This is a genomic window from Streptomyces sp. NPDC046557 (assembly GCF_040645975.1).
Taxonomy (GTDB): domain Bacteria; phylum Actinomycetota; class Actinomycetes; order Streptomycetales; family Streptomycetaceae; genus Streptomyces.
In genome coordinates this window covers 114,200-170,199 of sequence record NZ_JBEYZH010000008.1, presented here as the reverse complement: position 1 = coordinate 170,199, position 56,000 = coordinate 114,200, and the positions used below count along the sequence as shown (strand labels likewise).

51 protein-coding genes, 1 tRNA gene and 2 pseudogenes (2 of these 54 running past the window's edge) are annotated in these 56,000 nt (G+C 71.4%); 28 read left to right on the top strand and 26 right to left on the bottom strand.

Annotated elements, in window-relative coordinates; translation table 11 throughout:
* On the bottom strand, window positions 1–63 hold the 5' portion of the coding sequence (locus ABZ934_RS17795) for a hypothetical protein (protein WP_361313714.1). Its footprint begins 408 nt before the window's first position; only the first 63 of its 471 coding nucleotides appear in the window; the start codon lies at window positions 61–63; its stop codon lies beyond the left edge, outside the window.
* A 393-nt stretch (window positions 64–456) separates the two neighbouring features.
* Between ABZ934_RS17795 and ABZ934_RS17790 the strand changes: the two genes are divergently transcribed.
* On the top strand, window positions 457–1,764 hold the full coding sequence (locus tag ABZ934_RS17790; protein ID WP_361313711.1) for a glycoside hydrolase domain-containing protein: 1,308 nt from the start codon (window positions 457–459) through the stop codon (window positions 1,762–1,764).
* A gap of 6 nt (window positions 1,765–1,770) precedes the next feature.
* Here the strand turns inward: ABZ934_RS17790 and ABZ934_RS17785 are convergent, their stop codons facing one another.
* Both ABZ934_RS17785 and ABZ934_RS17780 read right to left on the bottom strand, forming a co-directional pair.
* On the bottom strand, window positions 1,771–2,271 hold the full coding sequence (locus tag ABZ934_RS17785; RefSeq protein WP_361313709.1) for a pyridoxamine 5'-phosphate oxidase family protein: 501 nt from the start codon (window positions 2,269–2,271) through the stop codon (window positions 1,771–1,773).
* Between the two features lie 54 nt (window positions 2,272–2,325).
* Window positions 2,326–2,484: a hypothetical protein gene (locus ABZ934_RS17780; protein WP_361313706.1), complete on the bottom strand. Its 159-nt coding sequence runs from the start codon at window positions 2,482–2,484 to the stop codon at window positions 2,326–2,328.
* Between the two features lie 48 nt (window positions 2,485–2,532).
* Here ABZ934_RS17780 and ABZ934_RS17775 point away from each other — a divergent pair, with 48 nt between their 5' ends.
* Window positions 2,533–2,655, top strand: a complete 123-nt coding sequence (locus tag ABZ934_RS17775) for a hypothetical protein (RefSeq protein WP_361313703.1) — start codon at window positions 2,533–2,535, stop codon at window positions 2,653–2,655.
* Here the strand turns inward: ABZ934_RS17775 and ABZ934_RS17770 are convergent.
* Both ABZ934_RS17770 and ABZ934_RS17765 read right to left on the bottom strand, forming a co-directional pair.
* Complete coding sequence (locus ABZ934_RS17770) at window positions 2,636–3,640, bottom strand: acyl-CoA dehydrogenase family protein (RefSeq protein ID WP_361313700.1); 1,005 nt, start codon at window positions 3,638–3,640, stop codon at window positions 2,636–2,638. The two genes, ABZ934_RS17775 and ABZ934_RS17770, sit on opposite strands and share 20 nt — an antisense overlap.
* Window positions 3,640–4,785 carry an acyl-CoA dehydrogenase family protein gene (locus tag ABZ934_RS17765; RefSeq protein ID WP_361313697.1) on the bottom strand — a complete coding sequence of 382 codons (1,146 nt, stop codon included), beginning with the start codon at window positions 4,783–4,785 and terminating at the stop codon, window positions 3,640–3,642. The genes ABZ934_RS17770 and ABZ934_RS17765 overlap by 1 nt, the downstream gene beginning before the upstream one ends.
* A 55-nt stretch (window positions 4,786–4,840) precedes the next feature.
* Between ABZ934_RS17765 and ABZ934_RS17760 the strand changes: the two genes are divergently transcribed.
* The 5 genes from ABZ934_RS17760 to ABZ934_RS17740 all read left to right on the top strand — a co-directional run bounded on the left by ABZ934_RS17760 (window position 4,841) and on the right by ABZ934_RS17740 (window position 9,678).
* Window positions 4,841–5,644 (top strand): SDR family oxidoreductase, encoded by an 804-nt coding sequence (locus tag ABZ934_RS17760; protein ID WP_361313695.1) that lies wholly within the window; start codon window positions 4,841–4,843, stop codon window positions 5,642–5,644.
* A 59-nt stretch (window positions 5,645–5,703) separates the two neighbouring features.
* A complete protein-coding gene (locus ABZ934_RS17755; RefSeq protein ID WP_361313692.1) occupies window positions 5,704–6,318 on the top strand; it encodes a TetR/AcrR family transcriptional regulator in 615 nt (204 codons plus the stop codon).
* 20 nt (window positions 6,319–6,338) lie between these two features.
* Entirely contained in the window at window positions 6,339–7,496 is a 1,158-nt protein-coding gene (locus ABZ934_RS17750) for an acetyl-CoA C-acetyltransferase (RefSeq protein ID WP_361313689.1), read from the top strand.
* Window positions 7,497–7,717: 221 nt separating this feature from the next.
* Window positions 7,718–7,921: a cold-shock protein gene (locus ABZ934_RS17745; RefSeq protein WP_008743912.1), complete on the top strand. Its 204-nt coding sequence runs from the start codon at window positions 7,718–7,720 to the stop codon at window positions 7,919–7,921.
* Between the two features lie 101 nt (window positions 7,922–8,022).
* Window positions 8,023–9,678, top strand: coding sequence for a DEAD/DEAH box helicase (locus tag ABZ934_RS17740; RefSeq protein ID WP_361313687.1), 1,656 nt, complete (start codon window positions 8,023–8,025; stop codon window positions 9,676–9,678).
* Window positions 9,679–9,995: 317 nt separating this feature from the next.
* Here ABZ934_RS17740 and ABZ934_RS17735 read toward each other — a convergent pair whose 3' ends face one another.
* From ABZ934_RS17735 to ABZ934_RS17720, 4 genes are read right to left on the bottom strand one after another with little or no spacing between them, the layout of a single operon-like run.
* Window positions 9,996–11,063, bottom strand: coding sequence for a nitronate monooxygenase (locus ABZ934_RS17735; RefSeq protein ID WP_361313684.1), 1,068 nt, complete (start codon window positions 11,061–11,063; stop codon window positions 9,996–9,998).
* Between the two features lie 4 nt (window positions 11,064–11,067).
* Window positions 11,068–11,799 (bottom strand): CoA-transferase, encoded by a 732-nt coding sequence (locus ABZ934_RS17730; protein ID WP_361313682.1) that lies wholly within the window; start codon window positions 11,797–11,799, stop codon window positions 11,068–11,070.
* The gene (locus tag ABZ934_RS17725) at window positions 11,796–12,650 is read right to left on the bottom strand and encodes a CoA-transferase (protein ID WP_361313680.1); all 855 of its coding nucleotides are present in this window, start codon (window positions 12,648–12,650) and stop codon (window positions 11,796–11,798) included. The genes ABZ934_RS17730 and ABZ934_RS17725 overlap by 4 nt, the downstream gene beginning before the upstream one ends.
* The gene (locus ABZ934_RS17720) at window positions 12,647–13,396 is read right to left on the bottom strand and encodes an enoyl-CoA hydratase family protein (protein ID WP_361313678.1); all 750 of its coding nucleotides are present in this window, start codon (window positions 13,394–13,396) and stop codon (window positions 12,647–12,649) included. The genes ABZ934_RS17725 and ABZ934_RS17720 overlap by 4 nt, the downstream gene beginning before the upstream one ends.
* A gap of 56 nt (window positions 13,397–13,452) precedes the next feature.
* Between ABZ934_RS17720 and ABZ934_RS17715 the strand changes: the two genes are divergently transcribed.
* Together ABZ934_RS17715 and ABZ934_RS17710 are read left to right on the top strand one after the other, a co-directional pair.
* Entirely contained in the window at window positions 13,453–14,253 is an 801-nt protein-coding gene (locus ABZ934_RS17715; protein ID WP_361313675.1) for an SDR family oxidoreductase, read from the top strand.
* Between the two features lies 1 nt (window position 14,254).
* Window positions 14,255–15,166 (top strand): SDR family oxidoreductase, encoded by a 912-nt coding sequence (locus tag ABZ934_RS17710; protein ID WP_361313673.1) that lies wholly within the window; start codon window positions 14,255–14,257, stop codon window positions 15,164–15,166.
* A gap of 293 nt (window positions 15,167–15,459) precedes the next feature.
* Here the strand turns inward: ABZ934_RS17710 and ABZ934_RS17705 are convergent, their stop codons facing one another.
* Complete coding sequence (locus ABZ934_RS17705) at window positions 15,460–16,356, bottom strand: hypothetical protein (protein WP_361313670.1); 897 nt, start codon at window positions 16,354–16,356, stop codon at window positions 15,460–15,462.
* 156 nt (window positions 16,357–16,512) lie between these two features.
* Between ABZ934_RS17705 and ABZ934_RS17700 the strand changes: the two genes are divergently transcribed.
* The gene (locus ABZ934_RS17700; protein ID WP_361313668.1) at window positions 16,513–17,289 is read left to right on the top strand and encodes a serine protease; all 777 of its coding nucleotides are present in this window, start codon (window positions 16,513–16,515) and stop codon (window positions 17,287–17,289) included.
* Between the two features lie 218 nt (window positions 17,290–17,507).
* Window positions 17,508–17,840 (top strand): chorismate mutase, encoded by a 333-nt coding sequence (locus tag ABZ934_RS17695; protein WP_361313666.1) that lies wholly within the window; start codon window positions 17,508–17,510, stop codon window positions 17,838–17,840.
* 34 nt (window positions 17,841–17,874) lie between these two features.
* Here the strand turns inward: ABZ934_RS17695 and ABZ934_RS17690 are convergent.
* Window positions 17,875–18,566: pseudogene (locus tag ABZ934_RS17690) on the bottom strand (transposase).
* A 23-nt stretch (window positions 18,567–18,589) separates the two neighbouring features.
* Here ABZ934_RS17690 and tnpA point away from each other — a divergent pair.
* From tnpA to ABZ934_RS17670, 4 genes and pseudogenes are all read left to right on the top strand, one after another.
* Window positions 18,590–19,009, top strand: a pseudogene (tnpA, locus tag ABZ934_RS17685) (IS200/IS605 family transposase).
* 138 nt (window positions 19,010–19,147) lie between these two features.
* On the top strand, window positions 19,148–21,676 hold the full coding sequence (pepN, locus tag ABZ934_RS17680) for an aminopeptidase N (protein WP_361313665.1): 2,529 nt from the start codon (window positions 19,148–19,150) through the stop codon (window positions 21,674–21,676).
* Window positions 21,677–21,850: 174 nt separating this feature from the next.
* On the top strand, window positions 21,851–23,245 hold the full coding sequence (locus ABZ934_RS17675) for an aminotransferase class V-fold PLP-dependent enzyme (RefSeq protein ID WP_361313662.1): 1,395 nt from the start codon (window positions 21,851–21,853) through the stop codon (window positions 23,243–23,245).
* Window positions 23,246–23,291: 46 nt separating this feature from the next.
* The gene (locus ABZ934_RS17670; RefSeq protein ID WP_361313659.1) at window positions 23,292–24,701 is read left to right on the top strand and encodes a SidA/IucD/PvdA family monooxygenase; all 1,410 of its coding nucleotides are present in this window, start codon (window positions 23,292–23,294) and stop codon (window positions 24,699–24,701) included.
* A 20-nt stretch (window positions 24,702–24,721) separates the two neighbouring features.
* On the opposite strand, the gene ABZ934_RS17665 is transcribed toward ABZ934_RS17670, so the two are convergent.
* On the bottom strand, window positions 24,722–26,536 hold the full coding sequence (locus tag ABZ934_RS17665) for a 5'-nucleotidase C-terminal domain-containing protein (protein ID WP_361313657.1): 1,815 nt from the start codon (window positions 26,534–26,536) through the stop codon (window positions 24,722–24,724).
* 128 nt (window positions 26,537–26,664) lie between these two features.
* Between ABZ934_RS17665 and ABZ934_RS17660 the strand changes: the two genes are divergently transcribed.
* Window positions 26,665–27,387, top strand: coding sequence for an SIMPL domain-containing protein (locus ABZ934_RS17660; protein ID WP_361313654.1), 723 nt, complete (start codon window positions 26,665–26,667; stop codon window positions 27,385–27,387).
* Between the two features lie 155 nt (window positions 27,388–27,542).
* On the top strand, window positions 27,543–28,970 hold the full coding sequence (gene pyk, locus ABZ934_RS17655) for a pyruvate kinase (protein ID WP_361313651.1): 1,428 nt from the start codon (window positions 27,543–27,545) through the stop codon (window positions 28,968–28,970).
* A gap of 86 nt (window positions 28,971–29,056) precedes the next feature.
* Here pyk and ABZ934_RS17650 read toward each other — a convergent pair whose 3' ends face one another.
* Window positions 29,057–29,566: a GNAT family N-acetyltransferase gene (locus ABZ934_RS17650; protein ID WP_361313648.1), complete on the bottom strand. Its 510-nt coding sequence runs from the start codon at window positions 29,564–29,566 to the stop codon at window positions 29,057–29,059.
* 65 nt (window positions 29,567–29,631) lie between these two features.
* On the opposite strand from ABZ934_RS17650, the gene ABZ934_RS17645 reads away from it, so the two are divergent.
* Together ABZ934_RS17645 and ABZ934_RS17640 are read left to right on the top strand one after the other, a co-directional pair.
* Window positions 29,632–30,093, top strand: a complete 462-nt coding sequence (locus tag ABZ934_RS17645) for a MarR family transcriptional regulator (RefSeq protein WP_361313646.1) — start codon at window positions 29,632–29,634, stop codon at window positions 30,091–30,093.
* Between the two features lie 36 nt (window positions 30,094–30,129).
* Complete coding sequence (locus ABZ934_RS17640; RefSeq protein WP_361313643.1) at window positions 30,130–30,810, top strand: hypothetical protein; 681 nt, start codon at window positions 30,130–30,132, stop codon at window positions 30,808–30,810.
* Here the strand turns inward: ABZ934_RS17640 and ABZ934_RS17635 are convergent.
* On the bottom strand, window positions 30,743–31,519 hold the full coding sequence (locus tag ABZ934_RS17635; RefSeq protein ID WP_361313641.1) for a helix-turn-helix domain-containing protein: 777 nt from the start codon (window positions 31,517–31,519) through the stop codon (window positions 30,743–30,745). The two genes, ABZ934_RS17640 and ABZ934_RS17635, sit on opposite strands and share 68 nt — an antisense overlap.
* An 85-nt stretch (window positions 31,520–31,604) precedes the next feature.
* Window positions 31,605–31,687 (bottom strand) — tRNA-Leu (locus ABZ934_RS17630).
* 92 nt (window positions 31,688–31,779) lie between these two features.
* Between ABZ934_RS17630 and ABZ934_RS17625 the strand changes: the two genes are divergently transcribed.
* On the top strand, window positions 31,780–32,433 hold the full coding sequence (locus tag ABZ934_RS17625) for a response regulator (protein ID WP_361313638.1): 654 nt from the start codon (window positions 31,780–31,782) through the stop codon (window positions 32,431–32,433).
* A gap of 70 nt (window positions 32,434–32,503) precedes the next feature.
* Here the strand turns inward: ABZ934_RS17625 and ABZ934_RS17620 are convergent, their stop codons facing one another.
* The 8 genes from ABZ934_RS17620 to ABZ934_RS17585 all read right to left on the bottom strand — a co-directional run bounded on the left by ABZ934_RS17620 (window position 32,504) and on the right by ABZ934_RS17585 (window position 42,176).
* Window positions 32,504–33,220, bottom strand: a complete 717-nt coding sequence (locus ABZ934_RS17620; protein ID WP_361313636.1) for an ABC transporter ATP-binding protein — start codon at window positions 33,218–33,220, stop codon at window positions 32,504–32,506.
* Window positions 33,217–34,227: an ABC transporter ATP-binding protein gene (locus ABZ934_RS17615; RefSeq protein ID WP_361313633.1), complete on the bottom strand. Its 1,011-nt coding sequence runs from the start codon at window positions 34,225–34,227 to the stop codon at window positions 33,217–33,219. The genes ABZ934_RS17620 and ABZ934_RS17615 overlap by 4 nt, the downstream gene beginning before the upstream one ends.
* Window positions 34,228–34,231: 4 nt before the next feature.
* Window positions 34,232–35,962 (bottom strand): branched-chain amino acid ABC transporter permease, encoded by a 1,731-nt coding sequence (locus ABZ934_RS17610; RefSeq protein WP_361313630.1) that lies wholly within the window; start codon window positions 35,960–35,962, stop codon window positions 34,232–34,234.
* Window positions 35,963–35,967: 5 nt separating this feature from the next.
* Entirely contained in the window at window positions 35,968–36,900 is a 933-nt protein-coding gene (locus ABZ934_RS17605) for a branched-chain amino acid ABC transporter permease (RefSeq protein WP_361313627.1), read from the bottom strand.
* 112 nt (window positions 36,901–37,012) lie between these two features.
* On the bottom strand, window positions 37,013–38,248 hold the full coding sequence (locus tag ABZ934_RS17600; protein WP_361313624.1) for a branched-chain amino acid ABC transporter substrate-binding protein: 1,236 nt from the start codon (window positions 38,246–38,248) through the stop codon (window positions 37,013–37,015).
* Window positions 38,249–38,779: 531 nt separating this feature from the next.
* Window positions 38,780–39,196 carry a hypothetical protein gene (locus tag ABZ934_RS17595; protein WP_361313622.1) on the bottom strand — a complete coding sequence of 139 codons (417 nt, stop codon included), beginning with the start codon at window positions 39,194–39,196 and terminating at the stop codon, window positions 38,780–38,782.
* A gap of 156 nt (window positions 39,197–39,352) precedes the next feature.
* Window positions 39,353–39,847: a hotdog fold thioesterase gene (locus ABZ934_RS17590; protein WP_361313619.1), complete on the bottom strand. Its 495-nt coding sequence runs from the start codon at window positions 39,845–39,847 to the stop codon at window positions 39,353–39,355.
* A gap of 58 nt (window positions 39,848–39,905) precedes the next feature.
* Window positions 39,906–42,176, bottom strand: a complete 2,271-nt coding sequence (locus ABZ934_RS17585; protein WP_361313617.1) for an FdhF/YdeP family oxidoreductase — start codon at window positions 42,174–42,176, stop codon at window positions 39,906–39,908.
* Between the two features lie 145 nt (window positions 42,177–42,321).
* Between ABZ934_RS17585 and polA the strand changes: the two genes are divergently transcribed.
* Entirely contained in the window at window positions 42,322–45,042 is a 2,721-nt protein-coding gene (polA, locus tag ABZ934_RS17580; RefSeq protein WP_361313614.1) for a DNA polymerase I, read from the top strand.
* A gap of 57 nt (window positions 45,043–45,099) precedes the next feature.
* On the opposite strand, the gene ABZ934_RS17575 is transcribed toward polA, so the two are convergent.
* Entirely contained in the window at window positions 45,100–45,984 is an 885-nt protein-coding gene (locus ABZ934_RS17575) for a DUF4184 family protein (protein WP_361313611.1), read from the bottom strand.
* Between the two features lie 148 nt (window positions 45,985–46,132).
* Between ABZ934_RS17575 and ABZ934_RS17570 the strand changes: the two genes are divergently transcribed.
* The 3 genes from ABZ934_RS17570 (at window position 46,133) to ABZ934_RS17560 (ending at window position 48,583) form a co-directional block, all read left to right on the top strand.
* Window positions 46,133–47,380: a lytic murein transglycosylase gene (locus ABZ934_RS17570; protein ID WP_361313608.1), complete on the top strand. Its 1,248-nt coding sequence runs from the start codon at window positions 46,133–46,135 to the stop codon at window positions 47,378–47,380.
* A gap of 76 nt (window positions 47,381–47,456) precedes the next feature.
* Window positions 47,457–47,597 (top strand): SPW_0924 family protein, encoded by a 141-nt coding sequence (locus ABZ934_RS17565; RefSeq protein ID WP_361313605.1) that lies wholly within the window; start codon window positions 47,457–47,459, stop codon window positions 47,595–47,597.
* A gap of 14 nt (window positions 47,598–47,611) precedes the next feature.
* The gene (locus ABZ934_RS17560; protein ID WP_361313603.1) at window positions 47,612–48,583 is read left to right on the top strand and encodes a DUF3068 domain-containing protein; all 972 of its coding nucleotides are present in this window, start codon (window positions 47,612–47,614) and stop codon (window positions 48,581–48,583) included.
* On the opposite strand, the gene hrpB is transcribed toward ABZ934_RS17560, so the two are convergent.
* Both hrpB and ABZ934_RS17550 read right to left on the bottom strand, forming a co-directional pair.
* A complete protein-coding gene (gene hrpB, locus ABZ934_RS17555; RefSeq protein ID WP_361313600.1) occupies window positions 48,573–51,152 on the bottom strand; it encodes an ATP-dependent helicase HrpB in 2,580 nt (859 codons plus the stop codon). The genes ABZ934_RS17560 and hrpB overlap by 11 nt on opposite strands.
* Window positions 51,153–51,156: 4 nt before the next feature.
* The gene (locus ABZ934_RS17550; RefSeq protein WP_361313597.1) at window positions 51,157–52,038 is read right to left on the bottom strand and encodes a class I SAM-dependent methyltransferase; all 882 of its coding nucleotides are present in this window, start codon (window positions 52,036–52,038) and stop codon (window positions 51,157–51,159) included.
* A 342-nt stretch (window positions 52,039–52,380) separates the two neighbouring features.
* Here ABZ934_RS17550 and rpsA point away from each other — a divergent pair, with 342 nt between their 5' ends.
* The 4 genes from rpsA to ABZ934_RS17530 form a co-directional block, all read left to right on the top strand.
* Window positions 52,381–53,898, top strand: coding sequence for a 30S ribosomal protein S1 (gene rpsA, locus ABZ934_RS17545; protein WP_361313594.1), 1,518 nt, complete (start codon window positions 52,381–52,383; stop codon window positions 53,896–53,898).
* A gap of 197 nt (window positions 53,899–54,095) precedes the next feature.
* Window positions 54,096–55,034: a PAC2 family protein gene (locus tag ABZ934_RS17540; RefSeq protein ID WP_361313592.1), complete on the top strand. Its 939-nt coding sequence runs from the start codon at window positions 54,096–54,098 to the stop codon at window positions 55,032–55,034.
* Window positions 55,035–55,077: 43 nt separating this feature from the next.
* Window positions 55,078–55,686, top strand: coding sequence for a dephospho-CoA kinase (gene coaE / locus ABZ934_RS17535; protein WP_361313590.1), 609 nt, complete (start codon window positions 55,078–55,080; stop codon window positions 55,684–55,686).
* A 194-nt stretch (window positions 55,687–55,880) separates the two neighbouring features.
* Window positions 55,881–56,000, top strand: the 5' end (the start) of a protein-coding gene (locus ABZ934_RS17530) for a tetratricopeptide repeat protein (protein ID WP_361313853.1). It continues 213 nt past the right edge of the window; 120 of the gene's 333 nt are visible here — the first part of the coding sequence; it begins with the start codon at window positions 55,881–55,883; its stop codon lies off the right edge, out of view.

Genomic DNA, 56,000 nt, shown 5'->3' with positions numbered 1-56,000 from the left:
GCCCACCTGCCCGTCCGGGGCGCCGGCGCCCGAACCCAGGTCCTGCTCGAAATCGCCTGCCATGTTTGAGCCTCCCCGTCGGCAATGGCCCGATCATATGCACGGCTGCTGTGAGCGGGCCAAGCCGCCCCGCGCCTCTTCGCTTTGGGCTCGCGTGGCGCCAACTCCCGCTCGCGCAGCGCCGACTGGAGCTCACGCGGAGGAACGGGGATGCGGCTGCGGGGCCGTCGGGTGACGGGGCCGAGGAGGGTCGCTCGTGCGGGTGACCGCCGCCCGGGGCCCGCGCGGGCGGCGCCGCGCGACGCCGTCGACCGGCCGGGCCGTATGGGGGGAGCGCGAAGGGGCTTCGCCCCGCGGCCGGCGGCTCGCGCGACCCGCCCGGCGCGTAGGCCGGACGGCCCAGCACGCTTGCGCGACGGCGAAGTTCGGCCACACCCGTCTGGTAACTGTGGGCCCATGCCGTCCCGAATGATGTTGGCCTCCCTGCTCGGTGCCGCTCTGCTCGCGCCCGCCCCGCCCGCCTCCGCCGACGGGCGGACCGTCGAGTACCACGGGCTGCGCCTCACCGTCCCCGCGGACTGGCGCGTGGTCGACCTCGACCGGAACCCCGACGCCTGCCTGCGCCTCGACCTGCCCTCCCTGTACCTCGGGCACGCCGGCGGCCAGGGCGAGTGCAGCGGTCGCGCCGTGCGCGACCGCGCCGACACCCTGCACCTCGAACCCCTGGACGGCGCCCCGGAACGCGCCGACATCCCGACCGTCCGCGCCGACGGGGTGCGGGTACCGCCGGCGCCCTCCGGCGACAGCCGCGAGGTCCGCTACGCGCTCGGCGCCTCCGGCGTGATGGCCACCGTGTCCTACGGGGACAACCCCGACGCGGTACGGGAACTCCTCGCCCGAGCCCGTACGGTCACCCCCGCCCCCGCCCCCGCCCCCGCCCCCGCCCCCGCCCCCGCCGCCACGCCGGCCGCCCCCGCCACGCCCGCCCTCGCCCGCCGCCCCCTCACCGGCCAACCCGCCTTCACCGGCACCGGCTTCGACGCCTGCACCGCCCCCACCCAGAGCGCCATGGACACCTGGCGGGCCGACTCCCCGTTCGGCGCGGTCGGCTTCTACATCGGCGGTCGCGCCCGGGCCTGTGCCCAGCCGCGCCTGACCGCCGGCTGGGTGCGCCGCCAGTCCGCGGCGGGCTGGCACCTGATGCCGATCTGGGTGGGCCCGCAGCCCTGGGACAGCTCCAGTACCGGCCTGTCCACCGACCCCTCCGAGGCTACCGACGAGGGTGTCGAAGCTGCCGAGGGCGCGGTCGAGGCGGCCCGCTCGCTGGGCCTGGGCGCGGGCACGGTGCTCTACAACGACCTGGAGCACTACACGGACCGCGACACCTGGGACGCCCCCGTCGTCGCCTACCTCACCGCCTGGACGGCCCGGCTGCACGCGCTCGGCTACCGCTCGGCGGCCTACGTGCACGCCGCGTCCGGCGTCCCGGCGCTGAGCGCCCACTACCACCAGGCGCCGCAGGACATGCCGGACGTGCTGTGGGTGGCCCGCTGGAACCTCTCCGCCTCGGTCACGGACGCCGACATGGGACTGCCCGCGGGAGGCGCCCAGTGGCCCGGCCGTCGCCGCGCCCACCAGTTCCGCGGTGGCCACGACGCCACGTACGGGGACGTCACGATCAACATCGACCGAAGCCGGCTCGACATCGCCCCGTCCGCCTTCCCCCCGCTGCGCCGCGGCCGGGACCTGATCCCGTTCACCTGAGGGGCGTCACCCCGCGCGCGGCGGCTCGTCGTCGTTGCCGCGGCGCAGGGTGCGCACCGGGTGGCCCGGGATCCAGGTGCGGATCACGAGGTCGTCGCCCTCGGCCGTGACCCGGACGACCTCCGTCAGGTCGGCGTGGAACAGGTCGAAGGGGTGTGGGGTCTCCGTCTCCTCCGCGTACCGGTGCAGCTCCGGCGGGTCCAGAAGTTCCAGCGCGCGCCCCGAGACCCGCACGTCCCCGCCGGGCATGGACTCTTCCTCGTCCGGGCCGGAGTGCAGGGCGAAACGCGGATCGTGGCGGAGGTCCTCGGCCTTCATCGATCCGGGCATCATGCCGAGCCACAGCTCCCCGCCGCGGATGTCGACACGCAGTCCGCTCAGGCGCGGGGAGCCGTCCCGACGGAGGGTGCCCAGGACATGGTGGGGCCGCTGTGCGAAGCGGGCCCGGACGGCCCGCGCGAAGTCGGGCTCCGCCGCCTCGAACGCTGCCCAGTTGTTCGTCGTCATACGTCCATCCAAGCGCGGCCCCCGGTGGGCGTCGCTCAGGCGCACCGCCGTGCCTCAGGTACCGTCCCCCGTGCCGCGCTCCGCGACCAGCGCCTCGATGTCGTCCAGCATCGCGGCGGCGAGGTCGCGTTCGCAGGCGTAGTACCGCTCTGCCCACTTGAGGGTGAGCGTGGGGTACGCCCATGCCTCCTCGCCGCGCTGGTCGCGCCGCATCCCCCTGGACTCCCACCTCGCCAACCAGGCCACCCACTCGCGTTCCTGATGCTCGGCGAGACCGGCACCCGGGCATTCATGGACGCCGAACGGGCCCGTCTGGAAGCCGTGTTCCCCGACGGCGTCGTCGACGAGCGGTACGTGGTCGGGCTCAGCGTGGCCGTCCTCTGAGCGGCCGCCGCTCCTCCAGCACCACCGCACGGCACCGCGACGGCGTGCCCCACGCGTCCCGCAACGGGCGCGCCTTCCGCAGCCACACCGAGAGGTCCGGCTCCTGTGTGTAGCCGATCGCGCCGTGGAGTCGCAGCGCGGTCATCGCCGCCGCGTACGCCGCCTCGCCCGCCGTGAGCTTCGCCGCCGCGACCTCGCCCCGGTCCAGGGACAACGCCCCCGCCCACAGCAGCGGCCGGGCGAACTCCAGGGCCAGCAGCGTGTCGGCCAGCCGGTGCTTGACCGCCTGGAAGGCGCCGATCGGCGTCCCGAACTGCGTGCGCTGCTTCGCGTACTCCACCGTGCGCGACAGCAGTGCCTCGCCCACGCCCAGGCACTGGGCCGCCGTCAGCAGGCGTGCCCAGTCCGACGCGGCCCGCGCCGCATCCACCACCCGGGGCCCTGCGGCCAACGGCTCGCCCCCGGAAAGGACGGGCCGGAACAGCCGGCGCGCCGGGTCGGTGGACGGCAGCGCTTCCGTCGGCGCCGGTGTCAGCGACAGCTCACCCGCTTCGGACACATGGAACCGGTACGCCGCCGCGTCCGCGTCCACGGCGTACGGACCCCCGCCCGGCAGGGTCAGCGTGGCGAGCGCCTCACCCGCCGACAGGCCCGGCAGGAAACGTTTCGCCAGGGCCTCGTCGCCCAGCCGGGACAGCAGCACCGCCACCGCCGCCGTCTCCACCGCCGGCCCCGGCATCCCCGACCGGCCCCACTCCACGAAGCCGAGCGCCGACTCCACCGCCCGCGGCCCCAGCCCGTCGTACGCCTCGTCGGCGGCGAGCGCGAACAACCCCGTGGCGGCGACCCGGGCCCACACCGCCCGCCCGGGCCCTTGCTCGCCCGCGCCCCAGGCCCGGGCGGCGGCCGGCACCGGCGCCGCGCCGAACAGGGCGCGCAGCGAACGCGCGAAGTCGCGTTGCTCGTCGGTCGGCAGGAAACGCATCAGCGGCGGCCCTTCGGGAGGCCGAGCAGCCGCTCGGCGATGATGTCGCGCTGGATCTCGTTCGTACCCGCGTAGATCGGCCCGGCGAGGGAGAAGACCCACGGCTCGGCCCACGGGCCGTCCGCCCGCTCCGCGTCCGCGCCCAGCAGGTCCAGCGCCGTCTCGTGCAAGGCGATGTCGTACTCGGACCAGAACACCTTGTTCAGGCTGGACCCGGCGCCGAAGGTCTCGCCCGCCGCGAACCGGGCGGCGCCCGTCCAGGTGAACAGCTCGTACGCGCGCGCCCCGACCACCGCGTCCGCCACCCGGTCCCGCATCCCGGTGTCCGCGGGATCGCCGGCCGTCTCCCACAGCGACACCAGCCGGTCCGCCGCCGCCAGGAAGCGGCCGGGCGAGCGCAGGGTCAGCCCGCGTTCGTCGCCGGTCGTCGACATCGCGATCCGCCAGCCTTGTCCCGGCTCGCCGATCACGTCCTCGTCCGGGACGAAGACCCGGTCCAGGAAGAGCTCGGCGAAGGCCGGCTTGCCGTCGAGCCGGCCGATGGGCCGCACCGTCACCCCGGGCGCCCCCAGGTCGAACATCAGATAGATCAGGCCCTGGTGCGGTTTGGCCGCGCCCGGGTCCGAGCGGAAGATCCCGAACGCCCGGTCCGCGAACGCCGCCCGCGAGGACCACGTCTTCTGCCCGGACAGCAGCCAGCCGCCCTCCGTGCGCAGCGCCCGCGAGGTGAGCGAGGCCAGGTCCGAGCCCGCCTCCGGCTCCGACCACGCCTGCGCCCAGATCACCTCGCCGCTCGCCATCGGCGGCAGCACCCGGGCCCGCTGCTCCGCCGTGCCGTGGGCGAGGAGGGTGGGGGCGAGCAGGCTGATGCCGTTCTGCGAGACGCGCCCCGGGGCGCCCGCGGCCCAGTACTCCTCTTCGAACACCAGCCAGTGCTCCAGGTCCACCCCGCGCCCGCCGTACTCCTCAGGCCAGGACACCACCGACCAGCCGCCCGCGTGCAGCAGCGCCTCCCACGCGCGGTGCGCGGCGAAGCCCTCCTCCGTCTCGAGGGACGGCAGCGGTGAGGCGGGTACATGGGCGGCGAGCCAGTCCCGGGCCTCGGCCCGGAAGGCCCGTACCCCGGGCGTGTGCGTCAGCTCCATCAGGCGTCCCCCTCCTCGCTTCCCTAACAAGTGTTAGGTAGGTTAACGTACGGTCATGAGCAGCGTCGAGGAGTTCGCCCACCCGCCCCGGTGCACCGCCGGGCACGGACTGCTGGAAGGCCGCACCGCCGTCATCACCGCCGCCGCGGGCACCGGCATCGGCGGGGCCACCGCCCGCCGCTTCCTGGAGGAAGGCGCCCGCGTCGTGATCGGCGACGCCCACGCCCGCCGGCTGGGGGAGACCGAGACCGCGCTCGCCGCCGAATTCGGGCCGGACCGGGTGACCTCCCTGCCCTGCGACGTCACCGACGAAGACCAGGTGCGCGCCCTGTTCGCACACGCCGAACACGCCCACGGCGGCCTCGATATCGTCGTCAACAACGCGGGACTCGGCGGCACCGCCGACCTCGTCGACATGACCGACGAGCAGTGGGGACGCGTCCTCGACGTCACCCTGAACGGCACCTTCCGCTGCACCCGCGCCGCCCTGCGCTCCCTCAAGGCGGCCCGCACCGGCGGCGTCGTCGTCAACAACGCCTCCGTCATCGGCTGGCGCGCCCAGCGCGGCCAGGCGCACTACGCCGCCGCCAAGGCCGGGGTCATGGCCCTCACCCGCTGCGCGGCCCTGGAGGCAGCGGAGTTCGGGGTGCGCGTCAACGCGGTCGCCCCCAGCCTGGCCATGCACCCGCACCTGGCGAAGGTCACCAGTGAGGAACTCCTCGCCGAACTCACCGCCCGCGAGGCGCTGGGCCGCCACGCCGAACCCTGGGAGGTCGCCAACGTCATCGTGTTCCTGGCCAGCGGCTACTCCTCCTACATGACGGGCGAGACCGTCTCCGTCAGCAGTCAGCACCCCTAGGAGGTGTCCGACAGGTCATGGCCGGCCCCGACCGGCAACCGACGACCGACAATGGGCGCGTGCCAACGAACAAGAAGAAAACCCAGGTGACCGCCTCACCCGAGCGGCGCCGCGAGCTCCTCGACACCGCCGCGGAGGTCTTCGCCGCACAGGGCTACAACGCCACCACCGTCCGCAAGATCGCCGACGCCGCCGGCATGCTCGCCGGCAGCCTCTACTACCACTTCGATTCCAAGGAATCGATGCTCGACGAGATCCTCTCGGCCTTCCTGAACGAACTGTGGGACGGGTACGACACCGTCCTCGCCGCCGGTCTCGACCCTCGCGAGACCATCGAGGCCCTTGTCACCGAGTCCTTCCGCGAGATCGACCGGCACCGCGCCGCCGTCGCGATCTACCAGAAGGAGTCCCGGCACCTGTCGGCGCAGCCCCGCTTCCACTACCTGTCCGACTCCCAGCGCAAGTTCGAGGAGGCGTGGCTGGGGACGCTGGAGCGCGGGGTGGCCGACGGGATCTTCCGGGCGGACCTGGACATCCGCCTGACCTACCGCTTCGTCCGCGACACGGTGTGGGTGGCGGCCTCCTGGTACCGGCCCGGCGGACAGCACAGCCCCGAGGAGATCGCCCGCCAGTACCTGTCGATGGTGCTGGACGGGATCGCCCTGCGAACCTGACCCGACCCGGAGGAGTCCCGATGCCCGAGGCCTACATAGTCGACGCGGTACGCACCCCAGTGGGGCGGCGCGGAGGAGGGCTTTCCACCGTCCACCCCGCCGACCTCGGCGCGCACGTGCTGCGGGCCTTGCTGGAACGGTCCGGCGTGGACCCGGCGGCGGTGGAGGACGTCGTCTTCGGCTGCCTCGACACGGTCGGCCCCCAGGCCGGCGACATCGCCCGGACGGCGTGGCTCGCGGCCGGCCTGCCCGAGGAGGTGCCCGGGGTCACTGTCGACCGGCAGTGCGGCTCCTCGCAGCAGGCGGTGCACTTCGCGGCGCAAGCCGTGCTGTCCGGCACCCAGGACCTGGTCGTCGCCGGCGGCACGCAGAACATGTCGATGATCCCCATCGCCTTCGCCTCCCGGCAGGCGGCGGAGCCGCTCGGCCTCACCGAAGGCCCCTTCGCCGGATCGACGGGCTGGCGGGCCCGGTACGGGGAAGCCCCGGTCAACCAGTTCCACGGCGCCGAGCTGATCGCCGCCAAGTGGCGCATCTCGCGCCGCGACATGGAGGAGTTCGCCCTGCGCTCCCACCGGCGGGCCGTGCGGGCCGCCGACGAGGGCCGCTTCGACCGGGAGACCGTCGCGTACGGGGACGTGAGCGCCGACGAGGGCCCGCGCCGGGACACCACCCCGGAGAAGATGGCGGCCCTGAAACCCGTCGTCGAAGGCGGCACCATCACCGCGGCCGTCTCCTCCCAGGTCTCCGACGGCGCCGCCGCGCTGCTCCTCGCCTCCGAGCGGACGGTCCGCGAACACGGCCTGCGCCCGCGGGCCCGTATCCACCACCTGTCGGCACGCGGCGAAGACCCCATCCGCATGCTGTCGGCGCCCATCCCGGCGACCGCGTACGCGCTCGAGAAGACCGGACTCTCACTGGACGACATCGACCTGGTGGAGATCAACGAGGCGTTCGCCCCCGTCGTCCTGGCCTGGCTCAAGGAGACGGGCGCCGACCCCGACCGGGTGAACGTCAACGGAGGCGCCATCGCGCTGGGCCACCCCCTGGGCGCCACCGGCGCCAAGCTCATGACCACCCTCCTGCACGAGCTGGAGCGCACGGGCGGCCGCTACGGCCTCCAGACCATGTGCGAGGGCGGCGGCCAGGCCAACGTGACGATCATCGAGCGGCTGTGACGATCTTCGAATGCCCGTAGCGGTGCAGGTCCGGGCGCCGGGGACGCAGGTCACACGAACGGTGTTGACCATCCCCGGCAGCCGTGTGCTAGCTTTGGACGCGTTGCAGTTGTGGTACCCATGAAACTTATGTGCGCCTGACGGGAATGCTCCGACAGGCGCTTTTGTTTTTTACCGGGATCTCCGGATGGGGCCCTTGCCGCCTATTCAGGAGATTCAAAATGGCACTTGGCACCGTGAAGTGGTTCAACTCGGAAAAGGGCTTCGGCTTCATCGAGCAGGACGGTGGCGGCCCGGACGTCTTCGCCCACTACTCGAACATCGCCACCCAGGGCTTCCGTGAGCTCACCGAGGGCCAGCGCGTGTCCTTCGACGTCACCCAGGGCCAGAAGGGCCCGCAGGCCGAGAACATCCTGCCTGCCTGACGCACTCAGCATGCCGGGGTCCGCACCGCGAGGTGCGGACCCCGGCTTGTCTGCTGTTCCGACCTTTGTTTTACCTGCCGGTTTCAGGAGGGCTTTCTCGCATGACCAGCTCCAGCTCCGCACGACCCAGCCGCCGTCCCGCCCGGGGCCGAGGAGCGGCCCAGGGACGTCCGAAGGCTGGCGCGGGACGGCAGAAGTCCGCCCCCGCCGCCAGGCCCCAAGAATTCACCATGCCCGAACCACTGACGCCGGCCCTCCCGCCCGTCGCCGCGTTCGAGGACATGGACATGCCCGAGGCGCTGCTGAAGACCCTCGCCGCCCAGGGCGTCACCGAGCCTTTCCCGATCCAGGCCGCGACCCTGCCGAACTCCCTCGCCGGACGTGACCTCCTCGGCCGCGGCCGCACGGGCTCCGGCAAGACGCTCGCCTTCGGCCTGGCGCTGCTCGCCCGCACCGCCGGCCGCCGCGCGCAGCCGAAGTCGCCGCTCGCGCTGGTCCTCGTACCGACCCGCGAACTGGCGCAGCAGGTCACCGACGCGCTGGCGCCGTACGCCACCGCCGTCAACCTGCGCATCGCCACCGTCGTCGGCGGCATGTCGATCAACCGGCAGTCCGGCGCCCTGCGGCGCGGCTCCGAGGTGCTCGTCGCCACGCCGGGCCGGCTCAAGGACCTGATCGACCGCGGCGACGCGATCCTCGACGACGTCGCGATCACCGTCCTCGACGAGGCCGACCAGATGACCGACATGGGCTTCATGCCGCAGGTCACCGCGCTGCTCAAGCAGGTCCGGCCCGACGGCCAGACGATGCTGTTCTCCGCGACGCTGGACAAGAACATCGACAAACTCGTCAAGATGTTCCTGACCGACCCGGTCGGCCACTCCGTCGACCCCTCGGCCGGCGCCGTCACCACGATGGAACACCACGTCCTGTACGTCATGGACGAGACCGACAAGAAGGCCGTGGCCACGCGTATAGCCGCTCGCGACGGCCGGGTGATCATGTTCGTCGACACCAAGCGCGGCGTCGACCGCATGGTCAAGAAGCTCCTTGCGGACGGCGTCCGCGCCTCCGGTCTGCACGGCGGCCGCTCGCAGCCGCAGCGCAACCGCACCCTGGACTGGTTCAAGACGGGCGAGGTCACCGCGCTCGTCGCCACCAACGTGGCCGCGCGCGGCATCCACATCGACGACCTGGACCTCGTCGTCAACGTGGACCCGCCCACCGACCACAAGGACTACCTGCACCGTGGCGGCAGGACCGCCCGCGCCGGTGAGTCCGGCAGCGTCGTCACCCTGGTCCTGCCCGACCAGAAGCGCGACATGACCCGGCTGATGTCTGACGCCGGTATCTCCCCGCGCACCGCGCAGATCAAGTCCTCCGACGAGGAACTGTCCCGTCTGACCGGCGCCAAGACGCCGTCCGGCATCCCGGTGGTAATGGAGGTGCCGCAGCCCCCGCAGCCCAAGGCGCGTTCCGGCTCGGGCCGCCGTTCGGGCGGACCGCGTACGGGCTCCGCCGCGGGCGCCGCGCCGGCCGCCGGCGGAGGCCGCGGCCGCCGTACCGGTGGCGGCAGCGCCGGACAGGCCCCCGCGGCCGGGTCGGGCCAGGCCCGCCGCGGCCAGGCGACCGGTCAGGGCGCCGGCTCGGGCGAGCGCGGCCGGCGTACCGGTGGCTCCTCCTCCGGCGGCGCGGCGGCGGCTTCGGCCCGCAGCCGCGTCGGCGGACCGGGCCAGGCCCGCCGCCGCTCGGCCTGATCCCCGCAGACGTACCCCGCCGAGCCGGGCCCCGCGCACAGCGCGCGGGGCCCGGCTCGGCCGTTTCCACAGCCGTGTAGGTGCGGTAGCCGCCCACGTCGCGGAAGTTGACCGCGCCCTGGAGGGGGATCTGACGGATCGTCTCCGCGGCGCCGGCGGAGGTCTGCCGGCGCGCGGGGCGGACGGGCGCCGACGCCGCGGAGGCGGTCGCGGTGGCGGACACGGCGGTGACGGCGACGGTGGAAGCGAGGACCACCGTCGCCAGGCGGATGCGGGCACGGCTCATCCGGGCGGCTCCCGAGAGGAGGGGAAGGGGGTCACCCCCATGCGGGCGGGGCGTCGGACGCGTGCAGTCGTACGAGTGCGCTCTGTGCCTCGGCCATGACCCGGCCGACGAGCTCCGCACAGGACGGGAGGTCCTCGATCACCCCCGCGACCTGCCCGGATGCCATGACGCCGAGGTCCGTGCGGCCCTGGACCATGGACGCCTTGAGGAGCATCGGGGTGTTCGCGGCGAGCAGGACCTGGCTCCAGGACAGGTCCTTGCCGTGTTTCATCGCCAGCCCGTCCCGCACCATCCGCGACCAGGACAGACCCGACAGCTTCCGGAAACCGGCCGCGTGCCGCACCGCCCGGACCAGCGCCCGCGCGCGGCCCGCCCGCTCCAGCGAGGCGACCAGCTCACTGCGCAGCATCCGGTGCGGCAGCCCGTCCACGGCCGTGGTGACGGTGACGTCCTTGACGCCCGCCTTGAGGTACTCGGCCTTGACGGCGTCCGGGACGGTCGAATCGGAGGTCAACAGGAAGCGGGTGCCCATCGCGATGCCCGCCGCCCCGTACGCGAGCGCCGCCACCAACCCCCGCCCGTCGTGGAAGCCGCCCGCCGCGACCACCGGGATGTCCACGGCGTCGACCACCTGCGGCAGCAGGACGGTCGTGGCCACCTCGCCCGTGTGCCCGCCGCCCTCACCACCCTGCACGATCACCGCGTCCGCGCCCCACGCCGCGACCTTCTCCGCGTGCCGGCGGGCCCCGACCGACGGGACGACCACCACCCCCGCGTCCTTGAGCCGCGCGATCAGCTCCCGGGACGGCGCGAGCGCGAACGACGCGACCCGCACCCCCTCGTCGATGATCAGCCGGGCCCGCTCGGCGGCGTCGCCCGCGTCGGCGCGCAGATTCACCCCGAACGGCGCCTCCGTACGGGACTTCACCTCATGCACGGCCGCCCGCAGCTGGTCCACCGTCATCGTCGCCGAGGCCAGGATGCCCAGGGCGCCCGCGTTCGCCGCCGCCGACACCAGCCGCGGACCGGCCACCCAGCCCATGCCCGTCTGCACGATCGGGTACCGGACCCCGACCAGCCTGGTCAATGCCGTCTCCATCGCGTCAGACCCGCACTTCCCGCTCGCGCGACCCCTCGGGGTCGATCACCTCGCGGATCAGGCGCAGCTCCTCGGCGCTCGGCTCCCGCGTGTGCGGGACGTCCTCGCCCACCGCGAGAACGAAACCGGTGGCGGCCCGCACCTGTTCGACGGTGACCCCCGGGTGCAGGGAGGCCAGGCGCATCGAGCGGTCGGGCGTCTCGAAGTCGAAGACGCCGAGATCGCTGACCACCCGACGCAGCCGGTGGAAGCGGGTCACCCCGGCGGCCCGCGCCCGGTCGTGCCCCACGCCGCTGACCATGTCGACGCGCTCCACGAAGACCCGCGGCGAATGCCGGGGGATCCAGTAACTCACCGGATTGTTCAAGGTGTTGACCGGGGCACCGCGCACCCCCAGGAGCTGACGGGTGGGCCGCTCCCAATCCCCGACGCAGGAGATGTTCTGGTTGCCGTACCGGTCGATCTGGCTCGCACCCATCATCACGTGCCGCCGGCCACCGGTGACCATGGCGAGGTGACGGCGGTACGGGAGCCAGCCCTCCACCGCGCCGTCGAGCCCGACGAGCATCGCCTCACCGTCGGTCAGGAGCAGGTCCGGGCTGAAGGTCCGCTTCGCGAGCCGCGCGCCGACGGAAGGCACCAGGCCCATGGGGCCGGCGAGGACCTCACCGTCGCCGCGCCATGCCTCGGCGCAGGCGATCACACAGTATTCGGCGCGCGTCGGCTCACTGGTCACCGCTGCTGCTCCTCGTGCCAGGCCGCGACGGCCGACTGGTAGGCGTGCTCGCCCGGTCCGGACAGGAAGCGGGCGGCGAACTCGGGCCAGGGGGTGGACGCGTACAGCCTCTGGAAGGGCTCGTCGCGCCCGTAGTCGGGGACACAGGACGTGAAGTGCGCCCCGTGGGGGGTCTCCACGACGCCGGTGACGCTGTGGCGGCTGACGAGGAGGGACTGCGGGGGCCCGGACTTGGCGAGGTCGGCACTCTCCACGAGTTGCTCGCAGGAGACGTAGGCGGCGTCGGCGGCCTCGCAGAACAGGTCGTCGAAGTACGGGTCGGGGCCCAGGTACTGGGCGTTGCCGAGGCGGTCGGCACGGTTGAGGTGGACCAGGGCCGCGTCCATGCGCAGGGCCGGGGCGGCGACGAACTCCTCGCCGTCGGCGTAAGGGGAGGTGACGGTCCGCAGCTCGGGGTTGACGCGCATCACGTCGGAGCCGAGGCCGGCTCGGACGGGCAGGAACGGCAGCCGGTTCGCGGCGGCGTGCAGACCCCACATGAACATGGCCTCGTCCAACTCGGTCAGGGCGAACGCGCCCCGCTCCCGGGCGGCCCGGAAATGCGGCTCCAGCGGGATCGAGTCGAGGGTGGCGAACGGCGCGACGAGCCGGCGGATCCGCCCGGCGGCGGCCAGCAGCCCGACGTCCGGGCCGCCGTACGAGACGACGGTGAGATCGGTGATCTCGGAGCGGAGCAGTGCCCGCACCAGCGCCATGGGCTTACGCCGCGATCCCCAGCCGCCGATGCCGAGCGTCATCCCGCTGCGCAGCCGCCCCACCACCTCCTCGGGGGTCATCGACTTGTCGGTCATGCGCCTCGCTCCTTCCCGAAGGAGTCGCGGACGCGGTCGGCGACCCCGCTGAGATTGGCCTCGAAGGTGAACCCCTGCTCGAAGCGGTAGCTGCGCCGCACGTCGACGGGATCGATGCCGTTGATGGCCGCCTTCGCCAACCGGATCAGAGAACCGTCCTTGCGCGCGATCTCCGCCGCCAGCTCCAGGGCGGCGCCGCGGACCTCCGCGCGCGGGACCACCTTCCACACCGAGCCGTGCGCGTGCAGTTCGGCCGCCGTCGCGGTACGGGAGGTGTAGTACAGGGCCCGCATCAGGTGCTGGGGGACCAGCCGGGCCAGGTGCGTGGCGGCGCCGAGGGCGCCCCGGTCCAGCTCGGGAAGACCGAAGGCGGCGTCGTCGGAGGCCACGATCGCGTCGGCGTTCCCGGCCAGACCGATCCCGCCGCCGAGGCAGAAGCCGTGGACGGCGGCCACCACCGGCACCTCGCACTCGTACACGGCGGCGAACGCCTCGTAGCAGCCGCGGTTGGCACCCAGCAGGGCGCCGTGACCGCTGTCGCGCTGCAGCTCTTTGAGGTCGACGCCGGCGTTGAAGCCCCGGCCCTCGGCGGCGAGGACGACGCAGCGCACGGCGGGGTCGCGGCCCGCGGCGCGCAGGGCGTCGGCGAGGGCGTACCAGCCGCTCACCGGGAGGGCGTTGACGGGCGGGTAGTCGACGGTGACCAGGGCGACGCCCTGGTCCGGGACGGTGGTGGAGACACCCATGAGCGGATCAGCTACCTTTCCACCAAACATTTGTTAGGTGAGGAAGGTAGCAGCCGATGGAGCTCAAGGGGAGGGTGGTCGTCGTCACGGGCGGAACCCGGGGCGTCGGTGCGGGCATCGCGCGCTCGTTCCTCGCGGCGGGCGCGCGGGTCGTCGTCTGCGCGCGCAGGCCACCGGACCGACCCGTCGAGGAGGACGGCCGCCGGGCCTCCTTCATCCCGCTGGACCTGCGTGAACCCGGCGCCGTGCACGCGGTGTTCGAGGTGGTCGCGCAGCGGTACGGGCGGCTGGACTGCCTGGTCAACAACGCGGGCGGCACCCCGTACCGGCGGCTGGGGGCGGGGGAGGGGGAGGGGCAGCGGGAGGGGCGGCGGGAGGCGGAGGCGGCGCGGCACGCCCGGGTCGTCGAGCTGAACCTCCTCGCGCCGATGACGGCCTCGCTGGCCGCCTATCCGTGGCTGCGGGCCTCCCGAGGCTCGGTCGTGATGATCGGCAGCGTGAGCGGCACCCGGCCTTCGCCGGGCACGGCCGCCTACGGCGCCGCGAAGGCGGGACTGGAGAGCCTGGCCCGCTCCATGGCCGTCGAATGGGCGCCCGAGGTGCGGGTGAACACGCTGGTCCCGGGCATGGTGCGGACCGAACTCGCGCATCTGCACTACGGGGACGCGGCGGGCGTCGAGGCGGTCGCCGCGACCGTCCCGCTGGGGCGCCTGGCGGAACCGTCCGACATCGGCGCGGCGGCGGTGTTCCTGGCCTCCGACCGGGCGGCGTACGTGAGCGGGGCGAGCCTGCTCGTGCACGGCGGCGGGGAGCGGCCCGCCTTCCTGGACGTGGCGACCACCAACAAGGAGATGTGACATGGGACTTGCCGAGGGACGCGTGGTCATCGTGACGGGCGCCGGGCGGGGACTCGGCCGGGCCCACGCGCTGGCCTTCGCGGAGCAGGGGGCGCGGGTCGTGGTCAACGACCTCGGCGTCGGACCGGACGGGCTGCCCGGCCCCGACGGCCCGGCCGCCCGCGTCGTGGCGGAGATCAAGGCCGGGGGAGGGCAGGCCGTCGCGCACGGCGGGGACATCGCCACCGGCGAGGGCGCCGCCTCCCTGGTGGAGTGCGCCCTCGGCGCCTTCGGGCGACTCGACACACTGGTCAACAACGCCGGGTTCCTCCGGGACCGGATGCTGGTGAACCTGGACGAGGACGACTGGGACGCGGTGGTCCGCGTCCACCTGAAGGGACACTTCCTGCCGCTCAAGCACGCGGCGGCCTACTGGCGGGCCGAGGCGAAAGCGGGGCGGCCGGTCGCGGCACGAGTGGTCAACACCTCGTCCGGAGCCGGGCTGTTGGGCTCCGTCGGGCAGGGGAACTACAGCGCCGCGAAGGCGGGCGTCCTGGCGCTGACCCTGGTCGCGGCGGCGGAGACGGGCCGGTACGGCGTCCAGGTCAACGCCATCGCGCCGGCCGCGCGGACCCGGATGACGGAGCGGACCTTCGCGGAGGCGATGGCGGCGCCGGCGGAGGGCGGCTTCGACGCGATGGCCCCGGAGAACGTGTCGCCGCTGGTGGTGTGGCTGGGCTCGGATGCCTCGGCCGGGGTGACGGGGCGGGTCTTCGAGGCGGAGGGGGGCCGGATCACGGTGATGGAGGGCTGGCGGCCCGGCCCGACGGCCGAGCGCGCGGGGCGCTGGACCCCGGCGGAGGCGGGCGAGGCGGCGGCGAAGCTGCTGGCCCGGGCGCAGGCGCCGGGAGCGGTGTACGGCGCGGGGGAGTAGGGCGCGGCGGGCGGGGTATTCGGGCACCGGGAGCGGCCCGAACACACCCCGGGCCCGGCCCCCTGGCGAGGGGTCGGGTCCGGAAGCTTCCTGCGTGCGTTGGGATATGACTACCCGCTACGCATCCCCGCTGAACCATCCTGACGCCGACATCCCCTCGGCGATTGCGGACGCAGGCCGATTCACTCGTACGAGAACACCTCCCCGCACTTCGACCGGCGGGCCCCGCGACCGGCCGGCCCCCCGCCACCCCCGGCCGGCTGCCGCCTGCTGCCGGGGTCGGGTCTCACGTCTCAGGTGTCGACGTCCAGTTCGGTGTGGCAGAGCCCGCACCGTGCGGTGAGAGGGCCGCGTCCGGCCGGGAGCCGGAGCCGCTGGGCGCAGACCGGGCAGGGGAATTCCACCCGCGGGCCCCTGCCCGGGCCCGCGGTCTCGAAGCGGTACGGGGCCCCCGGCGCGGCCGACCCCGTCCGGCGCGCGCGGGCATAGCGGCGCCGTTCGGGCCAGGGCGCGGCCGCCAGTGGGGGCAGGCGGTGGTCCCGGTCGGCGACCGCGCGACCGCGCACGTAGGCGTCGTAGGCGTGGGGGCCGGTGAACCAGGTGGACGGGTCCTCGCCGAGCAGGCGACCTCGCTTGGCGAGGACGTAGCCGAACTCCTCGGGGGTGAGATAGCCGAGTTTCTGGTGGGTGAGGGCGTCCTCGCGGTAGGCGTCGAGCAGCAGCCACCCCACCCCGAGGTAGGCGGCCGTGGTGTCGGTGAGGATCTCGTTCTCGGCGGTGGTGGGGAAGCGCAGGTCCAGGCGGTGCAGCAGGACGTGGGCGGCCTCGTGGGCCAAGGCGGCCGCCAGGTCGCGGCGGTGGGTGCGGAAGCGGTCGTTGACCTCGACGAAGTACTCGGGTCCGGCCGTCAGCTCCACGGCGGCCGCCTCGCGCATCGTCCGGAAACCGACCACCATCCGGGCCTCGGGCAGCCGTAGCGCGCGCACCACGGCGGAGGCCACGCGGTGTGCGCCGAGGTACAGGTCGTCGTCGGGGCCGAAGGCGGCGTCGGCGGGGGCGAGGCTCGTCGCGTAGGTCAGGACGCCCTCGTAGGAGAGCCGCCGGAACAGCGCGGTGATCGCCTTGCGCACGGTGTCCAGATGCGGGAAGCCGTGGACGATCGGGCTGCCCCGCCCGCCGTTCGGCGTCATGACGGCCTGCCCGCGGCGATCACGGCGGCGTGCCGCGCGAGGTGTCCGAAAACGCGTTCTTGTCGCCCCGGCCCGGTAATTGTGTCATGGACACGACGTGTCATGGACGCGTCGCCACCCATGACGCGCACGGCCCAACCCCCCACGAAAGGCAGTGTGTCGACTGTGTCCACCCTTGCCACCCTCCTGAAGCGCACCCTGGCCGTCGCCGCGGTCGCCCTCGCGGCCATCAGCCTCCAGCCGGGCTCCGCCACCGCCTCACCGACCCCCGTCGTCGGTGGAACGAGGGCCGCACAAGGCGAGTTCCCGTTCATGGTCCGCCTCTCCATGGGCTGCGGCGGCGCCCTCTACACCCAGCAGATCGTCCTCACCGCCGCCCACTGCGTGAACGGCTCCGGCACCAACATCACCGCCACCGCCGGCGTCGTCGACCTCAACAGCACCGGCGCCGTCAAGGTCAAGTCCACCAAGGTGCTCCAAGCCCCCGGCTACAACGGCTCCGGCAAGGACTGGGCGCTCATCAAGCTCGCCAAGCCGATCAACCTGCCCACCCTCAAGATCGCCGACACCAAGACCTACGACAACGGCACCTTCACCATCGCCGGCTGGGGCGCCGCCAGCGAGGGCGGCGGCCAGCAGCGCTACCTCCTCAAGGCCACCGTCCCCTTCGTCTCCGACGCCGCCTGCCAGAGCGCGTACGGCAGCGATCTCGTCCCCACCGACGAGATCTGCGCCGGCTACGACCAAGGCGGCGTCGACACCTGCCAGGGCGACTCCGGCGGCCCGATGTTCCGCCGGGACAACACCAACGCCTGGATCCAGGTCGGCATAGTCAGCTGGGGCGAGGGCTGCGCCCGGCCCGGCTACCCCGGCGTCTACACGGAGGTCTCCACCTTCGCCGCCGACATCAGGGCCGCGGCCGCGGGCCTGTGACGCCCCCCTCGGCCTTCCGGCACCACGGACCGGAAGGCCGAGGCACCCCCGCGTCACCGCCCGGCCCACGGCCCGCACCGCCCGGCGCACGGGCCGCCGTCACCGCCCGCATCCCCGCCGTCACCGCCCGGCCCACCCGCGCCCGCCACCCCGCCCGCCCGTCTCACTGTCCGGCCGACCAGCGGAGAAGCCGCCAGCGCCACGTATTCTCGGGAACCATGAACACCAGCGACACCGACGAGACCGGCAAGACGACCGGCGAGGACGTCACCACCGAACTGGCCCGCCTCAGGGACAGCATCGACAACATCGACGCGGCCGTGGTCCACATGCTCGCCGAGCGCTTCAAGTGCACCCAGCAGGTCGGCCACCTCAAGGCCCGCCACCAGCTGCCCCCCGCGGACCCGGGCCGCGAGGCCAGCCAGATCGCCCGCCTGCGCCAGCTCGCCGAGAACGCCAAACTCGACCCGGCCTTCGCGGAGAAACTCCTCAACTTCATCATCGCCGAGGTCATCCGCCACCACGAGACGATCGCCGCAGGCGAAGAGTGAAGTGCTCTCCCGGCTGAGGCCGGGAGATTCCTGCTTACCTCGCGGTAGCGGGTTTGTCGCGCTTGGCGCGCCTGACGACTGCCCTCCCGGCAGCCGGGACGAGCGCGTGGCCCATCCGGTACAGGTGCAAGACGTTGCGGGCCGCGTTGTGGTCGGCGTTGCCCGACCAGCCGCAGTGCGGGTTCTTGCACACGAACACGGCCTGACTCTCCCGGTTGCGGGGCGTGGTGAAGCCGCACGCGGAGCAGCGCCTGGATGTGTTGGGGGCGGGGACCTTGTGCAGGGTGCGGCCATGCCGGGCGCTCTTGTACGTCAGCATGGTGACCGTCCGGCCCCAAGCCTCGGCGCTGACGGAGCGGTTCAGCCCGGGCCCTGCGGAATGTCCGCGGCCATCACCGTGCGCAGGCGGCCCTTGAAGTTCGGGGCGTCGGCGCGACCTTCCCAGCAGTTCTTCCACGTCCGGAAGTACGTCTTCAACACCGCCTGCGCGGCCTGCGCCGGAAGCACGGCCAGGAAATCGATGTCCTTACGGGCCTGGCGTATCGCGGCATCCGCGTTCGCAAGGGTCCGTTTGTCCCTCGGCATCATCCGCCACCACGCGTGCAGAAGATTCCACAGGGTGCGGGCCGCATGCGCCTGACCGTCAACCTTCAACACCTCGGCAGACGACAGCGAAAGACGGGCACGATGCCCGAACTGCCGCTTCACCAAGATGTCTTCACCCACACCCGGGAGAACGGCGCTGGTTGATGTCACCACGCCGGGACCCTCATCCCGATGAACGCACCGGACGCCATGGTGTTCACAACGTGCGCGTTCACTTGGCCTTTGTCGCCAAATGCAGGCGGGATGCGATCACCGACACCATGCCGACCCGCACCGAAGTCATGGGGGGAGGTCTATGCCGACTTCGAAGCCGAGTCGAAACGGTTCAACGGCGATCAGGACCACGTGCACCTGCTCGTGCGCCACCCGCCGAAGGCGCAGCTCTCCAGGCTGGTCAACTCCCTCAAGGGCGTCAGCTCTCGCAAACTCCGCCAGGAGTACGACAGCCACATCCGCCGTGGGGCGGTCACTTCTGGTCTGGCTCCCACTTCGCCGGCTCATGTGGCGACGCACCCCTGACCGTCGTCCAGCAGGACATCGAAAACCAGCAACGTCCCCTCTGACCGTCACCCCGGAGACGCAGGGCACTCCGGCGCTCCGCGCCTCAGGGCCGAAGCTGGCCTTCACCCCCGCCCTGAAGGGCGGAGCACTGGTCAAGATCAGAGGTAGACCCCTGGGGCCCGGCCGCCGTTTCCGGCAGCATGGGCCCCATGTCCTCCGCCCTGACGCGCGACGAAGCGCAGCTCCGAGCCCAGCTCCTCGACGTCCACCACTACGCAGTCACCCTCGACCTCACCACCGGCGACGAGACCTTCGACTCCGCGACCGTCATCCGGTTCAGCGCCCGCACCGCCGGTGACACGTTCCTGGAACTGAAACCCGACGAACTGCGCTCCGTCGAACTCGACGGCCGGCCCCTGGACCCCGCCGGCCTCGACGGCAGCCGCCTCCCCCTCACCGGCCTCGCCGAAGGCCCCCACGAACTGCGCGTCGACACGCGCATGCGCTACTCCCGCACCGGCGAGGGCCTGCACCGCTTCACCGACCCCGAGGACAGGGAGACCTACGTCTACACCCAGATGTTCATGGACGACGTCCAACGCGTCTTCCCCGCCTTCGACCAGCCCGACCTCAAAGCCGTCTTCGAGTTCACCGTTACCGCCCCCTCCCACTGGTACGTCCTCGCCAACGGCATCACCACCCGCACCGGCGACCGCGACACCGACGGCGCCGGGATCTGGACCTCCGCCCCCACCCCCGTCATCTCCACCTACCTCGCCGCCGTCGCCGCCGGCCCCTGGCACAGCGTCCGCACCGACCACGCCGGACTGCCCTTCGCCCTCCACTGCCGCCGCTCCCTGGCCCCCTACCTCGACGCCGACGCCGAGGAGATCCTCTCCGTCACCAAGGACTGCTTCGACCGCTACCACGAGAAGTTCGCCGAGCCCTACCCCTTCGACTCCTACGACCAGGCATTCGTCCCCGAATTCAACGCGGGCGCCATGGAGAACCCCGGCCTCGTCACCTTCCGCGACGAATTCGTCTTCCGCTCCGCCGTCACCGACACCGAACGCCAGCGCCGCGCCATGGTCATCGCCCACGAAATGGCCCACATGTGGTTCGGCGACCTCGTCACCCTGCGCTGGTGGGACGACATCTGGCTGAACGAGTCCTTCGCCGAGTACATGGGCTACCAGACCCTCGTCGAAGCCACCCGCTTCACCGGCACCTGGACCGAGTTCGCCATGGAACGCAAACCCTGGGGCTACGACGCCGACCAGCGGCCCTCCACCCACCCCGTCGCCCCCGACGCCGTCCCCGACACCGCCTCCGCCCTCCTCAACTTCGACGGCATCTCCTACGCCAAGGGCGCCTCCGCACTGCGCCAACTCGTCGCCTGGCTCGGCGAGAAGGACTTCCTCGCCGGGATCAACACCCACTTCACCCGCCACAAGTTCGCCAACGCCTCACTCGCCGACTTCGTCGACTCCCTCGCCGCCCACACCGAACGCGACGTCCACGCCTGGGCCGACGTGTGGCTGCGCACCACCGGCGTCGACACCCTCACCCCCCGCGTCGAGGACTCCGACACCCAGGAGGGACCCGCCGGCTGGACCCTCACCGTCGACCACCACGGCAGCCGCCCCCACCACATCGGCGTCGGCCTCTACGACCGCGTCCCCGGCGGCCGCGACCTCGCACCGCGCGAACGCCTCGACCTCGACGTCCCCACCGACGAGGTCCTCTCCGTCAGCGGCCCCCGACCCGCCCTCATCCTCCTCAACGACGGCGACCTCGGCTACGCCAAGGTCCGCCTCGACGCCGGCTCCGTCGAAACCGCCCTTCGCGACCTGTCCTCCCTCCCCGACCCCCTCACCCGCGCCGTCGTCTGGAACGCGCTGCGCGACATGGTCCGCGACGGCGAACTGGAACCCGAGGCGTACCTGGAGACCGCCCGCGCACACCTGCCCGACGAACAGGACCTGGCCGTCGTCCAAGGCGTCCTCGCCTTCGCCCGGACCCACATCGCCGCCCGCTACGTCGCCCCCGACCGCCGCACCGCCGCCCTCGCCACCCTCACCGACACCGCCCGCGCCCTGCTGCGCCGCACCGAGGACGGCTCCGACCCCGGCCTGCGCCTGGCCGCCGTACGCGCCCACATCGACAGCGCCACCCAACCCGACGCCCTCGCCGGCTGGCTGGCCGACGGCACCGTCCCCGGCGGCCCCGAACTCGACCCCGAACTGCGCTGGCGCATCCTCGCCCGGCTCTGCGTCCTCGGCGCCGTCGGCGACGACGAGATCACCGCCGCACTCGCCGCCGACCCCACCGCCACCGGAGAGGAAGGCGCCGCCCGCTGCCGCGCCGCACTGCCGACCGCCGAGGCCAAGGAAGCCGCCTGGAACCGGCTCTTCCACGACGACACCCTGTCCAACTACCTGTTCAAAGCCACCGCCCAAGGCTTCTGGCAGCCCGAACAGGCCGACCTCCTGCAGGACTACGTCCCGCGCTACTACCCCGCGGCGATCGCCGTCGCCGCCCGCCGCGGACCCGCCATCGGCGACGCCGCCGGCCGCTGGGCGTTCCCCGCCCACGCCGTCGACGCGGACAACCTGCGGGCCGGGCGGGCCTGCCTCGAAGACCCCGAACTCATCCCGCTGCTGCGGCGCAAACTCGTCGACGAACTCGACGACCTCGCCCGCGCCCTGCGCGTGCGCACCGCGGGCTGACCCGACGCACGCCACCCGCACGGACAGGGCCCACCGCCGGTCGAACACCCGGCCGTACACCCCACCCGTGCGGGGCGATCGGACAAACCCCGGCGGTTACCCCATTCGGGTCTGATCGTTGTGCTGGGCGGGGACCAGGCCGTCCCCGCCCAGCCCGCGCGTAAGGACACCCGGATGACCAGCCCGCCCGGCCCCCCGCCGCCCCTGCCCCCGCTCGCCGGCGGCCCCGGCGGCGCCGACGCCCTGCGGCCCCTGCTCGACACCGTCCTCGACGCCCTGCGCACCGGAGCCGAAGCCCGCGGCGGACCCCTCCCGGCCGGCGGACCCGAAGCCGTCACCGCCCACCTCCGGGCCGCACTGGGCGACGTACTCCCCGCCCACGGCACCGGCGACCACGAAGCCCTGCGCACCCTCGTCCACACCCTCACCGCCGGCGCCGCCGACCCCGCCGACCCCCTGTGCGCGGCCCACCTGCACTGCCCGCCGCTGGCCGTCGCCGCCGCCGCCGACCTCGCCGCCTCCGCGCTCAACCCCTCCCTCGACTCCTGGGACCAGGCCCCCGCCGCCTCCGCCCTCGAAGCGCTCCTCACCCGCACCCTCGCCGCCGAGCTCTACGACACCCCCCACGCCGACGCCCTCGTCACCACCGGCGGCACCGAAGCCAACCAACTCGCCCTCCTCCTGGCCCGCGAACGCCACGGACCCCGCCTCACCGTCCTCCACGGAGCCAACGCCCACCACTCCATCCCCCGCTCCGCATGGCTCCTCGGACTACCCCCCACCCGCGCCCTGCCCACCCCCACCGGAACACTCGACCCCGACCGCCTCGCCGAAGCCCTCACCCGCACCACCGGCCCCGTCCTCGTCACCGCCACCGCGGGCACCACCGACGCCGGCCTCATCGACCCCCTCGGCCCCCTCGCCGACCTCTGCCACCACCACGGCGCCGACCTCCACATCGACGCCGCCTACGGGGGCCTCCTCGCCCTCAGCCCCCGCCACCGCCCCAAGCTCGACGGCCTCTCCCGCGCCCACTCCCTCACCCTCGACCTGCACAAACTCGGCTGGCAACCCGTAGCCGCCGGACTCCTCGCCGTCCCCGACACCGCCCTGCTGGCCCCCCTCGCCCACCAGGCCGACTACCTCAACGCCACCGACGACACCGAAGCCGGCCTCCCCGACCTCCTCGGCCGCTCCCTACGCACCACCCGCCGCCCCGACGCCCTCAAGATCGCCACCACCCTGCGCTCACTCGGCCGCGACGGCCTCGCCCACCTCATCGACCTCACCTGCGCCGCAGCCCACCGGCTCGCCGAACTCCTCGACGCCCACCCCGGCTTCGAACTCCACGCACCCCCCACCATCAGCACGGTCCTCTTCCGCCCCACCCCCACGGACGACGACCGGCTCGCGACCCTGCGCCGCACCCTCCTCCTCGACGGCACCGCCGTACTCGGCCGCGCCACCGCCGACGGAAAGCTCTGGCTCAAAGCCACCCTGCTCAACCCCCACACCACCCCCGAGGACCTGCACGCCCTCATCACCCTCCTGAGCCCGCAACCGTCCTGACCCGGCCCCCCGGCCCCGTCACCCTCCCGGAAGGCAGCACCCACCGATGACCGCGCAACCCGAAGCACCCCATGACCTCGTAGGAATCGGCATCGGCCCCTTCAACCTCTCCCTCGCCGCCCTCGCCCACGGCCTCCCCCACCAAGGCGCCGGCGAACTCGCCACCGCCTTCTACGACCAACGCAGGGACTTCCGCTGGCACCCCGGACTCCTCATCGACGGAGCCACCCTCCAAGTCCCCTTCCTCGCCGACCTCGTCACCCTCGCCGACCCCACCAGCCCCTGGACCTTCCTCAACTACCTCCGACACAAGGAACGGCTCTTCCCCTTCTACTTCGCCGAGCAGTTCCACATCCAACGCGCCGAATACGACGCCTACTGCCGCTGGGTCGCCGGCCGCCTCCCCGGACTCCACTTCGGCCATCAGGTCGACGCCGTCCGCTGGAACCCCGAACGCGACCTCTTCGAAGTCGACTTCACCCAACTCGACCCCGACGGCGAAGCCGAAGCCCTCGGCCGCACCCACACCCGCAACCTCGTCCTCGGCATCGGCACCGCCCCCTACGTCCCCGAACCCCTACGCCCCCTCGCCGACGCCCCCACCGTCCCCGTCATCCACTCCTGCGACTACCTCGACCACCGCGAACGCATCCTCGCCGCCGAACACGTCACCGTCATCGGATCCGGCCAATCCGGAGCCGAAGTCTTCCTCGACCTGCTCCGCGCCCGCCCCACCGGCCGCGAACGCCTCACCTGGCTCGCCCGCACCCCCGCCTTCGCCCCCATGGAGTACTCCAAGCTCGGCCTGGAACACTTCACCCCCGACTACACCCGCTACTTCCACTCCCTGCCCGAACCCGTCCGCGACCAACTCGTCCCCGCCCAATGGCAACTCCACAAGGGCATCGACACCGACACCGTCGCCGCCATCCACGAAGAGCTCTACCGCCGCACCCTCCACGGCGGCTGGCCCGACGCCGTCCTCACCCCCGGCGTCAGCGTCCGCACCGCCGGCCGCGTCGCCACCACCAAGGTCGAACTCCACCTCGAACACACCCAGCAAGGCACCCGCTCCCGCCTCACCACCGACGCCGTCGTCCTCGCCACCGGCTACCGCGAACGCCCCCTCACCAGCCTCCTCGCCGGCCTCGACCCCTACCTCCGCAAGGACTCCGCCGGCCGCCCCCGCATCGACGACCGCTACCGCATGATCCTCGACCCCAGCATCACCGGCAGCGTCTACGTCCAAAACGGCGAACGCCACACCCACGGCGTCGGAGCGCCCGACCTCGGACTCGCCGCCTGGCGCAGCGCCGCCATCCTCAACACCCTCACCGGCAAGGACGCCTACCCCCAGCCCACCCGCACCGCCTTCACCACCTTCGGCCTCGACCAGCGCGAACACGCCCGCCCCCACCCCACGAGCGAACTACTCCCGCTGGTCGAACACCCCTGACGGCGACCGGAACCAAGCGACTACGGGAAGACCGGCACCCCGGCCCGCGTCAACCGCCAGTCCACCGACGCGAAGGCCGCCGGGTCGATCGTCCCCTTCGCCTTCACCCACTGGATGATCGTCGTGCGGATCTCCTCCGAGTTCGACCACACCTGCTCGGCCCGCGGGACGTGCGGGAAGTTCCCCCCACCCGAGGCCCGGTAATTGTTCACCGCGAACACGAACCGCGCCGCCGGATCCAGAGCCTTCCCCCCGAACGACAACCCCGTGATCCGCGACCCCACCGGCTGCGCGATGTCGATGTCGTACGTCAACCCGTACACCGCGTCGTAGTTGTAGTCCGGGACACCCTCCGCATTCGTCAGCTTCACCGGATCCACCACATCACCCGGAGCGGTACGCACGTAATACCGCGCCGAGAACTCCAGGTAGTCCCTCACCTGCGCGCCGGTCAGCACCCGCGCCTCCAGCGTGTTCTCGAACGGATACAACCCCGCCGCATCCTTGATCGTCACCCGACCCGCCGGGATCGACGCCGTCCGCGAGAAACACGAAGCCTGCGACAGCACCGGCAGCGAAGCCCACTCCGTGCCCGCCAGAGCCGCCTTCACCGTCTCCACCTGCACATGATTGATCAGGTCGATGATCGGAACGTCCTTCACCGGACCCTCCGACGAATCCATCGCCCCCGTCGACGTACCGATCACCTGGTTCACGTACGCGACGACCTTGCGGTGCTCGTCCGACAACAACCGCGTGATCTTCGGATCCTCCACCGCCGTGTTCGAGTTCACCACCTGCGCCGCGACCCGCGACACCGACCAACGGCCCCCCTCCCACACCAGATCGAAGTCGAACAACGTCAGCCGCTGCCCCCACTTCAACGGCTCCGACAGCACCACGTCCTTACCGGTCGCCTTGTTCTTCACCCGGTACTCCGGGATCTCCGTGTGCGCGTGCCCCACCAGGATCGCGTCGATCCCCGGCACCTGCTCCGCCACCAACCCGGCCGCGTTCTCGATGTACGGCAACTGGTCCCCGTAGCTCGACGTACCGCTCGACCCCGAATGCGCCGCCACGATCACCACGTCCGCACCCATCGAACGCAGCCTCGGCACGTACTTCGCCGCCTGCTCCTCCAAACCCGGGAACGTCATCCTCCCCGCCACGTTCGCCTTGTCCCAGATCGCGATCCCCGGGTTCGTCAACCCCAACACCGCCACCTTCACGTCCCGCCCGTGCGGAGTGCACAACCGGTGCACGCTGTACGGCGGGAACGCGGGCCGCAACGACTTCGCGTCCAACGCGTTCGCCCCCAGCAGCGGAAAACGACACTGCTCCTGGAACTTGCGCAACACCGGAATGCCGTAGTTGAACTCGTGATTGCCCAACGCCGCCGCGTCGTACCCGATCGCGTTCATCGCCTGCGCCATCGGATGCACCGGACCCCGACGCGCCGTGATCGGATCCACCTTCGCGTAGTAGTACGCCAACTGCGTGCCCTGGATCGTGTCGCCGGCGTCGATCAACAGCGTGTTGCCACGCCCCTTGCGCGCCCGCACCTGCTCCACCAGCGTGGAGATCTTCGCCAGACCGACGTCGTTGTGCGCCTTGTCGTCGAACTCCTTGTCGGTGAAGTAGTCCCAGTTGAAGACGTTCCCGTGCAGGTCGGTCGTCCCCATCACCGTGAACGAGTACGTCCGCTGCCCGGACGACCCGCCGGTCGCGGCCCCGCCCACCGCGGCCGCGGCCGGGGCGCCCGCAGCCCCCGTCAACGCCACGGCCGCACCGGTCGCGGCCGAAGTACCCAGAAATGTCCTGCGGTCGAACGCCATGCCATCTCCCCTTTCGAGCATGAACAACGCGCGTAGATTCTGACCCACCGGTCACCAGGCGCAACACCCCCGGCACGGTTTCCATCCGATGACCACACCCCCCACGAACGCGATGCGAGAGTGGATCCATGACTCACGACGCCACCCGGACACAAGACACCACACACCAGCCCTACGGAACCCCCGAAGTCCCCCGCGTCGCCGTCCGCGGCGAAGCCCGACTCGAAGTCGACCCCGAGATCGCCCGCATCGGCATCACCGTCAACGCCCGCGGCACCGACCGCCGCACCGCACTCGAAGACCTCACCCGCCGCAACAACGCCGTACTCGACCTCGTCAAGAGCTACGGCGAACCCGTCGAAAAACTCGAAACCGGCGCCTTCTCCATCACCCCCGAACTCACCCGCCACGGCCGCGCCGAACGCGTCCGCGCCTACCACGGCCGCGTCCACATCACCGCCGAACTCAGCGACTTCACCACCCTCGGCGAACTCACCACCCGCCTCGCCGACCTCGAACTCACCCGCGTCGACGGCCCCTGGTGGGCCCTGCGCCCCACCTCACCCGCCCACGGCCAAGCCCGCCGCCAAGCCGTACTCGAAGCCGTCCAACGCGCCCGCGAATACGCCGAAGCCCTCGGCGCCCACCTCGCCGCCCTCGTCGAACTCGCCGACCTCGGCGCCGAGAACGCCACCCCCTTCCCCACCGCCCCCGGCTCCGGCATGCGCACCATGGCCTACGGCGCCCCCGCCGAAGACGCCGGCGCACCCCCCCTCGACCTCGAACCCCAACGCCAGACCGTCTACGCCCAAGTCAACGCCCGCTTCACCATGACCCCTCCCCAGCTCTGACCGCCCCGGAAAACCCCCTCAACACCACCCCGGGGGTGCTCATCGGAGCACCCCCACGCACATTCAACAAATGTCAACAACCTTTTGCCGAACGGTTGTTGATCGGTCACCCGGAACCAATTTCCTACTCTCTGGTAGGGGCATACGCTCGCTCCATGCGCCGAGCGAAAATCGTTTGCACCCTGGGGCCCGCCACCGACTCGTACGACCAGATCAAAGCCCTGGTCGAAGCCGGAATGGACATCGCCCGCTTCAACCTCAGCCACGGCACCTACGCCGAACACGAGGAGCGCTACCAGCGCGTACGCAAGGCATCCGACGAGACCGGCCGCAGCGTCGGCATCCTCGCCGACCTTCAAGGCCCGAAGATCCGCCTCGGCCGCTTCCACGAAGGACCCGTACTCCTTGAACGCGGTGACGAATTCACCATCACCGTAGAAGACCACGAAGGCGACCGCCACACCTGCGGCACCACCTACAAGGGCCTCGCCGCCGACGTCACCACCGGCGAACGCATCCTCGTAGACGACGGCCGCGTCACCCTCCAGGTCACCGGCGTCGACGGCCCCCGCGTCCACACCCTCGTCATCGAAGGCGGCATGGTCTCCGACCACAAGGGACTCAACCTCCCCGGCGTCGCCGTCTCCGTCCCCGCCCTCTCCGAAAAAGACATCGACGACCTCCGCTGGGCCCTGCGCGTGGGCGCCGACATCATCGCCCTCTCCTTCGTCCGCAGCGGCCGCGACATCGAAGACGTCCACCGCGTCATGGACGAAGAAGGCCGCCGCCTCCCCGTCATCGCCAAGATCGAAAAACCCCAGGCCGTCGACAACATCGACGACATCGTCGCCGCATTCGACGGAATCATGGTCGCCCGCGGCGACCTCGGCGTCGAAATGCCCCTCGAACAAGTCCCCATCGTCCAAAAGCGCGCCGTCAAACTCGCCAAGCGCAACGCCAAACCCGTCATCGTCGCCACCCAAATGCTCGACTCGATGATCGACAACTCCCGGCCCACCCGCGCCGAAGCCTCCGACGTCGCCAACGCCATCATCGACGGAACCGACGCCGTGATGCTCTCCGGCGAAACCAGCGTCGGCAAACACCCCGTCGAAACCGTCCGCACCATGGCCCGCATCGTCGAAGCCGCCGAAGAAGACATCCTCGCCAAGGGCCTGCCACCCCTCACCGAACGCAGCAAACCCCGCACCCAAGGCGGCGCCGTCGCCCGCGCCGCCGCCGAAATGGGCGACTTCCTCGGCGCCAAGTTCCTCGTCGCCTTCACCCAGAGCGGAGACACCGCCCGCCGGCTCTCCCGCTACCGCTCACCCATCCCCCTCCTCGCCTTCACCCCCGACCCCGCCACCCGCTCCCAACTCAACCTCACATGGGGCGTCGAAACCTTCCTCGGACCCCACGTCGAATCCACCGACGCCATGGTCGACCAAGTCGAAGAAGAACTCCTGCGGATCGGCCGCTGCGTACCCGGCGACATCGTCGTCATCACCGCCGGCTCACCCCCCGGCGTCACCGGCTCCACCAACCTCGTCCGCGTCCACCACATCGGCGACGCCGTCAGCTGACCCCACCAAGCCGACAGCCCCGCCCCCGGCCCACCGAGCCAGGGGCCGCGAAAACCCCGCCGGGAAGACCCCCGGCGGGGCGACCCTCACACCAGATCAGCCCGGAGATCAACGGCCCAATGGTTGGCCGCCAAAACCCGCCCCGCGAACTCCACCTCCCGCGCGGCCACGAACCGGAAGCCGAGAGACCGGCAGATCCCGTTCGAAGCACCATTGCCCACCGCCGGAAACGCGTGCACCACCCCCCAACGACCGTCCTCCCGCGCCTCTTCCAGCACCACACGGACGGCACGCTTCCCCAGACCCCGCCCCTGGAACTCCGGCAGGACCATCCACCCGATCTCCGACACCGGCCCGTCCGCCGAATCGTGAGACCACAGCGTCACCGACCCCGCCACCACCTCCGGCACAGCCGGATCAGGCACGATCATCCTGATCCAATCGGCATCCGCCGCAGCCCTCAGCACATCCCGCGCGACCTTCCCCGCCATGCCCTCACGCGGCAACGGCCCCCCGAGATCCGCCATCATCACCGGATCACACCGCATCCGCACATACGCCTCCACATCCCCCAACTCCACGTTCCGCAACAACACGCGCCCTCCTCCACATCGCCACCACACCTTGACCTCAACCAAACTTGAGGTCCTACCTTCACCGCATGGACATCAAGCCCTACCCCCAAGAACAACTCGCCACCCAAGCCATCGGCTACTGGAGCCACGAAACCGCCCACCACGTCATCACCGGCCTGCGCACCGCCCTCGCCGAAGAACACCTCACCCAACCCCACTGGTGGATCCTCAACCACGTAGCCGGCGCCCCCGGCGCCTGGACCCGCACCGCCCTCACCGCAAAACTCACCCGCTTCGACGACCAGAACACCGACTTCGAAACCGTCTACGACGACCTCACCACCCGAGGCTGGCTCACCACCACCCACGACACCCACACCCTCGCCCTCACCGTCGAAGGCGAAGCCGGCCGCCTCCGCGCCCACGACCGCAACGCCGCCGTCCACGCCCGCATCCGCCAAGGCATCGACGACCCCACCTACGCCGCCACCATCGACACCCTCCGCCGCATGGTCGCCAACCTCGGCGGCAACGCCGACCTCCCCTGACCCCCGCTGTCAGAACCGGCCGCTACCGTCCGGCCCATGGGCTTCACCAGCGCTTGGGCCATCAGCGGCCACACCGACGACACCATCGCCGAACTCACCCCCCGGCTCCTGCCCGCCCTACGCGCCGACAGCGGCCACCCCGACGCCCAACGCCGATGGCGCCAGTGGCAACGGGCACCCCTCCCCGACCGCCACACGTGGCACGAGGCCGACCGCGCGGCCGTGGACTCCTTCTACGCCCTCACCGCACCCGGCCACCACCTCGACGACGTCTGCGCCGGCATCACCGACCCGACCTTCTACGTCGTCGACGACGTCTGGGAGGGACAGGAGCAGGACGGCATCTTCGTCTCGATCCACCGCAAGGACTACGCCGTCACCTCCCTCTTCCATGCCATCGGACCGACCCGGGCGGCCCTCCTCCCGGGCTGGTGCGGCAACTTCCTCCTCACCGCCGCCCAGGTCCACCAGGCCCAACCCCGCGTGGAGCGGGCCCTGACCTTCACCCCGCCCGAGCGCGCCTCGCCGAAGACCGGGACTGGCTCGACTACGCGAAGGACGAGGAAAGCGTCCTCGACGGCCCCCTCCGCGTCTGGCGCACCGCCGCCGAGAGCAACCTCGGCCTCTGCGGCGTGGCGGTCCACCTCGACTAGTGCTTGGGCCCGATGTGCGCGTCCATCAACGCCACCGACGCCTTGCGGGCGACGGAGACGTTGAAGGGGTCACTGCCCCGGGCGAGGATCGTGTACTGCACGCCGACCTTGGTGAGGGTGTCCGTACACAGCCGCCGGATGTCATCGGACTTGTTGGTGAAGAAGTACCGCGGGTACTCGTAGCGCTTCCCGTTCCGCACGGTCCAGTTGGTGACCCGACACCCGTCGGAATGGATCAGCCCCCGCAGGAACTCCCAGGGGTGGGCGTCCACGATCTCCTGCTGCCACCTTTCGAGGGCGATCCGCCGCTCGTGCTTCTTGCCGGGCCCGTGCTGCGGGAAGAGGCACGCAAGGTGCATTGAGTACACCTTGACGTTGTGACAGCCGACCTTACGGACCCGGCATACCCGATTGAACGGAAGCACCCGTTGCATGGCTCGCTCGGCGGAGTCCATGAGGCCGGGCCATCGGTCGTCGCAGGTGATCATCAGGTTGGGCACTCGGTGACCTGAGTAGCGACTTATGTGGCCGTCACCCAGGTAGAGGCCCAGTAGATACGCGTACGCGTGTGTGTCGAGCGCGCTGCCGTCGCAGCGGGGGCAGTCCGGTTTATGGGAACCGGGGCACTCGCCCCGCTTTGCACGGTCCATGTGTTTCCAGTAGCCGACGGTGCCCGGCGGGACGTCGAGGCTCCGTGCCACATCGGCATTGCGTGCTCCGCCGCGCAACAGGGCGACCGCCGTTCGGCGGACTGTGGGGCTGTGAAATTCCATGTCGCCACTTTGCGTGACGACTCGTGCCTCCGGGTAGCAAAGAGCGGACGTTCACGCGAAGGTGAACGTCCGCTTTTCGGACACGTACCGGGTGCGGGATTCGAACCCGCACGTCCTTTCGGACAGATGTGTTTGAGACATCAGCGTCTGCCATTCCGCCAACCCGGCGAGGTTGCTGGTGGGAGTCTACCTGGTGACCATCGCGGACTTCAGCTAGGTAGGCTCATCTCAGCAGCAGAGCCCGCAACGAGGAGCCACCCGTGACCGCCGAGCACGAGTCGACGCCCACGCCCGACGCCGACCAGTCGCACGTTCCGCCGCTGACGACCCGCGTCGTCATCGCCGAGGACGAGGCGCTCATCCGTCTCGACCTGAAAGAGATGCTCGAAGAGGAGGGCTACTCGGTCGTCGGTGAGGCCGGGGACGGCCAGGCCGCCGTCGAGCTGGCCCGGGAGCACCGGCCCGACCTGGTGATCCTCGATGTGAAGATGCCGGTCCTGGACGGGATCTCCGCAGCCGAGAAGATCGCGGAGGAGTCCATCGCGCCGGTCCTGATGCTGACCGCGTTCTCGCAGCGCGACCTGGTGGAGCGGGCCCGGGACGCCGGTGCCATGGCGTACCTGGTGAAGCCGTTCAGCAAGAGCGACGTCGTCCCGGCCATCGAGATGGCCGTGTCGCGTTTCGCGGAGCTGAAGGCGTTGGAGAAGGAGGTCGCGGATCTTTCGCTGCGGCTGGAGACTCGCAAGTTGGTGGATCGGGCGAAGAGCATTCTGCAGACGCAGTACGGGCTGACGGAGCCGGCGGCGTTCCGGTGGATCCAGAAGACCTCGATGGATCGTCGTATGTCCATGCAGCAGGTCGCGGAGGCGGTCATCGAGGACGCCGAGGAGAAGAAGCAGAACGCCGCCCAGTAGGGCGTGGAACGTGTGTGAGGCCCGTCACCGGATCGGTGGCGGGCCTCACGTGTGTCTGCGCGGGGAGGGGTCAGTCCTCGCCGAGGTATGCCTTGCGGACGTCCTCGTTGTGCAGGAGTTCCTGGCCGGTGCCCGAGAGCACGATCTTGCCGATCTCCATGACGTGGGCCTGGTCGGCCAGGGAGAGGGCGGCCTGGGCGTTCTGCTCGACGAGCAGGATGGTGGTGCCGGTGGCCTTGAGTTCGACGATCGTGGCCATGATCTTCTGCATCATGAGCGGGGAGAGGCCCATGGAGGGCTCGTCCAGCATGAGCAGTTTGGGTTGGCACATGAGGGCGCGGCCCATGGCGAGCATTTGCTGTTCGCCGCCCGAGAGGGTGCCGGCGGCCTGCTTGCGGCGCTCTCCCAGGATGGGGAAGAGGTCGTAGGCGCGCTGGATGTCCTTTTCGATGCCGTCCTTGTCGGTGCGGAGGAACGCGCCGAGTTGGAGGTTTTCGGTGATCGTCAGCCGGGGGAAGATGTGGCGTCCCTCGGGGGAGTGGGCCAGCTTCATGGCGACGATCTTGTGGGCGGGGACGTTGGTGAGGGGTTTGCCGTCGAAGGTGATGGTTCCCGCGGTGGGCTTGAGGAGCCCGGAGAGGGTGCGCAGGGTGGTGGTCTTGCCGGCGCCGTTGGTGCCGACGAGGCAGACGATTTCGCCTTCGTTGACTTCGAAGGAGATGCCCTTGACGGCTTCGATCTTGCCGTAGGCGACTTTGAGGTCTTCGACCTTGAGTAGCGTGGTCATTTGGCCTCTCCTTCCGTGCTGGTGGTGCTGGTGGTGCTGGTGGTGCTGGTGGTGTCGGGCGCGTCGGCGGCCGTTTCGGTGTCGGCTGCGTCGGTGTCCGCTGCGTCCGGGGCGGAGGTGGTGTCCGCTGCGTCCGCGTCGGAGGCGGCGTGGGCTTCGGCGGCCTCGACTTCGGCGGCTTCGGCTGCGCCGGGGTCGCCTTCGAAGGGTTCGCCGAGGTAGGCGGCGATGAGGCGTTCGTCTCCTTGGACTTCGGCCGCGGTGCCTTCGATGAGCTTTTCGCCTTGGACGAGGCAGGCGACGCGGTCGCAGAGGTTGAAGATGAAGCGCATGTCGTGCTCGATGACGAGGACGGCGATGCCCATGTCGCGGATGGCGAAGATGAGTTCTTCGGCGGCGCGGGTTTCCTGGGGGTTCATGCCGGCGGTGGGCTCGTCGAGGAGCAGGAGGCCGGGGTCGCTGGCGAGGGCGCGGGCGATTTCGAGCTTGCGCTGTTCGCCGTAGGGGAGGTTCTTCGCCAGGTGTTGGGCCTTGTGTTCGAGGCCGATGAAGGCGAGGAGTTCCATGGCGCGGGCTTCGCTCGCGGCTTCGGCCTTCTTGAAGCCGGGGCCGCGTACGAGGGCGGACCAGAGGCCTTCCTTGGTGCGGGTGTGGCGTCCGACGAGGACGTTCTCCATGACGGTCATGTTGGAGAAGAGTCGGATGTTCTGGAAGGTGCGGGCGATGCCGGCTTTGGTGACGAGGTGGGGCTTGGGGGGCAGGACGGTGCCCTTGTAGCTGACGGTGCCCTCGGTGGGGACGTACAGCCCGGTGAGGCAGTTGAAGAAGGTGGTTTTGCCGGCGCCGTTGGGGCCGATGAGGCCGACGATTTCGCCCGCGTTGACTGTGAGGTCGACGGAGCGGACGGCGGTGAGGCCGCCGAAGCGCATGGTGACGCCGCTGGCTTCGAGGACGGTTTCGCCGGTCGGGGTGGCGGCGGCGGTGGTGGTTTCGGTGGTGTTCGTCATGGTGTTACGCCCCCGCCTTGGCGGTGGCCAGGTCCGTGGGGGCCTGGTCAGCGGTGTCGTCGTGGTACTCGAGTTGCGCGCGCTTGTTGGCGATGAGGCCTTCGGGGCGGAAGCGCATGAGGATGATGAGGGCGATGCCGAAGCCGAGGAGCTGGTAGTCCTGGAGGAAGGACAGCTTGGCCGGGATCAGGAAGAGGAGGGAGGCGCCGAGGAGGGGGCCGCGGATGGTTCCCATGCCGCCGAGGATGACGGCGGCGAGGAGGAAGGCGCTGTTCGGGGGCACGGGGCCGGCGAACTGGTACATCTCGGGGACCACGGTGTGCTGGACGTGGGCCTGCACGGTGCCGGCGAGGCCGGCGAGGGTGGCGCCGAGGGCGAAGGCGATGAGTTTGACGCGGAAGCCGTTGATGCCCATGGCGGTGGCGGCGGTTTCGTCTTCGCGGATGGCGACCCAGGCGCGTCCGATGCGGCTGCTGCCGGCTCGGCTGAAGACGATGACCACGAGGACCATCACGAGCAGCATGAGCAGGTAGTAGTTGGCGTAGGCGCCGAGTTCGATGCCGAAGACGGTGTGGGCTTCGCCGAAGTTCCAGCCGAAGAGGTCGAGGTCGGGGATGTTGGTGATGCCGTTGGGCCCGTTGGTGATCTTGGGGCCGGAGACGCCGTCGAGGTTGCCCATGGCGATGCGGAAGATTTCTCCGAAGCCGAGGGTGACGATGGCGAGGTAGTCGCCGCGCAGGCGGAGGGTGGGCGCTCCGATGATGACGCCGAATACCAGGGAGGCGAGGGCGCCGGTGAGGACGGCGGCCCAGAAGGGGAACTGGATGTGGAAGGCGGAGGAGGTGCTTCCGGAGACCAGGGCGGCGGTGTAGGCGCCGACGCCGAGGAAGGCGACGTAGCCGAGGTCGAGGAGGCCGGCGAGGCCGACGACGACGTTGAGGCCGAGGGCGACGGTCGCGAAGATGAGGATGTTGACCGCGAGGAGGGTGTAGGTGTCGCCGCCCTGCTGGGTGAGGGGGAAGGCGATGGCTGCGACGAAGGCGGCGATGACGGTGATCTGCCGGTTGTTCGCGGTGATCGCGGTGAGTCGGGCGTTGAGGCCGGACTTGGTGAGGGCGTAGGCGGCGAAGCCTACGAGGATGAGGTAGGCGGTGAAGAGCTGCGGTTCCTTGTCGTCGGTGCCGATGCCGAAGGTGACGACGTAGAGGCCGAGGGCGAAGACGCCGACGATGATGAGGATTTCGGTCCAGGAGGACAGCTTCTTGGCCGGGGCCGGCTTGCGGGTGTCGTCGGGGAGCTTGTACGCGGCGAGGGCCGGGACGAGCGTTGCGACGACGGCGATGTAGGCGCCCGCTTCGAGGTTGACGAGGCCGCCGAGGACCCACGCGATGGCGAGGACGGTGTAGAGGGCGGTCGCGAAGGTGCCGAGGGCGAGGATCCACAGGGCTTTGCGGGAGCCGGCGGGGGTGAGCCAGCCGAGGCCCTTGACGCCGAGGGCGGAGAGGGCGTGCAGGGCGGTCAGGACGGCGCCGAGCAGTGTGAGGATCTGGAGGGGGGCGGGGTTGCCGTAGATCGTCAGGTCGCCGGGGAACCGGGTGGTCCAGGTCCAGGCGAGGAAGGTGGAGACGATCGCGAGGAGGCTGCCGCCGATGATCGTGTAGTGCAGGGCGGTGCGGGAGGTTGCGGCGGTTTCGCCGGCCGCGGTGGGCTCTATGGTGATTGCTTCGTTGGTCATGGTTGTCACGCCCGATCCGCGACGCGTTCGCCGAGCAGGCCTTGTGGCCGCACGAGGAGGACGACGATGAGGAGTACGAAGGCCCAGACGTTGGACCAGGCGCCGCCGCCGAGTTGCTGCATGCCGGGGATGTCTTCGATGTAGGCGATGGAGAGGGCTTCGGCGAGGCCGAGGACGATGCCGCCGACCATGGCTCCGTAGATGTTGCCGATGCCGCCGAGGACGGCGGCGGTGAATGCCTTGAGGCCGAGGATGAAGCCCATCTCGAAGTTGATCTGGCCCTTGTCGAGGCCGTAGGCGACGGCGGCGACGGCGGCGAACGCGGCACCGATGGCGAAGGCCATGACGATGATGCGGTCGGTGTTGATGCCCATCAGCTTGGCGGTGTCGGGGTCCTGGGCGGTGGCCTGCATGGCGCGGCCGCTGCGGCTCTTCTGGACGAAGATGCCGAGGGCGAGCATGCAGAGCGGCGCGAGGATGAGCACGAAGGCGTCGGAGCGCTGGATGGAGAGGTTCGAGGTGATCTTGAAGGCCGCGCCGGTGAACTCGGGGAAGCTGACGGCCTTCTTGGCGTCGGGGTAGAAGCCCCAGACGAGCTGCTGAAGGACGATGGACAGGCCGATCGCGGTGATGAGCGGGGCCAGTCGGGGGGCGTTGCGGAGGGGGCGGTACGCGAACCGCTCCGCGGCGGTGGCAACGGCTACGGAGGCGAGGGCGCCTCCGACGATCATGAGCGGTATCGCCACCAACAGGGAGGTTCCGCTCGGGAGAGCGGTGTAGATGGTGACGGCACCGAAGCCGCCGATCATGAAGATCTCGCCGTGGGCGAAGTTGATGAGCTGGACGATGCCGTAGACCATGGTGTACCCGATGGCTATGAGGCCATAAAGGGCACCGAGGGCAAGGCCGTTGGCCAGCTGTTGCGGCAGTTCGTGCACCGCAGGGCCTCCGATGAGCGTGTCGGATATGACTCCGCGCGAGGGCGCTGTTTGCGCCCTCGCGCGGGCTGGTTCAGGTGGTGGTGTGGGTCAGGCGGTCGGAGCGTTGGTGTTACTGGTTGAAGGTCTCGCTCTTGACGTCGACCCAGTCGGCGCCCTGGGCCTTGTAGACCGTGAGCTGCTTGTTGGTGGTGTCGCCGTACTCGTCGAAGGCGACCTTGCCGGTCACGCCGTCGAAGGAGACCTTGCCGAGGGCTTCGACGACCTTGGCGCGGGCGTCGGCGGGCAGCTTGCCGCCGTTGGCGGCGACGGCGGCCTTGACGGCCTGGATGACGGCCCAGCCGGCGTCGTAGGAGTAGCCGCCGTAGGCCGCGTACGGGTCCTTGTAGCCGGCCGCCTTGTAGTCGGCGATGAAGGTCTTGGCGGTGTCCAGCTTCTCGACGGGGAAACCGATGGAGGTGGAGAGGTCGCCGTCGTTGGTCTCGCCGGAGGCGCTGATGAAGGCGGGGTCCTTGACTCCGTCGCCGCCCATGAGCGGGATGTTGGCGCCGGCCTTCTTGATCTGGTCGGAGAGCAGGCCGCCCTCGGGGTACTGGCCGCCGAAGTAGACGGAGTCGGCGCCGGAGGACTTGACCTTGTCGGCGGTGGAGGAGAAGTCGGTCTCCTTCACGGTGATGTGGTCGGTGCCGACGACCTCGCCGCCGAGGCGCTTGAACTCGTCGGAGAAGATCGCGGCGAGGCCGGCGCCGTAGGTCTGCTTGTCGTCGACGACGAAGACCTTCTTCTTGCCGGCGTCCTTGAAGAGGTACTGGGCGGCGAACTTGCCCTGGACCACGTCGGTGGCGGCGGTGCGGAAGTAGGTCTTGAAGGGGCGCTTGAACTCGCCCTTGCCCCAGTTGTCGCCCTGGCTGAGCGAGGGGTTGGTGTTGGCGGGGGAGACCTGCGCCAGGTTGGCGGCGGCGAAGACGCCCTGCATGGACTGGGAGACGCCGGAGTTGAGCGGGCCGACGACGCCGAGGACGTCCTTGTCGCCGACGAGCTTGGTGGCGTTGGCCTGGCCGGAGGCCGGAACTGCCTGGTCGTCGAGGGCTTCGACCTTGAATTCGATGCCGGGGACTTCGTTGTTCTTGTTGGCCGTTTTGGCCGCGAGGTCGACGGAGTTCTTGATTCCCTGGCCGAGCGCGGAGAGCGAGCCGGTGAGGGGGGCGTCGACGCCGATGACGACGACGGTCTTGGAGCCGTCGGCCTTGTCCCCGCCCTTCGCCTCGTCGCGCGATCCGCAAGCGGTGAGGGTCAGTGCTCCCGTGGTGATCACGGTGGTGAGGACGAGCAGAGAACGGTGTCGCACGATTCTTCCTTTCCCTGGCGCGGCCCCCTCAGATGAGGTGCCGTTGGGTCGCCGGGCCGCACTGGGATGTTCACGGCCGTGCTGGTCGCGCCTTGCGGCGCGGTGACTGGCCGTGACTCTAGGCGGGGGTGGCGAGTGCGGGGAGCGGAGAAAGGAGGATGTGACTGTCTTGTTATGCCAAGGCCAAGAATGTGTGGTGGGAGTGTGGACAGATCGGACGTTTGGCCACTTCCGAGAACGTCCGCATGGTGAGAATTGATAGCGCCTCTAAGGCGCTTGAGGGGCTCATGCTCCTGTCATGGGGGTGGTCGTGCGGAATGTCGCGGTGTGTGTCCGAAAGAATCCGGGCGGTGCCATTCCGCCGGGGAAAAAGGGGATTCTGTGGGGCGTGTGCATTACTCACGGTAATTGAGCTTCTTGATCCACTTCGCTCCCGTGGATCTTCGGGATCGGCGCGCACCCCATGCGACCTGCGGTTCCGTCCTCGCGTCGGGGGTGCCCGGAAGGCGGACAGTGAACGCGGGATTCCGGTCACTGGGGGGAGTGGTCGGCCTCGCTCGGCGGTCGCCAGTTCTCGGAGCTCCACGTCGCCCCGTTCTGGGCCGCGCAGCGCTGCGCGACGACGCGGTCGACGAGCTCAAGTGCCTTGTTCAGTCCGGCAGTTCGCTCCTCGGCCCGGCCGGCGGCGACGGCGTCCTCGTGGATCGCGTACTGCTCGTTGGACAGGCCCTTCTGTTCCCAGTCGAGCCCGGCCCATTTGCTGCCCTTGAGCGTCTCCTTGGCCCAGTACGAGACCAGGCTCGTGCAGATCTGGGCAGGTGAGTCGGGGGTGGGTGACGGCTGGGTCGGTGGGGTGCGGGGGGCGGACGCGGTGCAACCGGAGAGGGCGAGCGCCCACAGGAGGGCGGCGGCGCCGTACCGGACGGCCATGCGTGGCGGGGTGCCCATGGGAAGGACGGTAGGCGGTCACCTTCGGTGACACAACAGTCGCGGGCGGAACGGGTGCGGACTGGCGGATTCCGGGCGGCCGGTGGTGCGCCGCGGGCCCGGATCCGCCCTCGCGGGGCTGGTCCGGGCCCGTGGGTGTGCTTACCACGGATGGGTTCAGGCGCCGGTTCCGGTGGCCGGGGCGGCCTCGGTGGCCGGGGCGGCGTCGCGCAGGAGGCAGGTGAGGCGGGCCGTGCAGACGCGCTTGTCCTGCTCGTCGGTGATGACGATCTCGAAGGTGCTGGTGGAGCGGCCCTTGTGGACGGGGGTGGCGACGCCGGTGACCAGGCCGGAGCGGGCGCCGCGGTGGTGCGTGCAGTTCAGGTCGACGCCGACCGCGATCTTGTTGATGCCGCCGTGCATCATCGCGCCCACCGAGCCGAGGGTCTCGGCGAGGACGGCGGAGGCGCCGCCGTGCAGGAGGCCGTAGGGCTGGGTGTTGCCCTTGACCGGCATGGTGCCCACCACGCGGTCGGCGGATGCCTCCAGGATGCGGATGTCCATGCGGGCGCCGAGGTCGCCCGCCGAGAACAGGGCCGGCAGGTCGACGCCCAGGGCCGCGTACTCGTCGAGGACCTCCTGCGGGAACTTCACTGCGTGCTGCTCGCCCATGGGCCGGCTCCGTTCGTGTGTCAACGTTCGTTAACCATCTTGTCCTGAGGTCGTTCTATCAGGCCGGTTCGAAGCGCACGACGACGGACTTGCTCGCGGGGGTGTTGCTGGTGTCGGCGGTGGAGTCCAGCGGGACCAGCACGTTGGTCTCGGGGTAGTACGCGGCGGCGCAGCCGCGGGCCGTCGGGTAGTGCACGACGCGGAAGCCGGGGGCGCGCCGCTCCACGCCGTCCGACCACTCGCCGACGAGGTCGGTGTAGGAGCCGTCGGCCAGGCCCAGCTCGGCGGCGTCCTCGGGGTGGACCATGACGACGCGCCGGCCGCCGGTGATGCCGCGGTAGCGGTCGTCGAGGCCGTAGATGGTGGTGTTGTACTGGTCGTGGCTGCGCAGGGTCTGCAGCAGCAGCCGGCCCGCCGGGACCTTCGGGTACTCCACGGGCGCGGCGGTGAAGTTGGCCTTGCCGGTGGTGGTGGGGAAGCGGCGCTCGTCGCGCGGGGCGTGGGGGAGCCGGAATCCCCCGGCGCGGGCGGCGCGGGCGTTGAAGTCCTCGAAGCCGGGGACGACGCGGGAGATCCGGTCGCGGATGGCGGCGTAGTCCTTCTCGAACTCCTCCCACGGGGTGTGCGAGGCGTCGCCGAGGACGGCGCGGGCGAGGCGGGCGACGATCGCGGGCTCGGAGAGCAGGTGGGGGGAGGCGGGCGCGAGGTTGCCGCGCGAGGCGTGGACCATGCCCATGGAGTCCTCGACGGTGACGAACTGCTTGCCGGAGGCCTGCACGTCCTTGTCGGTGCGGCCGAGGGTGGGCAGGATCAGGGCGCGTTCGCCGGTGACCGCGTGGGAGCGGTTCAGCTTGGTGGAGACGTGCACGGTGAGGCGGGCGCGGCGGATCGCGGCTTCGGTGACCTCGGTGTCGGGGGTGGCGCCGACGAAGTTGCCGCCCATGGCGAAGAGGACCTTGGCCTGGCCGTCGCGCAGCGCCTCGATGGAGCGGACCACGTCGTAGCCGTGGTGGCGGGGCGAGGTGATGCCGAATTCCCGGTCGAGGGCGTCGAGGAAGGCGGGCGCGGGCCGTTCGAAGATGCCCATGGTGCGGTCGCCCTGGACGTTGGAGTGGCCGCGGACGGGACAGACGCCGGCGCCGGGCCGGCCGATGGCGCCGCGCAGCAGGAGCAGGTTCACGACCTCGCGGATGGTGGCGACGGCGTGCTTGTGCTGGGTGAGGCCCATGGCCCAGCAGACGATGGTGCGCTCGGAGGCCAGGATCATGGCCAGGGCGCGTTCGATCTCGGGGCGGGTCAGGCCGGTGGCGGTGAGGGTCTCGTCCCAGTCGGCCTTCTTGGCGGTGGCCGCGAAGTCCTCGTAGCCGTGGGTGTGCTCGCGGATGAACTGCTCGTCGGTGGCGCCGTCGGTCTCGATGACGAGCCGGTTCAGGAGGCGGAAGAGGGCCTGGTCGCCGCCGATGCGGATCTGGAGGAACAGGTCGGTCAGGGCGGTGCCCTTGAGCATGCCGAGCGGCTTCTGCGGGTTCTTGAACCGTTCCGTGCCGGCCTCGGGCAGCGGGTTCACCGAGATGATCTTCGCGCCCGCGGACTTGGCCTGCTCCAGGGCGGAGAGCATGCGCGGGTGGTTGGTGCCCGGGTTCTGTCCGGCGACGATGATCAGATCGGCCTGGTGGAGGTCTTCGAGGGAGACGCTGCCCTTGCCGATGCCGATGGTCTCGTTCAGCGCGGAGCCCGAGGACTCGTGGCACATGTTGGAGCAGTCGGGCAGGTTGTTGGTGCCGAACTCGCGGGCGAAGAGCTGGAAGAGGAAGGCCGCCTCGTTGCTGGTGCGGCCGGAGGTGTAGAAAAGGGCCTCGTCGGGGGAGTCCAGGGCGCGCAGCTCGTCCGCGATGATCTCGAAGGCCCGCTGCCAGGACACGGCCTCGTAGTGGTCGGAACCTTCCGCCAGGTACATGGGCTGCGTGATGCGGCCCTGCTGGCCGAGCCAGTACCCGCTGCGGGCGGCGAGCTCGGACACCGGGTGCTCGGCGAAGAAGTCCGGGGTCACCCGGCGCAGCGTCGCCTCCTCGGCGACGGCCTTCGCGCCGTTCTCGCAGAATTCGGCGGTGTGGCGCTTGTCGCCCTCGGGCCACGCGCAGCCGGGGCAGTCGAAGCCGTCCTTCTGGTTGACCTTGAGGAGGGTGCGGGCGGTGCGGGTCAGGCCCATCTGCCGCTCGGCGATCTTGAGGGTGTGCACGATGGCGGGCAGGCCGGCCGCCGCGTGCTGCGGGGGCGCGACCTGCGGCGCGTCCTGTACGGGATCACCTGCGGGCGGCTTCGTGGCCATGTCGCTCCCCTTTGAGCAGTCGGGCATCGCGTCGGCGGGGCCGGGCGCGTTCGCGTACGGAGGGATCCTGTCACGCCCCGCCCGCATCCCGGGCGACGAGACCGGCCGGCCGGGATTGTCACAGGGGGCGCCTAGGATCGGAGGCGTGGCAGATTCAGCATCGAAGAAGACCGACCAGCCGACCCCAGCGGACCGCCCCCGCCTGATGCTCATGGACGGGCACTCCCTGGCGTACCGGGCGTTCTTCGCGCTGCCCGCGGAGAACTTCACTACCGCGACGGGCCAGCCGACCAACGCCATCTACGGCTTCGCGTCGATGCTGGCGAACACGCTGCGCGACGAGGCGCCCACGCACTTCGCGGTGGCCTTCGACGTGTCCCGCAAGACGTGGCGGGCGACGGAGTTCCCCGAGTACAAGGCGAACCGTTCCAAGACGCCCGACGAGTTCAAGGGGCAGGTCGAGCTGATCGGCGAGCTCCTGGACGCGATGAAGGTGCCGCGGTTCGCGATCGACGGTTTCGAGGCCGACGACGTCATCGCGACGCTGGCCACGCAGGCCGAGGCGGCGGGCTTCGAGGTGCTGATCGTCACCGGCGACCGGGACTCCTTCCAACTGGTCTCCGAGCACACCACCGTCCTGTACCCGACGAAGGGCGTCTCCGAGCTGACCCGGTTCACCCCGGAGAAGGTCGAGGAGAAGTACGGGCTCACCCCGCAGCAGTACCCGGACTTCGCCGCGCTGCGCGGCGACCCGTCCGACAACCTGCCGGGCATCCCGGGCGTCGGTGAGAAGACCGCGGCCAAGTGGATCACGCAGTTCGGGTCGTTCAAGGAGTTGGTGGAGCGCGCGGAGGAGGTCAAGGGGAAAGCCGGGCAGAACTTCCGTGACCACCTGGAGTCGGTGAAGCTCAACCGCGTCCTGACGGAGATGGTCAAGGACGTCGAGTTGGACAAGGGCCCCGCCGATCTGGGGCGCCTGCCCTACGACCGGGCCGCCGTCACCGGTGTGCTCGATGTGCTGGAGATCCGCAACGCCTCGCTGCGCGAGCGGCTGCTGGCGATGGACCCGGGCGCGGCCGAGGTGCCGGCCCCGGCCCCGGCGGCCGGGGTGGAGCTGGACGGTTCGGTGCTCGGCGCGGGCGAGCTCGCCCCCTGGTTGGAGAGCCACGCGGGTGAGGCCCTCGGCGTCGCGACCGTCGACAGCTGGGGCCTGGGCCAGGGCAACATCAGCGAGATCGCGCTGGCGTCGGCGGGCGGCCCCGCCGCCTGGTTCGAACCGTCCGAGCTGGACGAGGCCGACGAGCGGGCCTTCGCCGCCTGGGCGGCCGACGAGACCAAGCCGAAGGTCGTCCACAACGCCAAGGGCCTGATGCGGGTCTTCCCCGAACACGGCTGGACCCTCGCCGGCGTCACCATGGACACCGCGCTCGCCGCGTACCTGGTCAAGCCCGGCCGCCGCTCCTTCGCCCTGGACGCCCTGTCCAACGAGTACCTGCACCGGGAACTCGCCCCGGCCGCCGCCGACGGCCAGCTCGCCTTCGGCGCCGACGAGACCGCCGAGGCGGAGGCCCTGATGGCGCAGGCCCGCGCCGTCCTGGACCTGGGGGACGCCTTTACCGACAAGCTCGCCGAGGTCGGGGCCCTCGAACTGCTCCACGACATGGAACTGCCGACCTCCGAGCTGCTGGCGCGGATGGAGCGGGCCGGCATCGCCGCCGACCGCGACCACCTGGAGGGCATGGAGCAGCAGTTCGCGGGCGCCGTGCAGCAGGCGGTGAAGGAGGCGCACGCGGCGGTCGGCCACGAGTTCAACCTCGGCTCGCCCAAGCAGCTCCAGGAGGTGTTCTTCGGCGAGCTGGACCTGCCCAAGACGAAGAAGACCAAGACCGGCTACACCACGGACGCGGACGCGCTGGCCTGGCTGGCAACGCAGACCGACCACGAACTGCCCGTGATCATGCTCCGGCACCGCGAGCAGGCCAAGCTGCGCGTCACCGTCGAGGGCCTGGTCAAGTCGATCGCCGCCGACGGCCGGGTGCACACCAGCTTCAGCCAGACCGTCGCCGCCACCGGACGGCTGTCCTCCACCGACCCGAACCTGCAGAACGTGCCGGTGCGCACCGACGAGGGCCGCGCCATCCGCCGGGGCTTCGTCGTCGGCGAGGGCTACGAGTCCCTCATGACCGCCGACTACAGCCAGATCGAGTTGCGCGTCATGGCCCACCTCTCCGAGGACGAGGGCCTGATCGAGGCGTTCCTGTCGGGCGAGGACCTGCACACCACCGTCGCCTCACAGGTGTTCGGCGTGCAGCGGTCGGCGGTCGACGCCGAGATGCGCCGCAAGATCAAGGCCATGTCCTACGGCCTCGCCTACGGGCTCTCCGCCTTCGGCCTCTCGCAGCAGCTGAACATCGAACCCGCCGAGGCGCGCGGACTGATGGAGACCTTCTTCCAGCGGTTCGGCGGAGTCCGCGACTACCTCCAGCGCGTCGTGGAGGAAGCCCGCGCCACCGGGTACACCGAGACCGTCCTGGGTCGCCGCCGCTACCTGCCCGACCTCAACAGCGACAACCGGCTGCGCCGCGAGGCCGCCGAGCGGATGGCGCTGAACGCGCCGATCCAGGGCACCGCCGCCGACATCGTGAAGGTCGCGATGCTGCGCGTCGACCGGGCCCTCACCGAGGCCGGGCTCACCTCGCGCATGCTGCTCCAGGTCCACGACGAAATCGTGCTGGAGATCGCGCCCGGCGAGCGCAAGAAGGTGGAGGAGCTGGTGCGCCGCGAGATGGGGGCGGCCGTCGAGCTGCGCGCCCCGCTGGACGTGTCCGTGGGCGTCGGCCCGGACTGGGAGTCCGCCGCGCACTGACCCGGCCCGGCACCGCCCCGCGCCCCGGCTCCGGCCCCGGCTCCGCGTCCGTCCCCGCTACCTCGTGGGGACGGGCGTCCGCGTTTCCCCGTCGGTGCGGTGCCGGTCCCCGGCGTGCCCGCCCTCGGCGTGGCCGTCACCGCGCCGGCGGAGCCGGACCAAGGTCCCGTAGAGCAGCAGCGCCACCATCAGGCCGCCACCCGCGCCGAAGCAGACGGTCGGGATGATGTCCAGGGGCGTACGGATCCGGTCGAAGAACGTGAAGAAGCGCAGCACCCGCAGCGTGACCCCCGCCCCCACGCACACCACCGCCAGCGCGACCGCGCACCAGAGCTCCGCCCGCCCCAACGACGGCACGGACGGCGGAACCGGGGACACCGGCAGACGGCGCAGCGCCGTCACCGTGAACCACAGCAGGGCGCAGGCGGCCAGTGCCGAACTGCCGTACTGGAGGTAGGAGTAGAGGGGAAGCCCGAAGGCGAGCGGTTCACCCAACGCGGGCAGCGCGTCGGTGCCCCACCGGTCCAGGTGGGTGAAGCTGTCCCACACCACGTGCGTCAGGGAGCCGAGCACCGCCGAGAGGTAGAACCGCAGCGCGAGCGCGGGCAGTCGACGGCCCCCGCGCCACTTTTCACCGCGTACGAAGGCGTACGTCCTGCCCCGCCAGGCGCGCGGCAACAGGGCGACCAACGGCTCGCGCAGGAGCAGCCAGCAGCCCGCCAGGGCGGCGGTCAGCGCGGCGTCGGCCGTCACCACGCCGAGGAGCGAGTGGGTGAAGTCGCCGTACCCCATGACACCTTGCACGATCGCGTCCAGGAAGTAGAACGTGTCCGGGGCGAACGAACCCAGCACCAGCGCACTGGCGACCAGCGGCCCACGGGCCCGCCCGGTCCGCCGGACGGCCGGAAGTACGGCCGCCGCATGGCTGAGAGTGAACGGCATGGTGCCCCTTCCGGTCCCCGAACGGTTCGGACAGTATGCGGGTCCCGCGCAGGTCGTGGGGAATTGGTGAAGTCACCCCGCCTGTACGTGCCTTGTGCAGGCAGTTGACGTAGGGTCACGCGGACGTCGACGGGGAGGAGTCTCGCTCATGCGGGGACGAATATCGGCCCGGTTCGGTCGGCTGCGCAGGAGCGGCGCCGCCGCCCTGGTGTCCGCGCTGGTGGTGGCCGCCGTGAGCGCCTCCCAGGGGCCGGCCTCGGGCAGCGAGGACCGGGCGCCCGTCGCCGCCGGTGAGGGCGGGGCCCCCTCGGCGACCGCGTCCCGGGGCGGGGACTCCGCCTACTCCACCGAGCTGCCGCCCTCCGTCGAACCGCAGCGGTCCCAGGACCGGGCGGACCCGGGGTCGGCCGCATCGTCCGCGCCCACGGAGGCGGCCGGGCAGGCGCACACCGAGCAGGTGGCCGTCGATGACGGGGCGCAGGGCGCGCGGGGGATACCGGCGAGCGTGCTGGCGGCGTACCGGCGCGCCGAGCGGAAGATCGCCGACACCGACCCCGGCTGCGGGCTGCCCTGGCAACTGCTCGCGGCGATCGGCAAGGTCGAGTCGGGGCAGGCGGGGGGCGGCCGGGTGGACGCCGCGGGGACCACGCTGCGGCCGATCCTCGGCCCCGTGCTCGACGGCAACGGCTTCGCGAACATCTCGGACACCGACGCCGGGGCCTATGACGGCGACACCCGCCACGACCGGGCCGTCGGGCCGATGCAGTTCATCCCCTCCACATGGGCGGCGTGGGGCCAGGACGGCAACGGCGACGGCCGCCGGGACCCGAACAACGTGTACGACGCTGCGCTGGCCGCCGGGCGCTACCTGTGCGCGGGCGGCCGGGACCTGCGCGTGGGCGCCGACCTCGACCGGGCGGTGCTGTCGTACAACCGGTCCGGGGAGTACCTGAGGACCGTCCGGTCCTGGTACGCGTACTACCTGGGCGGGACGCACGAGGTCCCGGACGAAGGCGGTACGAAGGCAAGCGGCACGGGCACCGGAACCCCCTCTACCCCGGCCCCCGGGCCGACCCCCACGCCTACGCCCAGCCCCACCCCGACGCCCACACCTGTCCCGACGCCGTCCCCCACCCCGACTCCGAAGCCCACCCCCACGCCCACCCCCACGCCGACCCCGACACCGACCCCCAAGCCATCCCCGACTCCGACTCCGACGCCGACCCCGACTCCGATCCCCAAGCCCAGCCCGACATCCACCCCCGAGCCCCAGCCCACACCGAGTCCCACCTCAAGCCCTACCCCGAAGCCTTCCCCCACCCCCACCGCGAAGGCCACCCCGAAGTCCAGCCCCTCGCCCACCGCGAGCGTTGGGAGCCGGCCCGAAACCCCGTAGTCGAACGGTTCTCATCTCCGCCCCGCGTTGCTACGGTGCCCCCTCCCTGACACCCCATCAGATCCGGAGGCCCGGCATGCGCGCACTCCTCGCCGCCGCCATCGGGCTGGCCGCCGCGCTGGCCCTCGTCCTCGCCGTCACGGCGCTCGGGGTGCCCGAAGGCACGACCTCGCCCAAGCCCCTGCTCACCACCGCGCCCGCCGCGCCCGGAAAGTAGAGGAGGGCCCGGCCATGCGACGCGGAGCGAGCCTCGTCCTGCTTGCCGTAGCCGTGTTCTGTGCGGCCCTCGCACCGCTGCTGCGCTGGTACGCGTACCCCCGCCTCGCCAAGATCCCGCCGAACCAGTACCAGGAGATGGTCCTGGAGGCGAAGGGCGCGACCCTCCTCGACTACACGGCCGGCATGCAGCCGAAGAAGGTCGACAAGGTCACGATCGTCCAGACGCTCAAGGGCGACGTCGAGGCGTCGAAGGAGATCGAGGCGAGCGCCGGCAAGGACGTCGTCGTGTGGGACACGCTGTCCTACATCACGGGCCCGGACGGCAAGATGGTCTCCCGGATCCCCGAGCGGTACGTCTTCGACGCCCACACCCAGGACCCGGTGCACGCCACCGGCGAGATGGTCGACGGCGACCCGGTCAGGCGCGAGGGCATCGAGTTCAAGTGGCCCTTCTTCACCGAGCCGCGCGACTATCTCTACTTCGACGCCCAGACGCGCAGCTCCTCGCCCATCCACTACGTCGGCCCGCGTACGTTCAAGGGCATGGACGTCTACTACTTCGAGCAGACCGTGCCCTGGACGAAGGTTCCCCTGCCGAAGAAGATGCCGATCGAGGGCATCGACCCCAAGACGTTCGAGGCGAGCACCGGAACCAGCCTCTGGTACACGGTCAAGGCGATGTTCTGGGTCGACCCGGTGACCGGCGCGCCCGTCAACGCCGAGCAGCAGATCCAGCAGGAGATGCGGGGCGGCATCGCGGCCGGCGCGCCCGACGGCAGGCTGACCGTCTTCGCCGGCGACGTGAAGATCCGCCCGGACTACTCCGCGTACACCGTGGACCTGGTGCGGTCGAACCGGGTGAAGATCCTCGCCCTGCACACCTACGCGCCCCTCGGTCTGGCGGTCGGCGCGCTCGCCTTCCTGGCCCTCGCGCTGTGGCTGGAAGCGCGCGGCCGGCGCCGGGCAGGGAAACTCACCGTCTGAGCCGGGCGTTGGTGTGCCGGGTAGGCTCGGCGCTGGCGGGGTCCTCCGGCCAGGGGTGCCTCGGGTAGCGTCCGCGCAGCTCCGCGCGGACGGCGCGGTAGCCGCCCTGCCAGAAGGAGGCGAGGTCGGCGGTGACGGCGGCGGGCCGCCCGGCGGGCGACAGCAGGTGGACGAGGACGGGAACCCCGGCCACTCGCGGCGTCTCGGCCAGCCCGAACAGCTCCTGGAGCTTCACGGCCAGCACCGGCTGTCCGTGCTCCGCGGTGTAGTCGACCCGGATCCGCGAGCCGCTGGGCACCTCGATCCGTTCCGGGGCCAGTTCATCGAGCCGGGCCGCCTCGCCGCCGGCCCACGGCAGCAGCCGGTTCAGGGCCTGACCGGCGTCGATCCGCGCGAGATCGGCCCGGCGCCGGGCCCGCGACAGCTCGGGTTCCAGCCAGTCGTCGGCGCGCTCCAGCAGCGCGCCGTCGTCCGATACGCGGGGCCACGCGCCGCCCAGCGTGCGGTGCAGGAAGCCCAGCCGGGCCCGCAGCGCCCGCGCGTCCGGGGACCAGCGCAGCAGGTCGAGCCCCTCGGTGCGCAGCCCGTCGAGCAGGGCGTCCCGGACCGACCCGGGGTCGGGGTCGCGCAGGGGCCGGGCGACCAGCTCGATCGCCCCGAGCCGCTCCACCGCCCGGGCCACCACGTCCCCGTTCTCCCAGCGCACCTCCTCGCCGGAGGTCAGCAGGTGCGCGGCGGCCGTCCGGGCGCTGTCCTCGTCGAGGACCGCTGCCAGCCGGACCCGGGCGGAGGCGGAGTGCGGGGCGCGGTCTGCGACGGCCACCGCCAGCCAGGGCGCGGAGCGAAGGCGCGACCCCTCGCCGAGCTCGGCTCCGGTCCCGGAGGCCATGAGGAAGGCGCCGGCGCCCTTGGCCTTCGCCACGCGCTCGGGAAACGCCAGCGCGGCGACGAGCCCGGCGGCGGCGTCGTCGGGGAGCGAGCCGGGGCTCCGCCCCGGAGCCCGGGCCCCGTCGGCGTTCGAGGCGCGGGAGGCCGGGGCAGCGTCACCCACCGCGCGCTCCAGCCTGCGGGTCTCCGCGCGCCAGCGCCCCGCGTAGGCGTCGCCGCCGCTCCGGGCCGCGCGCCAGGCGGTGGCCAGGTCGTCCCCGTACTCGCGCGGCGGCTCCTCGCTCAGCAGCGCCACCAGCTGCGCGGCCGGCCGCGCGCCGAGCGCCGCCGCGCCGTCCAGCAGGGCCCGCGCCAGTCGCGGGTGCAGTCCCATCCGGGCCATCCGCAGCCCGCGCGGGGTCGGCCGGCCGGCCCCGTCCACCGCGCCGACCGCCGTGAGGACCTCCCGCGCGGCGGCCATCGCCCCGGCGGGCGGCGGGTCCGGCAGCGCCAGCCCGGACGCGTCGGGATCGCCCCAGCAGGCCGCCTGGAGCGCGAACGCCGCGAGGTCCGCGAGCCGGATCTCCGGCGACGGATACGCCGGCAGCCGCCCGTCCTCGGCTTCGGACCAACAGCGGTACACCGTCCCCGGCGCCTCGCGCCCGGCCCGCCCGGCGCGCTGGCGACCCGCCGCGCGGGACGCCCGTACGGTCACCAGGGTGCCCAGGCCCCGCGCGTGGTCCACGCGGGGTTCGCGGGCCAGCCCCGAGTCCACGACCACCCGTACACCGGGCACGGTCAGGCTCGACTCCGCCACCGACGTCGCCAGGATCACCCGGCGGTGCGCGGCCCGCGTCAGCACCGCCTCCTGCACCGGGGCCGGCGCCCGGCCGTGGACCTGGAGCAACTCGGCGTCCACGCCGTCAAGCCGCCCGGCGACCCGGGCGAGCTCGCCGACGCCGGGCAGGAAGCACAGCACATCGCCGGAACGTTCCACCAGCGCCCGCCGCACCACCGACGCCACGTGCGTCAGCTGCGCCGGATCCACCCGCATCCCTCCCCCCGCACTTCGTGCGGAGATGCCCCCCGGAGGTCGCACCGGCCGGGTCGGGGGCGCCCATACCGTCTCCACCGGGTACGCCACGCCCGCGGCCTCCACCACCGGCACGTCGCCCAGCAGCCGGGCCCAGCCGGCCGTGTCGGTCGTCGCGGAGGCGGCGACCAGCCGCAGCTCCGGGCGGAGTGTCGCGCGTACGTCCAGGAGGAAGGCGGCGACCGTGTCCGCGTCGAGGTGCCGCTCGTGGCATTCGTCCAAGACCACCACGTCGACGCCGGTCAGCTCCTGGTCGCGCTGGAGCCGCTGGAGCAGCACCCCGGTGGTCACCACTTCCACCGTCGTGCGCGGGCCGACCGTCCGCTCGCCCCGCACGGTGAAGCCGACCGACTCCCCGACGGGCTCGCCCAGGAGCCACGCCATCCGGCGCGCGGCCGCCCGGGCGGCGATCCGTCGCGGCTCGGCCACCACGACCCGGCGCCGCTCGCCGCCTCCCACCAGTCCCGCCAGCACCAGCGGCACCAGCGTGGTCTTGCCCGTCCCGGGCGGTGCGCACAGCACGGCGGCGCCGTGTGCGTCCAGTGCCGAGAGGAGGGCGGCCACGGCCTCCCGTACCGGGAGGGCGTCGAGCTCGGTGGTGCGGATCAAGGGCTCAGTCCCTCTCGCACACGAAGATCGCGGTGCCGGGGATCAGGTTGCCGCGCAGCGGGGACCAGCCGCCCCACTCCTGGCTGTTCCAGGCCGGCCACTCCGGCTCGACCAGGTCCACCAGGCGGAACCCGCCCGCGACCACATCCCGGACCCGGTCCCCGAGGGTGCGGTGGTGCTCCACGTACACCGCGCGGCCCTGCTCGTCCTGCTCCACGTACGGCGTCCGGTCGAAGTAGGAGGCGGCGACGGAGAGCCCTTCCGGGCCGGGCTCGTCGGGGAAGGCCCAGCGGATGGGGTGGGTGACGGAGAAGACCCAGCGGCCGCCGGGGCGCAGTACGCGGTGGACCTCGCGCATCACGTTCACCGGGTCGGACACGAAGGGGACGGCGCCGTAGGCGGAGCACGCCAGGTCGAAGGAGGCGTCGCGGAAGGGCAGCCGGCCGGCGTCGGCCTCCACGAGCGGGACGTCATCGCCGATGCGCAGGGCGTGCTGGAGCTGGCGGTGCGAGAGGTCGAGCGCGACCGGGCGGGCGCCCCGGGCGGCCAACCAGCGCGAGCACTGGGCCGCGCCGGCTCCGATCTCCAGGACGTCCTTTCCCTTGAGCGAGGCGGCCGGGCCCAGGAGGGCCGCCTGCTCCTCGTCCAGGCCCTCGGGCCCCCAGACGAAGCGGTCGTCGCCGAGGAACGCGCCGTGCTCGCTCTGGTACTCGTCGGCGTTGCGGTCCCACCAGCCCCGGCTCGCCAGGCTGCTCTCGGCTTCGCCCGCCTCGCGGCGGGTCGCCTCGGCGCCGTCGTCACCGTCGCCGCCCTCCTCGCTCGCGGCAACCGCGTCGGCGGCGGCGATTTCGAACGCGCCTTCGGGAAGATAGTCCTCTTTGTTCATGGGGCCCGTCGTCGTAGTCTGCGAGAAGTGGGGGGCGAGGACCATCGGGCCTTCCCCGCCAGCGATTTGTGCCGGTAATGCGGCGATCCGCCCGGGGTGTGCGCCTTCGCGCATTGACCCTGTCCGGCTGCCCCCGTATGCTACAAGTTGCGCTGCGAGCCTGTGCTCCTCAGACCTAGCAGGCTGCGCTTGCTTCTGTTGATGTCCCCTCGGTTTTCGAGGCCCTCCCCGCTCTCGCGGATCAGGGGCTTCCTTGGCTGTCCGGCTTCGGCAGTTGCCGATAAGGGCTCCCGGCGTAGCAGTACCTACGACTTTCTGTCCGTAACCGGAGCCCTTTCCCACATGACGAGCAGCACCGAGACCACCGCCACCACCCCTCCGCAGGTAGCGGTCAACGACATCGGCGACGCGGACGCGTTCCTCGCGGCGATCGACGAGACGATCAAGTACTTCAACGACGGCGACATCGTCGACGGCGTCATCGTCAAGGTGGACCGGGACGAGGTTCTCCTCGACATCGGTTACAAGACGGAAGGCGTGATCCCGAGCCGCGAGCTCTCGATCAAGCACGACGTCGACCCGAACGAGGTCGTCAAGGTCGGCGACGAGATCGAGGCCCTGGTTCTCCAGAAGGAGGACAAGGAAGGCCGTCTGATCCTGTCCAAGAAGCGCGCTCAGTACGAGCGTGCCTGGGGCACGATCGAGAAGATCAAGGAAGAAGACGGCATCGTCACCGGTACCGTCATCGAGGTCGTCAAGGGTGGTCTCATCCTCGACATCGGCCTCCGCGGCTTCCTGCCGGCCTCCCTCGTCGAGATGCGTCGCGTCCGCGACCTCCAGCCCTACGTGGGCAAGGAGCTCGAGGCGAAGATCATCGAGCTGGACAAGAACCGCAACAACGTGGTCCTGTCCCGCCGCGCCTGGCTCGAGCAGACCCAGTCCGAGGTGCGCCAGACGTTCCTCACCACCCTGCAGAAGGGTCAGGTCCGCTCCGGCGTCGTCTCCTCGATCGTCAACTTCGGTGCCTTCGTGGACCTGGGTGGCGTCGACGGTCTCGTGCACGTCTCCGAGCTGTCCTGGAAGCACATCGACCACCCCTCCGAGGTTGTCGAGGTCGGCCAGGAAGTCACCGTCGAGGTCCTCGACGTCGACATGGACCGCGAGCGTGTCTCCCTGTCGCTGAAGGCGACGCAGGAGGACCCGTGGCAGCAGTTCGCCCGGACCCACCAGATCGGTCAGGTCGTCCCGGGTAAGGTCACCAAGCTCGTTCCGTTCGGTGCGTTCGTCCGCGTGGACGAGGGCATCGAGGGTCTGGTCCACATCTCCGAGCTGGCCGAGCGCCACGTGGAGATCCCGGAGCAGGTCGTCCAGGTCAACGACGAGATCTTCGTCAAGGTCATCGACATCGACCTGGAGCGTCGTCGGATCTCGCTGTCCCTCAAGCAGGCCAACGAGTCCTTCGGTGCCGACCCGGCGTCGGTCGAGTTCGACCCGACCCTGTACGGCATGGCCGCGTCTTACGACGACCAGGGCAACTACATCTACCCCGAGGGCTTCGACCCCGAGACCAACGACTGGCTCGAGGGCTACGAGACCCAGCGCGAGACGTGGGAGCGCCAGTACGCCGAGGCGCAGGTCCGCTTCGAGCAGCACCAGGCGCAGGTCATCAAGAGCCGCGAGGCCGACGAGGCCGCTGCCGCCGAGGGCGCTACCGCCCCGGCCGCCGGTGGCAACGCCGGTGCGGGCAACATCTCGGGTGGTTCCTACTCCTCCGAGGGCTCGGACGAGACCTCCGGCGCCCTGGCGTCGGACGAGGCCCTCGCCGCGCTCCGCGAGAAGCTGGCCGGCGGCCAGAGCTGATCGCAGCGGCGCGTCATGCTCCGCGCCCCGGCGCGCGAGTGAGCTGAGCTGAACGGTAAGGCCCGTCCCCTTCGGGGGGCGGGCCTTACCGCGTTTCCGGGCCCGGGGGTTGATTCCTGTGAAAGCGGCCAACTGGGGGAATGGCGACGCCCCCTTGGGCGTTCTTGCAGAGAACGTGGCGAGGAGGAGTGGTGGCGGTGCTTGATCCACAGGGTTTGTACGAATGGGACGCCAAGGGCCTGGCGGTGGCCGACCTGGCGCTCGCCCAGGACTCGGCCGGCCTGGTCATGCTCTACCACTTGGAGGGGTACATCGACGCGGGCGAGGCCGGCGAGCAGATCGTCGAGCGGCTCCTGGACACCCTTCCCCACCAGGTCGTGGCGCGCTTCGACGCCGACCGGCTCGTGGACTACCGAGCCCGGCGCCCGCTGCTGACCTTCCAGCGCGACCACTGGGCGGACTTCGAGGAGCCCAAGCTGGAGGTGCGCCTCGTGCAGGACGCCACCGGCGCGCCGTTCCTGCTGCTGTCCGGCCCCGAGCCGGACGTGGAGTGGGAGCGCTTCGCGGTCGCCGTCCGGCAGATCGTCGAGCGCCTGGGCGTGCGGCTCTCGGTCAACTTCCACGGAATCCCGATGGGCGTCCCGCACACCCGCCCCGTGGGCATCACCCCGCACGGCAACCGCACCGACCTGATGCCCGGGCACCGCAGCCCGTTCGACGAGGCGCAGGTGCCGGGCAGCGCGGAGTCGCTGGTCGAGTTCCGGCTCGGCCAGGCCGGCCACGACGTACTCGGCGTCGCCGCCCACGTACCGCACTACGTCGCCCGCTCCCCGTACCCGGACGCGGCGCTGACCGTCCTGGAGGCGATCACCGCGGCGACGGGGCTGGTCCTGCCCGCCGTGGCGCACGCCCTGCGCACCGAGGCCCACCGCACGCAGACGGAGATCGACCGGCAGATCCGGGAGGGCGACGAGGAGCTGGTCGCCCTGGTCCAGGGGCTGGAGCACCAGTACGACGCGGCGGCCGGGGCCGAGAGCCGCGGCAACATGATCGCGGAGCCCGCGGAGATCCCTTCGGCGGAGGAGCTCGGGCGCGAGTTCGAGCGGTTCCTGGCGGAGCGCGAAGGCGAAGGCTGATCCGCCGGCGTTCGCGCAGGCGGCTGCGTCTAGGCTGCCGGGCATGCTGAAAGTGGGCCTGACGGGCGGAATCGGAGCCGGTAAGAGCGAAGTGTCGCGGCTGCTGGCGGGGTACGGGGCGGTCGTCGTGGACGCCGACCGCATCGCGCGGGAGGTCGTGGAGCCCGGGACGCCCGGGCTCGCGGCCGTCGTCGCGGCGTTCGGGCAGTCCGTCCTCACCGCGGACGGGGCGCTGGACCGGCCGAAACTGGGGGCGATCGTCTTCTCCGACCCGGAGAAGCTGAGGATGCTCAACGCGATCGTGCACCCCCTGGTCGGGGCCCGGTCCACCGAGCTGGAAGGCGCGGCGGGCGCCGACGCCATCGTGGTGCACGACGTACCGCTGCTCGCGGAGAACGGCCTGGCACCGCTGTACGACCTGGTCGTGGTGGTGGACGCGGCGCCGGAGACCCAACTGGCACGCCTCACCGGGCTGCGCGGAATGGCCGAGGAAGAGGCGCGGGCCCGGATGGCGGCGCAGGCCACCCGGGAGCGGCGGCTGGCGGTGGCGACGCTCGTGATCGACAACGACGGGCCGCTGGAGGCTTTGGAACCGCAGGTCCGGAAGGTCTGGGAGACGCTGACCGAGCGGGCCGCCGCCAAGCGGGCCTGACGGGGCCCGGGGGCGGTCCGGGGCGGCCCCGGGCCCCGGCGGGCGGGGCCGGAAGGGGCGTGAAGGCGCCCGCAGAGGGAAGGTAAGACAACGTGTCCGACTCCACGCCTCCGTCGCAGCCGCCGTCGTCCGGGCCCTCCGGCCCGTCCGGCGCGTCGGGTCCTTCCGGCGCCACCAGCCCGGAGACGCACGTCATCGACTTCCGCGCAGCCGAGCGGCTCTTGGCCGCCCGCGACCCGCGCGGCGCCGTCAAACTGCTCGACTCGGTGATAGCCGCCCACCCCGAGAACACCGCGGCCCGGCTGCTGCGCGCC

Bases quoted from the DNA above. Each gene is read 5' to 3' on its own strand.
- ABZ934_RS17735 (WP_361313684.1), bottom strand. From the start codon at position 11,063: ATGGAGACGGCATTGACCAGGCTGGTCGGGGTCCGGTACCCGATCGTG.
- ABZ934_RS17725 (WP_361313680.1), bottom strand. From the start codon at position 12,650: ATGACCGACAAGTCGATGACCCCCGAGGAGGTGGTGGGGCGGCTGCGC.
- ABZ934_RS17675 (WP_361313662.1), top strand. From the start codon at position 21,851: ATGACCAGCCCGCCCGGCCCCCCGCCGCCCCTGCCCCCGCTCGCCGGC.
- ABZ934_RS17695 (WP_361313666.1), top strand. From the start codon at position 17,508: ATGAACACCAGCGACACCGACGAGACCGGCAAGACGACCGGCGAGGAC.
- ABZ934_RS17640 (WP_361313643.1), top strand. From the start codon at position 30,130: ATGGGCTTCACCAGCGCTTGGGCCATCAGCGGCCACACCGACGACACC.
- ABZ934_RS17750 (WP_361313689.1), top strand. From the start codon at position 6,339: ATGCCCGAGGCCTACATAGTCGACGCGGTACGCACCCCAGTGGGGCGG.
- ABZ934_RS17620 (WP_361313636.1), bottom strand. From the start codon at position 33,220: ATGACCACGCTACTCAAGGTCGAAGACCTCAAAGTCGCCTACGGCAAG.
- ABZ934_RS17660 (WP_361313654.1), top strand. From the start codon at position 26,665: ATGACTCACGACGCCACCCGGACACAAGACACCACACACCAGCCCTAC.
- ABZ934_RS17705 (WP_361313670.1), bottom strand. From the start codon at position 16,356: ATGACGCCGAACGGCGGGCGGGGCAGCCCGATCGTCCACGGCTTCCCG.
- ABZ934_RS17770 (WP_361313700.1), bottom strand. From the start codon at position 3,640: ATGCGTTTCCTGCCGACCGACGAGCAACGCGACTTCGCGCGTTCGCTG.
- coaE (WP_361313590.1), top strand. From the start codon at position 55,078: ATGCTGAAAGTGGGCCTGACGGGCGGAATCGGAGCCGGTAAGAGCGAA.
- ABZ934_RS17575 (WP_361313611.1), bottom strand. From the start codon at position 45,984: ATGCCGTTCACTCTCAGCCATGCGGCGGCCGTACTTCCGGCCGTCCGG.
- pepN (WP_361313665.1), top strand. From the start codon at position 19,148: ATGGGCCCCATGTCCTCCGCCCTGACGCGCGACGAAGCGCAGCTCCGA.
- ABZ934_RS17570 (WP_361313608.1), top strand. From the start codon at position 46,133: ATGCGGGGACGAATATCGGCCCGGTTCGGTCGGCTGCGCAGGAGCGGC.
- ABZ934_RS17760 (WP_361313695.1), top strand. From the start codon at position 4,841: ATGAGCAGCGTCGAGGAGTTCGCCCACCCGCCCCGGTGCACCGCCGGG.
- ABZ934_RS17720 (WP_361313678.1), bottom strand. From the start codon at position 13,396: ATGGGTGTCTCCACCACCGTCCCGGACCAGGGCGTCGCCCTGGTCACC.
- ABZ934_RS17610 (WP_361313630.1), bottom strand. From the start codon at position 35,962: ATGACCAACGAAGCAATCACCATAGAGCCCACCGCGGCCGGCGAAACC.
- ABZ934_RS17665 (WP_361313657.1), bottom strand. From the start codon at position 26,536: ATGGCGTTCGACCGCAGGACATTTCTGGGTACTTCGGCCGCGACCGGT.
- ABZ934_RS17645 (WP_361313646.1), top strand. From the start codon at position 29,632: ATGGACATCAAGCCCTACCCCCAAGAACAACTCGCCACCCAAGCCATC.
- ABZ934_RS17615 (WP_361313633.1), bottom strand. From the start codon at position 34,227: ATGACGAACACCACCGAAACCACCACCGCCGCCGCCACCCCGACCGGC.
- pyk (WP_361313651.1), top strand. From the start codon at position 27,543: ATGCGCCGAGCGAAAATCGTTTGCACCCTGGGGCCCGCCACCGACTCG.
- ABZ934_RS17790 (WP_361313711.1), top strand. From the start codon at position 457: ATGCCGTCCCGAATGATGTTGGCCTCCCTGCTCGGTGCCGCTCTGCTC.
- ABZ934_RS17715 (WP_361313675.1), top strand. From the start codon at position 13,453: ATGGAGCTCAAGGGGAGGGTGGTCGTCGTCACGGGCGGAACCCGGGGC.
- ABZ934_RS17765 (WP_361313697.1), bottom strand. From the start codon at position 4,785: ATGGAGCTGACGCACACGCCCGGGGTACGGGCCTTCCGGGCCGAGGCC.
- ABZ934_RS17560 (WP_361313603.1), top strand. From the start codon at position 47,612: ATGCGACGCGGAGCGAGCCTCGTCCTGCTTGCCGTAGCCGTGTTCTGT.
- ABZ934_RS17785 (WP_361313709.1), bottom strand. From the start codon at position 2,271: ATGACGACGAACAACTGGGCAGCGTTCGAGGCGGCGGAGCCCGACTTC.
- ABZ934_RS17565 (WP_361313605.1), top strand. From the start codon at position 47,457: ATGCGCGCACTCCTCGCCGCCGCCATCGGGCTGGCCGCCGCGCTGGCC.
- ABZ934_RS17670 (WP_361313659.1), top strand. From the start codon at position 23,292: ATGACCGCGCAACCCGAAGCACCCCATGACCTCGTAGGAATCGGCATC.
- ABZ934_RS17780 (WP_361313706.1), bottom strand. From the start codon at position 2,484: ATGCGGCGCGACCAGCGCGGCGAGGAGGCATGGGCGTACCCCACGCTC.
- ABZ934_RS17550 (WP_361313597.1), bottom strand. From the start codon at position 52,038: ATGAACAAAGAGGACTATCTTCCCGAAGGCGCGTTCGAAATCGCCGCC.
- ABZ934_RS17710 (WP_361313673.1), top strand. From the start codon at position 14,255: ATGGGACTTGCCGAGGGACGCGTGGTCATCGTGACGGGCGCCGGGCGG.
- rpsA (WP_361313594.1), top strand. From the start codon at position 52,381: ATGACGAGCAGCACCGAGACCACCGCCACCACCCCTCCGCAGGTAGCG.
- ABZ934_RS17595 (WP_361313622.1), bottom strand. From the start codon at position 39,196: ATGGGCACCCCGCCACGCATGGCCGTCCGGTACGGCGCCGCCGCCCTC.
- ABZ934_RS17775 (WP_361313703.1), top strand. From the start codon at position 2,533: ATGCTCGGCGAGACCGGCACCCGGGCATTCATGGACGCCGAACGGGCC.
- ABZ934_RS17635 (WP_361313641.1), bottom strand. From the start codon at position 31,519: ATGGAATTTCACAGCCCCACAGTCCGCCGAACGGCGGTCGCCCTGTTG.
- ABZ934_RS17740 (WP_361313687.1), top strand. From the start codon at position 8,023: ATGACCAGCTCCAGCTCCGCACGACCCAGCCGCCGTCCCGCCCGGGGC.
- ABZ934_RS17745 (WP_008743912.1), top strand. From the start codon at position 7,718: ATGGCACTTGGCACCGTGAAGTGGTTCAACTCGGAAAAGGGCTTCGGC.
- ABZ934_RS17590 (WP_361313619.1), bottom strand. From the start codon at position 39,847: ATGGGCGAGCAGCACGCAGTGAAGTTCCCGCAGGAGGTCCTCGACGAG.
- ABZ934_RS17585 (WP_361313617.1), bottom strand. From the start codon at position 42,176: ATGGCCACGAAGCCGCCCGCAGGTGATCCCGTACAGGACGCGCCGCAG.